Here is a 40947-nt window from a genome sequence, read left to right on the forward strand (position 1 = left end):
CATTGTTTTCCTCCCGTACGCGGCACGTTCACCACCGCAGACAGAAGGAAGCTAGTACAGCCCTTTCTGAGTGCCAAGCCTTTCTTGCAGAAAGACATTCTGCATACCGGAAAGTGGGTAGGAACCCCGTGAATCCACGGTATCGCACGGGCCCATATCCGGGCCCAGCCCTAGCGTTTCGCGCTGCTTCGCCTGCTGTCCGGCGGTTCCAGAATCGCAAAGATCAACCGCTTGCCGCCAGCAGCTGCGCATTGCCGCCCGCGGCCGTGGTGTCGATACAGATGTGACGCTCCAGCCGGCAGCGCGCGGCCAGATCCTGCCCGGTGCTCAGCCCAACCAGCGCCCCCTGGCGCGCGGCCAGAGCCTGCCGGGCCTGCGCGACATCCTCGTCCTCAGACCATAGCGCCACCAGCGCCAGCCCCGGCAGATGCGCCAGCAGCGCGCGCGGCAGCACCCCGTTCAGCCCCATCGCGGCAGGCACGCCGGGGGCAATCGCCAGCGCCGGGCAGCCGTTTTCGCGCGCGATCCGCACTTGCTGGGCCGCGTCATCCGCCGAGGGCCCCAGGCACAGCACCAGCCCGCGCCCAAAAACCGACAGCCGGTTGGATTCCCCTGTGGGGCCGGGCAGATCCTGCGCGCTTAGCCGGACCGGAGCCTCCTCTGCCAGCCCGCTTAGCGCAGCGTTCACGCGATCTTGCGTCAGGGACGCCCCGGCCACCAGAGGATGAGCCACACGCACAGGCCGGGTGAACCGGGGCAGATAGGCCGGACCGCCCGCCTTGGGGCCGGTGCCGGACAGCCCCTCGCCGCCGAAAGGCTGAGAGCCGACGATCGCACCGATCTGGTTTCGGTTCACATAGAGATTGCCCACCCGGATTCTGGCGCAGACCTGCTCGACCCGGCTGTCGATCCGCGTATGCAGACCAAAAGTCAGCCCATATCCGGTGGCATTCACCGCATCCACCACCGCGTCAATCTGGCTGGCCTTGAACGTGGCCACATGCAGCACGGGGCCGAAAATCTCGCGCTCCAGCGCGGCGATTCCGTCCACGCGGATCACGGTGGGGGCGATGAAATGGCCAGCCGTCGGGGCGTCCAGCTGTTTCAGAACGTCTCCGCGGGCGCGGGCCTGGGCGATATAATCGGTAAAATCCGCCTGCGCGCGCGCGTCGATCACCGGGCCGACATCGGTTGCCAGATCCCACGGATTGCCCATCGCCAGCTCGTCCATCGCGCCAAACAGCATCGGCAGCAGCGTGCCTGCGATGTCCTCTTGGATATACAGGCAGCGCAGGGCCGAGCACCGCTGCCCCGCCGACTGAAACGCCGAGGCCACGATGTCGCGCACCGCCTGTTCGGGCAGCGCGGTGCTGTCCACGATCATCGCGTTCAGCCCGCCGGTTTCCGCAATCAGCACCGCCTCCGAGGGCGTGCCGCTGGCCATGGCACGCTGAATCCGCTGCGCCGTAGCCGTCGAGCCGGTAAAGCACACGCCATTCACCCGCGCGCTGCCGGTCAGCACCGGGCCCAGCTCTGCGCCCTGCCCTGGCAGCAGTTGCAGCGCCGTCAGTGGCACTCCTGCCTGATGCAGCAGTTGCGTGGCGCGATGGGCAATCAGGCTGGTGGCCTCGGCCGGTTTGGCCAGCACCGCATTGCCCGCCGCCAACGCGGCCGCAATCTGCCCGGTGAAAATCGCCAGCGGGAAATTCCACGGCGAAATACAGGTGAACACCCCACAGGCCGGAGCCTCCAGCCCGGCGGCCTGAGCCGCATAATAGCGCAGGAAATCCACCGCCTCGCGCAGTTCGGAAATCGCGTCATTGGGGGTTTTGCCGGCCTCGCGCGCCAATAGGGCGAACAGCTCGCCGAAATGCGCCTCATATAGATCCGCCGCCGTGTTCAGGATACCGGCGCGGCGCGCAACGGGCGCGTCCCATGGGGCAGCATCGGCCAGAGCCTGCGCGGCCTCGGCCGGGGTGGCCTCGCGCAGCTGACCGACGGTATCTTGCGGCAGCGCCGGGTTGATCACCGCCCGCGCTGCCCCCGTTTCCGAGGGCGAGACCATCAGCGCCCCGCCCTGCCAATGATAAGTAGCAAACCGCGCACGCGCTGCCTGAACCCGCTCCAGATCGAGGGCATCATGCAGATCCCAGCCGCAAGCATTGCGGCGCTCGGGCGCGAACAGATCACCGGGGGCCAGAACCCCCGGCCCCGGCTGGCCGCCCAGCGCCTGCAACGCCTCGAACGGGTCGGCCACCACCTCTGCGGGCGCCACATCTTCGTCCACGATCTGATTCACAAAGGACGAGTTCGCCCCGTTTTCCAACAGCCGCCGCACCAGATAGGCCAGCAAATCGCGATGCGCCCCCACCGGCGCATAGATGCGGCAGCGCGTGCCCGCATCCTGTTTCACGATGTCATGCAGCCCCTCGCCCATGCCATGCAGGCGCTGGAATTCAAACGGCTGCCCATTGGCCATTTGCAGGATCGTGGCCACCGAATGCGCGTTATGCGTGGCAAATTGCGGATAGATCCTGTCTGTCATCCTCAGCAGCTTGGCCGCGCAGCACAGATAGGCCACATCCGTCGCCTGTTTGCGCGTGTAGACGGGAAAGACTTCCAGCCCCTCTACCTGAGCGCGCTTGATTTCCGAATCCCAATAGGCGCCCTTGACCAGCCGCACCATGATTTTGCGATCCAGCCGCTGCGCCAGGGCATAGAGCCAGTCCAGCGCATAGGGCGCGCGTTTGCCATAGGCCTGCACCACCACGCCAAAACCGTCCCAGCCCGCCAGACGCGGATCGGACAGAACCGCCTGAATGACATCCAGCGACAGGTCCAGCCGGTCGGCCTCTTCCGCGTCGATGTTCAGACCCATATTGGCCTGTTTGGCCGCCAGAGCCAGCTCCAGCGTTGCGGCGGTCAGTTCTGTCATCACCCGGTCGTGCTGCCCCAGCTCATAGCGCGGATGCAGGGCCGACAGCTTGATCGAGATACCGGGATTGTCGCGAATATCCTGTGCGCGGGCTTCCTTGCCCAGGCGTTTGATCGCAGCCAGATAGGCCGCGTGATACTTGGCCGCGTCACGGGCGGTCAGCGCGGCCTCGCCCAGCATGTCATAGGAGAAAGTATAGCCCTGCTTGGCCCGCGCCCTGCCGCGTTTGATCGCTTCGTCAATGTCCTGGCCCAGCACGAATTGCTGGCCCAGTTCCTTCATCGCGCGCGCCACGGCGGACCGGATCACCGGCTCGCCCAGGCGTTTGATCGCGCCGTGCAGCGTGGCAGCAATCCCCGGCGTTTCGTCCTCTTTCAGCACCTTGCCCGTCAGCATCAGCGCCCAAGTCGAGGCATTCACCAACGAGGACGAGGATTTCCCCAGATGCGCCCCCCATTCCGAGGGGGCGATCTTATCCTCGATCAGCTCATCAATGGTTTCGCGGTCCGGCACGCGCAGCAGCGCCTCGGCCAGACACATCAGGGCGATACCCTCTTTGGTGGACAGCCCGTATTCGGACAAGAAGACCTCCATCAGCCCCACCTCATTGCCCGAGCGAATGCGGCGGACGAAATCCACGGCGCGGGCAAACCCGCTTTGACGCATCGAGGCCGCCGGCGCGCATTCCGCCGTCAAATCGGCCAGAACCTCGGCCTCGGGGCGGTGATGGGCCGCGCGCAGGGCGCTGCGCAAAACGGTCAGATCAGAAGTGTGGTTCGGGGGCAAATCGGCCATGGTGCGCTCTTTCTCTGGACTGCGGCCAGAATAGCAGATGCGCGCAGGTCGGTTTTCCTGTATATCCGAAATCAAAGGCCATACTTCCCGAAAAACCACAAATATACGGACCTATGATAAAGAAATGACCGATTATACCGACGATCTGGACCGCATAGACCGGCGCATTCTACAAGTCCTGTCCACGCAGGGGCGCATTCCGGTGACGGAATTGGCGCGGCAGGTGGGCCTGTCCAAAAGCCCCTGCCAGGTACGATTGAAACGGCTTCAGGATGAGCGTTACATTCAGGGGTTTCGCGCCGTTCTGAACGCCGAGAAACTGGGGCTGGAACATGTCGCCTTTGCAGAGGTCAAGCTGACCGACACCACGGAAAAAGCTCTCGGTGCCTTTAACACCGCCGTTCTGAACGTCCCCGAAATCGAGCAATGCCACATGATCGCGGGCTCGTTCGATTACCTGCTGAAAATCCGCACGAAAGACATCCAGAGCTACCGGCGCGTGCTGGGCGAGGTGATTTCAGCCCTGCCTCATGTGGGCGCCACCTCGACCCATGTGTCGATGCAATCGGTCAAAGATAACGCGTTCTGAACCTACTCTACGTCGCCGATCGTGCGTTTATGCGCGTCTACCTCGGCTTCGAAGGCCTGCTGCGCCTCCAGGGTTTCGCGCACCGCCGCGCCCGGTCTGCGGGCAGTCACGTCATCCAGCACCAGTTGGTTGATCGCGCACCACATCGGATAGCTGACCCAGCCGTGGTGATCCTTGATCGCGGTATCCAGCGCGCGCACATTCCAGAACGGGCTGCGGGACGAGGCCACGGAAATCCGGTTCTTCTGATACGGCAGCCATAGCGAGTGCCGCCACTGAACCGAGGCCGGATTGCGCCCGGCCGCCACGTTGGGGATCGCCTTGAATCGTTCATCCAGGCCGTAATCCCAATAGCCATCCTGACTGCGCGTGCCGGACTGCAAGTGCTTGTCCACCTGGTATTGCCGCGCCTGGGTCAGCCAGCCGCTGGCGTCGGTGCACCAGGACGCATCGGGGATCATGCTGTCCGCATAGGACGGGTGCCGCCCGATCCCCTGATTGACGCTGAATTCATGCGACGCCCCCACCGGAGGCCCGGCCAGACGTTCACGCGGATAGACGCCCTCGGCATCCGTTTCCTTCTGCGTGCGGGTATAGAGCGGGTTCAGATGGCCGATGGTGCGGTATTGTTCGCGCCCCTCAAAGCCAGCGACCCGCCGCGCCAGAGGAAACAGCGTGCCCGTCGCAAAATCGCTACGCGGCCGGCGCCCGCGGGTTTCGATCCCGTGCCATTTGGGCGTCGAGGTCATCGAGATATAGATCGGCCGCTGATCGCTGGGATACATGTTCTGCCATTTGGCCAGCTTGCGCTGAAAATCGCGGTCCTGATTGTAATACCCCGCGACCACCTGATGCTGATCGTCGCTCAGCCCCGCGTGGCGGCGTTCTTGCCGCTGGATCGCGGTCCAGTTCTGGGCCTGCGTGGCCGGATTCAGCAACACCACCAGATCCCCGATCAACGGATCCATCCGCGCGCCGTTCCTGCGCATCGGGTGATTATCAATGGCCTGCTCTGCATAGCCGCGCATCAGGTTGGTCATCATGTTGCCGCCAAAGGAATGGGCAAAGACCAGCATCTTATCGGCCTTGGCATTGCCCGGCATCAAATGCAGCGGCCCCTGCACGCCCCGCAACACCCAATCCAGGGCCGAGCCCGCCCCCTGCCCCAGCCGCGTGCTGGCGTCCTTGCGGTCCCAGACCGTTGGAATAGCCCCGATGGCAAAGGGATTCATGCCGCCCTCAATCGACAGGACCGGCTCGTTGAAGGACCGGCCGCGCCAGCCCACGAACACCCCCGTCAAAGAGGCATTGCAGTAATCCCCCCGCTCGATACAGCGCGAATTCAGCGCGGCGCGGGTATAGCCCAGCACCATCCGCAGCTTCAGCACATCCGCGTCCCGCACTGCCGCATCGTGCCGCCAGCCGTGCACATAAGTCACCACCACATTCTGCAAGCCCGCGCGCCCCTTGGCCTTTAGCTGCGCGCGCAGGGCCTGCATCTGCCCGGTGGTGACCTCGTGCTGCCCGGCGGCCAGTTCGACAAAGGCCAGATCGTAGCGGTCCGGCTCGGTCAGAGAGCGGCTGGCCTCGTTGGCCAGATCGGTCCAGCCTTTGGGCGCATCCCTGGGATCGGGCGCGGGCAGAACATGCCCCTGATAGCTGCACCGCACCCGCGCGCGCAGATCGGCGCGCCCTTCTTTGTTGCGTTTACCCAGATCAATGTCGCCCTGCTGGCAGGCCTGGTCCTGCGGCGCTCCGGTACGATGGACTTTCCCCGCCTGGGTGCAACCAACCGTTCCGAATGCGGCCAAAACCGCCAATACGCGCAAAATCCCCATAGCGACCCTCAAGAAACACGAAATTGAAAAATATCTTCGCCGTAAGCTAGCGTATCCGGGGCGCCTCACCAAGGATTAACCGCCGCTTTGCCATCTTGGAAACGCGCCGCGCCCAGCCTATAAGAGCCGCGACAGACTTGGAGAGCGACATGCGCACAGCCACGATCACCCGCAAAACCGCCGAGACAGACATCCGTGTCACGGTGAATCTGGATGGCACCGGAGCCTATGACAACCAGACCGGCGTGGGCTTTTTTGACCACATGCTGGACCAGCTGGCGCGCCACTCGCTGATTGATTTCACCATCCGCGCGCAGGGCGATTACCACATCGACGATCACCACACGGTCGAGGATACCGGCATTGCCCTGGGGCAGGCCCTGGCGCAGGCTTTGGGCGATAAAAAGGGCATCCGGCGCTATGGCGAATGTCACCTGCCGATGGATGACGCTCAGGTGCGCTGCGCGCTGGATCTGTCGGCGCGGCCCTATCTGATCTGGAACGTGGACTTTACCGCCCCCAAGATCGGCACGTTTGACACCGAATTGGTGCGCGAATTCTTTCAGGCTTTCAGCACCCATGGCGGGATCACCCTGCATGTGGATCAGTTGCACGGGTTCAATGCCCACCACGTGGCCGAGGCGGCGTTCAAATCCGTGGCCCGCGCCCTGCGTCTGGCCGTGGAAACCGACCCGCGCAAGGCCGATGCCATTCCTTCCACCAAGGGGGCGCTGTAAATGACCACGGTCATTGTGGATTACGAGAGCGGGAACCTGCACTCGGCCGAGAAGGCATTCCAACGCATGGCAAATGAGACCGGCGCGGGCGAGGTGATCGTCACCTCGGACCCCGAGCTGATCCGCCGCGCCGATCGCATCGTGCTGCCCGGTGACGGGGCGTTTCCTGCGTGCCGCGCCGCCCTGTTCGATCATCGCGGTGTGTTCGAGGCAATGGAAGAGGTGGTGATCCGTCAGGGCAAGCCCTTCCTGGGGATTTGCATCGGGATGCAGATGCTGGCCACCCGCGGGCTGGAATATACCGAAACGCCTGGGTTTGACTGGATCGGCGGGGACGTGGACAAGATCACACCCTCTGATGACAGCCTGAAAGTGCCCCATATGGGCTGGAACGATCTGGTGATCGACACGGACCATCCGGTGTTCGACGGGATCGAGACAGGCAATCACGCCTATTTCGTGCATTCCTATCACTTCAAGGTGGCCAATCCCGCGCATCTGCTGGCGCATGTGGACTATGCCGGGCAGATCACCGCCATCGTCGGGCGCGACAATCTGGTGGGGATGCAATTCCACCCAGAGAAAAGCCAGAAAACCGGCCTGCACATGATCGCGAACTTCCTGAACTGGGCGCCTTAATCCACCACTCGCGTCCAGGTCTGGTTCTGGCAGATCGGCCCGATGCAGCCGCTGACGGTCAGGGTGTTCTGCGCCAGCCGCAACCTGGCCTTGAACGTCAGATCGCGCAGCGGCAGCCATCCCGTCCCCGCATAAGACCCATCCGGCTGCGGGCGCACATCCCAGAAGATCCGCCGCCCCACATTGGGGGTAATCACCGGCGCGCCGCTGCGATCGAAGGCCCGGATGATCGTGCCGCACAGCGCTCCGGCGCAGGGTTCGGCCCTGACATGCGCCACCTGCCCCTTGGCGTCGGGCTTTGTCAGCCACAGCCCCTCCAGAGGATCGGCCCGCAGCGTTCCCGCCAGCCCCATAAACAAAACCGCATAAAAAAGACGCCGCATGACCCAAGATACCCTTTGAACTGTCCTACGGCGCCCATCCTAACACATCGACTGTAACGGCCAGCTATCACAAAGCCGTTTCCCCCGGCGCAGGGGCGCTGATGCCTTTATTTCACGCGGCTCCAGGTCTGTTTCTTGCAAATCGGGCCGATGCAGCCCTTCACCTTCAGCGCATTTCCAGACATGTCCATCTTTGAGCTATAGACCTTATCCTTGGACGGCTGCCAGATCTTGCCGTCGCGATAGGCCCCGCCGCCCTTGGGCTGCATGTCCCAGACCAGCTTTTTCCCGATATTGGGCGAGCTGTATTCCCCGCTGGCATTGAACGTCCGCGAGATCACGCCGCAGATCGCCGCGCCGCATTTAGAGATGGTCACATGGGCATAGGCGCCATCATCCACCTGAGTTTTCCAGATCCCCTCGACCGGATCGGCCAGCGCCGCCCCCGCCATCAGAACCGAGGCCGCAGCGGCCAGAACAAGCGTTTTCATCAGATTACCTCCCTGAATGTGCCCCGATCCTGACCCGCCCAGGCGATTCCGATCAAGCCTGACATGACGGAAGCCCCCAACCGGCGGCAGAAAGTTGCAATTCCCCGCCACCCGTGCAAAACCGCGCGCAGCATAGTCACAGAAAGGCCCGGACCATGATCCTCTATCCCGCGATTGACCTGAAGGACGGCAATGCCGTGCGCCTGTACAAAGGCGAGATGGAGCAGGCCACCGTTTTCAACGAAAACCCCGCCGCCCAGGCGCTGGAGTTCGTGAACGCTGGCTGCGAATGGTTGCATCTGGTCGATCTGAACGGCGCTTTCGCAGGCGAGCCCGTGAATGCGCAACCCGTCGAGGAAATCCTGGCCCAGACCAAAGTGCCGGCCCAGCTGGGCGGCGGCATCCGCGACATGGCCACGATCGAGCGCTGGCTGTCCAAGGGGCTGCAACGCGTCATTCTGGGCACGGTGGCTGTCGAAAACCCCGATCTGGTGCGCCAGGCCTGCCGCGAATTCCCCGGTCACGTCGCCGTGGGCATTGACGCACGCGGCGGCATGGTCGCCACCAAGGGCTGGGCCGAGGACACCAACGTCACCGCCACCGATCTGGCCAAATCCTTCGAGGACGCGGGCGTGGCCGCCATCATCTACACCGACATCAACCGCGACGGCGCGATGCAGGGCCCCAACGTGGCCGAAACCGCAGCCCTGGCCAATGCCGTGTCGATCCCGGTGATTGCCTCGGGCGGGGTGTCCTCGCTGGAGGATCTGCGCGCCCTCAAATCCTGCGGCGCGCCGCTGAACGGTGCCATTTCGGGCCGCGCCCTATACGATGGCGCGATTGATCTGGCCGAGGCGCTGGCCCTGCTCAAAGCCTGATCCCCCCAGAGACCCGCCAGACAGCTTCGGTATCCAGCCTATGGTCTCGCTCTGAAAAGCGAACTGACATGACCGATCTGCCCCCCACCCTGGCCCAATATGAAACGCGGGCCGAACAGGCCCTGCCCCCCGCCATCGCCGCCTATTTCCTGCGCGGCGCGGGGGCCGGGCACACGATGCAGCGCAACCGGGATGATCTGAACGCGGTCCAGATTGTGCCCTCGGTGCTGCGCGATCTGCGCGGCGGCCATACGCGGGTGCAGCTGCTGGGCCGCACGCTGGCGCATCCCATTCTGGTGGCTCCGATGGCCTATCAGACGCTTCTGCATCCTCAGGGCGAGGCCGGAACCGCCGCCGCCGCCACCGCCCAAGAGGCCGGCATGGTGCTTAGCGCGCAGGCCGCGCAGCCCATGGCCGAGGTCCGTGCAGCCGGTGATGCCTGTCGCTGGTTTCAGCTGTATTGGATGGGCAGCCGCGCGGCGACGCTGACGCTGGCCTCTCGCGCTGCGCAGGCCGGTTTCGAGGCGCTGGTGCTGACCGTGGACGCGCCCGTCAGCGGCATTCGGGACGCCGAAATCGAAACCCGGTTCCAGCTGCCCGACGGTCTGAGCGCGGTCAATCTGCACGATCTGCCCTCCCCTTCCTTTGCCCCCCTTACCGAGACGGAATCGGCCCTGTTTGACCGTGTCGCCCATGTGCTGCCCCGCTGGGAGGACATCGCCTGGCTGTGCGAAAACGCCCCGCTGCCGGTGCTGCTTAAGGGGATTTTGACACCGCAGGACGCCCGGAATGCCATTCAGGCAGGCGCGGCGGGCGTCATCGTTTCCAACCACGGCGGGCGCGTTCTGGATGGCGCGCCCTCTGCCATTTCCGCCCTGCCCTCAGTGGTGCGCGCCGCCGGCGGGCATCCGGTGCTGATGGATGGCGGGCTGCGCCGCGGCGCCGATGTGTTCCGCGCGCTGGCCCTGGGCGCAAGCGCCGTTCTGGTGGGCCGCCCCGTTGCGCATGGTCTGGCCGTGGCCGGGGCTCAGGGCGTCAGCCACGTGCTGCGCCTGCTGCGCGACGAGCTGGAGATCACCATGGCCCTGACCGGCTGTGCGCGCCTCGATCAGATCACCGGACAGACGGTCCGCGCGCCCTTCATGTCTTCTTGATCGAGTAGTTCAGCGGGATCATCAGCGTGAACTCGTCCCCGCTCAGATGCTGCGGCGGGGTGGGCAGTTTCTCCAACTGGTCGAACACGCTCAGCGCCGCCTGATCCAGCACCCGATTGCCCGAGCTTTGCTGAATTTCGCGCGCCAGGATTGCGCCGTATCGGTCAATCGTAAAGCGCACACGCACCTCGCCTTCGATGCCTTTTTTACGGGCCTGGCTGGGGTATTTCTTGGCTTTTGCGATGCGCAGCACCACCGATTTCTGCCATTCGGAAATCTCTTGCAGCTCGTCCGCCGTCAGGCCCTCGCTGCTGGCCTGAGCCTTATCCGCCTGCGCCTGCACATCCACGCCCGACACCGACGCCTGCGAGGCATCCGCCGCCGTCGCCCCCAGCGCGGATGGCTGATCGACCTGTTCCTCGACAAATTCCGAGGCTGCCTCATGCGCCTCGTCCTGCGTTTCCTCGGCCGGGTCCGGGCTGGCGATCCCGAATTTCAGCTCGTCATCGGTGACGTCATAGGGGGTCTGATTCAGGATCGGCTCGTCCGCAGCCTTGGCCGGGTCCACGGCCTCGGGGCTTTCGGTGACGGTAGGGGCCTCGTCCGAGGCGGCCATTTCAACGCTGTCCTCACCGGCTTCGGAGGGGGCGGCGATGATGTCGGACAGATCGAACATGATCGCGCCCTGAATGCCCGATTCCACCGGGCGCGTTTCCGGCTGCGCCTGCGGCGCGCGGGCCATCCAGGCGGCAGGCAGCCCGACATGCGCCCCCGCGCTGAGCACCACCGACAGCGCCGCGATCGGCCACAGCCCGGCACCTTCGCGATAGGCCAGGCTCATTGCTGCGGCTCCGGCGCGGGGTTGGCTTCGGGGCTGGCTTCGGGGGCCGCGGCGGCCTCGTCCAGCCCCACCAGCCCGACCTTCAGATAGCCTTCGGCGCGCAGCACGTTCATCACGGCGATCAGCTCGCCATAGGGGACGGATTTGTCCGCGCGAATATACAGGCGTTCCTCGCGGTTCAGCTGGGTGGCGATCCCGACCTCCAAAATCAGCCCGCTCAGATCGGTTTGCGCCTCTCCGACAGAAAGCGTCAGATCCTCGGCCAGGGTGATGAACACCGGCTCTGAGGGCCGCTGCGGCGCCTCGGCCACGGCCACGGGCAATTCCACCGGAATATCCACCGTCGATAGCGGCGCGGCCACCATAAAGATGATCAGCAGCACCAGCATGACGTCAATGAAAGGGGTGATGTTGATCTCGGCGTTTTCCGCCAGATCGTCCCCGCTGTCCGAACCCAGTCGCGCTCCCATCGGATCACTCCGCCGCCGCTGCAAGAGGCAGCGGGTCGCTTTCGGAGGCGTCGGCCGGGCTGCCCTGATCCGCGTTTTCCCGATCCAGATCGCGCGACAATGTGCGCTGCACCAGCGCGGCGGCATCCGTCAGCATGATCCGATAGCCGCCGATCCCCCGCACCAGCAGGTTATAGAAGATCACCGCCGGAATCGCCGCCACCAGCCCGATGGCCGTGGCCAGCAGCGCCTCGGCGATCCCAGGGGCCACGACAGCCAGGTTCGTGGTGTTGGTTTCCGCAATCGAGATAAAGCTGTTCATGATCCCCCAGACCGTGCCGAACAGGCCGACAAAGGGCGCGGTGGACCCGGTGATCGCCAGCAACGCCGTGCCGCGCCCGGCACTGCGCGCCGCGCCGGCCTCGATCCGCGACAGGGCGCTTTCGCTGCGTTCCTTGATCCCTGCGGCATGGCTCTGGCCCGAGCGTTCACGCTCGGCCAGCGCGGCGCGCACCATGGCGCCGACCACCCCGCGCCGTTTGGCGAACAGCCCCTGCCCCGCCTCCAGCGAGCCAGCCCTGTCCAGACGTTTGTAATTGCGCCGGACCCGGCGCTTGGCCGCGCTTAGCGAGACCAGCTTGGCGATGAACACCGCCCAGACCAGAACCGAGGCAACAGCCAGCGAGATCATCACGGCCTTCACCACGATATCGGCGGCCAGGTACATCCCGACGGGCGACATGTGATCGTGCCCGGCCTCGGCCAGCCATGCGCCCACGGTGGCCTGACTGTCGGAAATCAGCGCGCTGGCCTGATCGGTCAGGCTGACATCCTGCGCCATAGCGGGGGCTGCCAGAAAAATTGCAAGTGCGGTCATAGCGTTACGCATCATCATACCTCGGTCCATTGGCGGATCATGTTGTGGTAAATGCCGGTCAGGCGGACGACTTCGTCATCCTCGGCGCCAAAGCGCGTGGCCAGCGTCTGGATGGTCTGGTCCAGCTCGAACAGGATGGTGCGCTGCTCGTTCGAGCGCACCATGCTTTGCAGCCAGAAAAACGAGGACACCCGCGCCCCGCGCGTCACTGGCACCACCTCGTGCAGCGAGGTCGAGGGATAGAGCACCATGTCCCCTGCGGGCAGTTTCACCTCTTGGGTGCCATAGTGGTCCTCGACCAGCAGCGCGCCGCCGTCATATTCATCGGGCTCTGAGAAAAAGACCGTCATCGACAGATCGGTGCGGATGTATTCGCCGTTGAACGGATTGGTGCGAATGGCATTGTCCACATGGATGCCAAAGGTCTCGCCGTCCTCGTAGCGGTTGAACATCGGCGGCAAAATCCGCAGCGGCAAGGCGGCCGACAGGAACAGCGGGTTTTGCGACAGACGTTGCAGGATCAGTTGCCCCAGCTCCTGCGCATCCTGGCCCGTGGCGGGCAGCTGACGGTTGCGTTTGACTTGCAGGGACTGGGCGCCGGCGGTGTTTTTGCCGTCCTCCCAATCGGCCGCGTCCAGACGGGTGCGAATGGATTTGACCTCGTCCTTGCTGAACAGTTCGGGGATGGTGATGAGCATGCTGCGCTCCTGATCTGAGAAGTGGCCGGGGGCGGCGCGCATGATTGCCGCCCCCAACCGAGGGAAAGTGCAAACCGGGGCTTAGAACTTCATGTCCAGCGAGGCCCAGATTTCACGACCCGGCCCCACATAGGTGAACGGCTCACCCGAGCGGTAGGCGGTGTCGTAGTAGGTCTTGTCGGTGATGTTATCGATGCCGAACCGGACCGACGTGGCCTTGTTGATCGCGTAGGATCCGACCAGATCGAAGGTCCAGTGCGAGGGCAGAACATTGCCGTTCGGCACGGTCGAGCCCAGATCACGTTTCCCAACAAAATTCGTCTGCAGACCCAGCATCAGATCGTCACTGACATCATAGGTGACCAGCAGGTTGAACTGCTTATGCGTGATGGTGGGCAGCGATTCCCCGATATAATCGGCGGTCGCGCTGTCCAGGATCTCACTGTCCGAGAACACGGCCCCACCAAACAGGCCCACACGGTCATTCACCTTACCGGCGACGCCCAGCTCGATCCCGCGCACACGGTATTTCAGCGTGTCCGAGGTCACGGCGTCGGCACCACGGCCCACATCCTCGCGGGCGTTGTCCTTGGTGGTCTGGAACAGTGCGGCGGTCAGCAGCAGGTGGTTGTTCAGCTCGTACTTGGCGCCCAGTTCCAGCGACAGGTTCTGCTCGGGCTTGAGCCCTTCACCATTGGTGTCCAGACCGCCGTAGTAGCCGCCGCCCGAGGCGATCTCCTGCCCCATCGGGTTGGTCGAGGTCGCCGCAGCACCGTAAATCCGCAGCTTGTCCGAGGGTTTGTAGGTCACAGACAGGCTGCCGTTCAGCATGGTGTCACTGCGCGACAACGCATAGGCATCCCCCGCACGGTCGGTGCCGGTGCGCTCGATGTCATAGTGATCAATCCGCAGACCGCCCGCGACCGTCCATTGCCGGGACAGCTCGACCGTATCCAGCGCGTAGATGGATTTGGTATCCACGCGGGTTTCGGTCCAGCTGTCATTCAGCGTGGGCGTGGTGCCGGCCCAGCAGGCAGAGGGATCGGGGTTCACCGCCGTCACGGTGCACGGATCGGGGCGCCCGCCATCCTCGGGCAGGTAATCCTCGGAAATCAGGTTATCGTAGCCGGTGTATTTCACGTCCTCGCGCGACAGGCTGACCCCGACAATCCAGGTATGCTTGGCCCCGGCCCAGTGCGACACGCCGGTCAGTTCCAGATCGTTCGACAGCACGTCGGTTTCCTGGTAGCGGCTCTTGAAGCTCAGATCGACGGTCCAGTCATCGGGATTCGTCGAGCCATTGTCGGCAATCTGGCTGGGCGCGGTCAGGATGTAATCATTGATCGAATGCGAGCCGCGCAGCGTGTTGGTCAGCTTCATCGTGGGCGAGATTTCCCAGATCAGGCGGCCCGTCGCCACATGCTGCTCGACGCTTTGGAAATCGCGATCCGCGATGCCGTAAAACGTATCGCGATCCACGCCATAATCGGTGACCGGACCGGCGAGACCTGCGTCTTCATAGACGATGAAGGGCACGCCCCAGTCGGGGGTCTGCTCGATCTTGGTGTAGGTGTAGTCGCCCTCCAGCGTGACATTCGGGGACAGCTTATAGCGCACCGAACCGGCCACGCCCGCGCGGTCGTCCTTCAGGTCTTCGCGGCCGGCGATTTCACCGTCCTGCAACATCCCGTTCAGACGGAACTGCACCTTTTCATTTTCACCCCAGTTGAAATCAAAGCTCTGGCGTGCGGTGCCCGCGCTGGTGATCTTGGTCGAGGTTTCGAAGAAATCCACATCCTGGGGCTTCTTGGACGCGATGTTCAGCGCGCCGCCGGTGGTGCCACGCCCGCCCACGGTGCCGGCCGGGCCCTTGATCACTTCGACCTGCTCGGTGGCAAAGGTTTCGTGGATCGAAATCCCCGGATCGCGCACACCATCGACATAGACGTCGTTATTGGCCTTGAAGCCGCGGATATAGATGTTGTCGCCGTAAGAGTTCCCACCCTCACCAAAGCCCAGCGAGATGCCGGGCGTGTTGCGCGCCAGCTGCCGGATCGAGGTGGTGCCCTTGGTTTCAATCGTTTCCTGCGTGATCGCGGTCACGGTCCGGGGGGTGTCCAGCACCTTGCCCGGCAGTTTCGAGTTGGTCAGACGATCGGCCTTGAACGGCGCGTTCGGGTCCGCGTTGGGGTTGGTCCCGGCACGAGCCTGAGCCTCGGCCTCGGCGGCGGCGCGTTCGGCGGCCTCCTGTTCGGCGCAAACCGGCGTTCCGGCCAGCTCGGGCGTACAGACCTGCGGAGCAGCCGCAGCCCGGCCAGTGTTGTTCGACACCCGGCGCGGCGCGACCGGTGCAGGGGCCTGAACCTCGGTGGTTTCCACTTCGACGGTGGGCAATTCGATAACGCCGGCGTCCTGACCATAGGCCTGACCGGCAAAACAGGCCGCCGTCAGCGACGCCCCGAACAATGTAGATTTTCGGACAGACCGTCCGTTCGTGGCCGTAAAGGGCCCCGTTCCAAGAGTGCGCATTTCCGTTCCCTCATTCTTTGACTTTACGCAGACCGCGCGAATGCGTGATCCATCGAGGCGCTTTGGCTGTCTTGAATGAGAGATTCTGAATGGCGAGTCGCGACGTGGCGTCTGGGTAGTTGAGTCATTTAGTATAGTAAAGCCCTGAAAGCCCTGACGCGCCTCGGCCCGCTCATTTTTCGTTGTTTTGTTAACGTCCTGCCAAGAACCCACCGGATATGCCTCGGATCGGGGCATGTGCGGGCTGCGGCAACCTGCCCCTTGCTCAAAACTGAACTGCATCGTTTAGTTCAGACACCCGTAAGCCTTCCTAACTCCAACCCCAAGAACCCCAACGGCCTGCCAATGACCCATGTCCGCAAAACCCGCCTGCCCGCCCACGCCCATCTGTGGCAGCATTTCCAAACCGGAGACTTCATCGACTGCTACAGCTGCACCAGCCCGCTGGATGTCCACACTGCCGCGCAGGTGGCAATGACAATGCCCCGATGGTCTCAGACGCTGCTGGAACTGCGCAACCGGATCGTCGCGCCCCTGGGCCTGAAAACCGAGCTGAGCGACGGTCAGGACCACATGTTCCCGCTGACCTTTGAAACCGAAGACGAGCTGAACTTCGGCCTGGACGACTCGCATCTGAATTTCCGGATTGCGGTGATGCGCGCGCAGGGGCAGATTCATATGGCCACCTGGGTGCACCGCAATAATCTGCTGGGCCGGGCCTATCTGCTGGCGGTGATGCCCTTTCATGTCCTGCTGTCGCGCCAGGCCGTCGGCCGGATCGCACAGGCTGCCCCCGCCCCTGCCTAAGCTGCGTTGCACACAGGGCCGATCTGGCCTAAACCGCTGGCACGTAGTCGCAAGAGGCCCCGATGCTGAAAACCCGTATCATCCCTTGCCTGGACGTCGCCGATGGGCGCGTCGTGAAGGGCGTGAATTTCGTCGATCTGGTGGATGCCGGCGACCCGGTGGAATCGGCCAAGGCCTATGACGCCGCCGGTGCGGATGAAATCTGTTTTCTGGACATCCACGCCACCCATGAAAACCGCGGCACCATGTTCGATGTGGTCCAGCGCACGGCCGAGCAATGCTACGTCCCCCTGACCGTGGGCGGCGGCGTCCGCACCGTGCAGGACGTGCGCAACCTGCTGCTGGCGGGGGCCGATAAGGTCAGCTTCAACTCCGCCGCCGTCGCCAACCCCGATGTCGTGGCCCAGGCCGCCGATCAGTTCGGCAGCCAGTGTATCGTGGTCGCCATCGACGCCAAAACCGTGGAAACCGACGCAGACGGCAACGGCACCCGATGGGAGATTTTCACCCACGGCGGCCGCAAACCCACCGGCATCGACGCCGTGGAATTCGCCATTCTGGTCGCTGAAAAAGGCGCCGGGGAAATCCTGCTGACCTCGATGGATCGCGACGGCACCCGCGCCGGGTTCAACCTGCCGCTGACCCGCGCCATTTCCGATGCGGTGGACATCCCCGTGATCGCCTCGGGCGGGGTCGGCACCCTGGATCACCTGGTCGAGGGCGTCACCAAGGGCGGCGCCAGCGCCGTGCTGGCCGCCTCGATCTTCCATTTCGGCGACTACACCATCCGCGAAGCCAAAGACCACATGGCCGCCGCGGGCATCCCCATGAGGATCGAATGACACTCGACGACCTGGCCCAAACCATCGCCGCCCGCGCCGCGGCCGACCCAGATACCAGCTGGACCGCCAAACTGCTGGCCAAAGGCCCCGAAAAATGCGCCGAGAAATTCGGCGAAGAAGCCATCGAAGCCATCATCGAGGCCACCAAAGGCGACAAAACCCGCCTCACCTCCGAGGCCGCCGACGTGCTCTTTCACCTGCTGGTGATGCTGCAATCGCGCGATGTGCCCCTGTCGGACGTGATGGCCGAACTGGCCCGCCGCCAGGGCACCTCGGGCCTCGCAGAAAAAGCCGCCCGCACATGATCCGCCACGTGGTGTTCTTCTCGGCCCGCGATCCCAAAGACCGCGAAACGGTCTATGACGGGCTCTCGCTGCTCTCGGGCATCCCCCACGCATCCCACTTTGAAATCGGCCGCAATCTGAACACCGATCCAATCCCCGGCCCGCAGGTGGATTTCATCGTCTACGCCGAATTCAAGGACGAAACCGCCCTGGCCGCCTTCAAGGCCCACCCGCTCTACGAACGCTCCATCCAGATCGTCCGCCCCCTTCGGGATCTGCGCATCTCCGCCGATTTCCTCACCTGAGCCCGCCGCTTCTTTTTGACAAAAATACTCCGGGGGAGCCGTTGAAGATCGCAGAGCTTCAACGGCGGGGGCTGGCCCCCTCCTCACAGCTTCGACGAAATCACCCCGGTCGCGAACCCGCCCATACGCAGTTCACCGAACAGACGCTGATACTCGATCTTCGGGCAGCGGTTCATGATCACATCCACCCCGCGCGCGCGGGCTTTAGCGGCGGCCTCGGGGTGCTCTACCCCGATCTGCATCCAGATCGTCTGTAGCTCGGGAAAGGCCTCCAGCGCCTCGTCCACGATGGGCGGCACCGCCTCCGAGCGGCGAAAAATATCCACCATATCCACCCCGCCCTCAATGTCGGACAGGCTGGCGCGCACGGTCTGACCGAACAGCGTTTTACCCGCATGGCCGGGATTGACCGGAATAACCGTATAGCCCTTCAGCCCCAGATAGCGCGCCACGTAATAAGACGGGCGCACCGCGTTCATCGACACGCCCACAACGGCCACCCGCCGCGTGCGCTTCAGAATCGTTTTCAGATGATCATCGGTATACTGTTCGCTCATGCCTTAGCGTTAGCCTGCCGCGGGCCTTCTGCCTAGCCATCGGCGCATAAAAAAGCACCTCGGGGTCAGCCCGAGGTGCCAGTCGCGGAACGAGGGACAGTGAATGAAGCGCGAGGGTTCCGTCCCCGCGGCTCTGATACTCATGTAGGATCGCATGATCGCTATGGAAGAGTGTGTAAAGAACCTGTGAACAACGCGTTAACAGCGCCCCGATTCCCTAGCCCCGCGCCGCATAAAGCGCGACTGCCGCCGCGTTCGACACATTGAGCGAGCCAAACCCCCCCGCGAAATCAATCCGCACCAGCGCATCGCAGGTCTCGCGGGTTTTCTGGCGCAGCCCCGGCCCCTCGGCCCCCAGCACCAGCGCGACGGGGCGGTCGGTCTTGCCCTCCAGCGCGGTCTCGATCGTCTGCTCGGCCTCGCCGGCCAGGCCCAGCACGATATAGCCCATCTGCTGCAACGCCTCGATCCCATCGGCCAGATTGCGAATCCGCAGATAGGGCTGACGCTCCAGCGCGCCGCTGGCGGTTTTCGCCAAAGCCCCGGTTTCGGGCGCCGAATGATGCCGCGTGCCGATCACCGCACAGGCGCCGAACACCTCGGCCGAGCGCAGAATCGCGCCCACGTTATGCGGGTCGGTCACCCGGTCCAGCAGCACCACACGCGGTGCCAGCCCCGGTTTGCCCACGCAGACATCCTGCAAGCGCCCCCAATCCAGCGGCTTGACCTCCAGCGCGGCCCCCTGATGCACCGAATTGGAATCAATCGGCACGTTGAATTTGCGCGGATCCACCACTTCGGGCGTCATCCCGCTGGCGGTAATCGCCTCGGCCAGCTTGTCCTGCGCGTTTTTTGTGACCACCAGGCGCAATTTCTGCCGGTTCGGGTTCATCAGCGCATCGCGCACCGCGTGCAGGCCGAACATCCACACGGTTTCCGCCGCCGAGGCCTTCTTTGCCTGCTCTTTTTCGACGACCCATTTGGGCTTTTTCATCGCGCTGATCCCCATGAATTGCGTTGCGCGCGTTAATGCGCCTCCTAACCGGCATCTGCAAGGAATTTTCCTGTTGACGCCCCTGCGCGACGCTTGTAATCACCCCCCCACGTTCTGAGGCAATGCCGCAGACACGGGCGACGGGCTGCAAGGTGCGGCAGCGGACTGTAACTCCGCCGAGGAGACTCATGCCTGGTTCGATTCCAGGGTCGCCCACCATTCTTCCTTTTCTACATCAAAGCTCGCTAAGCACCTGAAGGATCAGGTCAAATCATCCGCTCGTATCGTTCCGTCGCGCGTACCCTATGGCTGACGTTTTCCCCGTTGTACTGTCCTGCCCGTGCCGCAGGGCTATGACGCCGGGCAGAGCGGCTGGGCCAGCGACGGGCTGCATCCTGCCGCCAAAGGCTACAACGCGCTTTCACAGCAACTGATCGGACATTTGAGCCCGCTTCGCCCCGCCGGCTAAGCCCGAGGCAGTCAGGGGATCAACACCTGATTGCGCTGATAGCTAGCGAAATCGACGCTGGTGTCATCCAAGAACACCTCGACATCCACGGTCTGCACGGATTTGGGCGGCAACCCCATGATCGGCATCGCCTCGTTGCCCAGCAGGGCGTTGGGCGCGGCCATATCCATGTGGCAGGGCGGCATCGGATAGGGCTGCATCGGGCCTCCGTTCACCGAGTAACGAATGCCGCTCAGCCCGCAGCGCCAGGACAGGAGCTGCGTAAAGTAAATAATGTCCTGACCGTCATATTCCCGCACAGCAATCCATTGCGATTTGGTGGCGGCCAGGATCGGTTTGACCTCGGTCGCGGTGGTGAATTTGCCGGTCGGGGTCTGATCCTCGGCCACCGGCGCAGCCTGCGCAGGCTCCGAGACCGTTGCCGAGGCCGTTTCCGGGGCGCCCCCCGTTACGACAGCCTGTACCTTCGGCGCCGAAATCGCCGCCCTTTCCGAACCGCTGCTCTGCATTCCTCCGGTCGCCGCCGCGATCACGAACAAAATCATGTCCAGCATTTGACAATTCCTTTTCTTTCAAATCAGGTTCTTATGCCCCATACTGCCCCAAAACGGGGCCACATAAATGGCGGGCAGGTTCGAGTATGACCTCTGAGACGGCAAAAAGCCAAGCATTCAATATCGTGATCATCGGCCAGGCCAACCGCCTGCAATACGAGGCCGTCCTGTTCGCCGCCTCATTGCGGCTGACCAACCCCGATTTCGCCGGCCGCCTGATCGTGGCCACACCGCAGGACGGCCCGCTCTGGTCCAGCGCCCCTACCCTGCGCAACAAGGCCGTGATCGCCCTGCTTCAGGAACTGGGGGCCGAAATCATCCCCTTTGCCACCCCCGAATTCGGCGAAGGCTACCCCAACGCCAACAAAATCCAGGCCCTGCTGGCCATGCCCGAAGGCGAACCCTTCGTCTTTTTCGACACCGACACGCTGGTGCTGGACGATCTGGCCCGCGTGCCCTTCGATTTCAACCGCCCCACCGCCTCTCAGCAGGTCGAAGGCACCTGGCCCAAAATCGAGCTTTACGGCCCCGGCTACACCGACACCTGGAAATCGCTCTACGATAAGTTCGGCCTGGATTTCGAAAGCTCGCTGGACCTCAGCCAGCCCGATGAATACTGGCGCCGCTATCTCTATTTCAACGCGGGCTGGTTCTTCTACAAATGCCCCCGCGCATTCGGCGAACGCTACCTGGATTACGCCACACAGATCCGCGATAACGCCCCGCCCGAACTGGTCTGCCAGCCGCTCTGGCCCTGGCTCGATCAGATCGCCCTGCCCCTGGTGATCCACAGCTTCGGCGGCGGGCGCAACACCCTGCCCACCGGCCTGCTGGATGACCAGATCACCTGCCACTACCGGCTCTTCCCCCTGCTCTACGCCCGCGAAAACGACCGCGTGATCCAGATCCTCGAACAGGCCGCCGCCCCTCACCACATCAAAAAGGTGCTCAAACAATACGACCCGATCAAATTCATGGTCTACCACGGCCGCGGCGCCAAAACCCGCGCGCTCTTTGACCAGGAAAACCTGCCCCGCCGCGAACAGGGCATCCGCAAAATCATCAAAGCCAACGGCTTCTGGATGCGCTGACCCGCCCGCTTCTTTGCTCTTTAAATACTCACTTCCACCGCTCGCCACGCCGCCCGGCGCTCAGGGCGCAAACACCCCGTCCCAGTCGCCCCCCCCTCGAACCGAAGGCGGGATCCCGAACTCCACCCAGGTTTTGGCGCTGCGCCCCTCGGTTGCGCCCAGCAGCGCAGCATGAAATTCCCGTGCCCTTGCAGGTTCCGGACGTTGACTGCCCGATGAAAGGCCGAGCGCATCAAATCCCCCTCGCCGTCGCTTTGCGATTGTCGCTTATTCTGAGATGCCCTATCCAAGTCGGCAATAGTGCAACAAACGAATTGCTTTTCAGGAGGAGACCCCATGACAGACGCCCCCAGCTACGGTTTTGACACGCTGTCCATCCACGCAGGCGCCCGGCCCGATCCGGCCACCGGCGCGCGTCAGACCCCGATTTACCAGACCACGGCCTATGTGTTTCGCGACGCCGATCACGCCGCCGCGCTGTTTAACCTCCAAGAGGTCGGCTATATCTATTCGCGCCTGACCAACCCCACCGTGGCCGTCCTGCAAGAACGCATCGCCACGCTTGAGGGCGGCGTGGGCGCGGTGTGCTGCTCGTCCGGCCATGCGGCGCAGATCATGGCTCTGTTCCCGCTGATGGCTCCGGGGCGCAATGTGGTGGTGTCCACGCGTCTCTATGGCGGCTCGATCACGCAATTCAGCCAGACCATCAAGCGCTTCGGCTGGTCCGCCAAGTTCGTCGATTTCGAGGACATGGAGGCCGTCGCCGCCGCCATCGACGAAGACACCCGCGCCGTGTTCTGCGAATCCGTCGCCAACCCCGGCGGCTATGTCACCGATCTGCCCGCCGCCGCGCAGGTGGCCAGCGACGCCGGCCTGCCGCTGATCGTCGATAACACCAGCGCCACGCCGTACCTGTGTAATCCGATCGCCCATGGCGCCACGCTGGTCGTCCATTCCATGACGAAATACCTGACGGGCAACGGCACCGTGACGGGCGGCGTTGTGGTGGACAGCGGCCGGTTCGACTGGTCCGCCAGCGATAAATTCCCCTCGCTGTCGCAGCCCGAGCCCGCCTATCACGGCCTGAAATTCCACGAGACCTTCGGCCCGCTGGCCTTTACCTTCCACGGGATTGCCATTGGTCTGCGCGATCTGGGCATGACCCTGAACCCGCAGGCGGCCCATTACACGCTGATGGGCATCGAAACCCTGTCCCTGCGGATGGAGCGCCACTGCGAAAACGCGCTGAAAATCGCGCAATGGCTGGAAAACGACGACCGGATCGAGGCCGTGACCTACGCCGGTCTGGAAAGCTCGCCCTATTATGACCGTGCCAAGGCGTTGTTCCCCAAAGGCACCGGCGGTCTGTTCACTGTTGCGCTCAAGGGCGGCTATGACGCCTGTGTCGAACTGGTCGGCAAGCTAGAGCTGTTCAGCCATGTGGCCAACCTGGGCGATACGCGCTCGTTGATCATCCACCCGGCCTCGACCACGCACCGCCAGCTGACCGAGCAGCAGCAGATCGCCGCAGGCGCTGGCCCCAATGTGGTGCGGATTTCCATCGGGATTGAAAACGCCGAGGATCTGATCCGCGATCTGGACGCCGCACTGCCGCGCTAAGTCATTGAAACTGAACGGCGCGAGGCCACCCCCGCGCCGTTCACAGGTTACTTCAGCTCAATCACCAGGGTCACGGACTGGCTGATGTTCAGCTCGCCTTCGGCGATTGGGACGGACTCGGCCATATCCGCCGCCATCCGCATTTTGGGCGCGCTATATCCCCCGTTCTCCGAGATTTGCAGCACATCGCCCAGGCTGGCCCCGGCGGCCTGGGCATAAAGCCCCGCCTTGCGCAGCGCATCCGCCACCGCGTCTTTGCGCGCGGCATCCTGGGCCTCTTGTGGCTGTGACAGCGCGAATTGCAGCCCCGAGAACTGGTTCGCCCCATCCTGCACCACCGCCCCCAGAACCGCGCCCAGTTTCGGCAAATCACGCACCCGCACGGACATCGACAGCCCCGCGCGGAAGCCCTCGATCTCCATCGGTCCGGCATCCTTGCGCCGGGTGTAGATCGGCGACAGGGTCACGCTGCTGGTCTGCACATCGCGCGCCGCAATGCCCATCGTGGACAGCCGCTCCAGCACATCCGCCGCCGCCCCCGAGGCCCGCGCCATCGCCCGCGCCGCGTCCTTATCCTGATGCGTCACCCCCAGCGAAATCACCGCCATATCCGGCGCCATCTGCACCGTGCCCTCTCCGGTAACGGTGATCTGACGCTGTATTTCGTCGGCCATGGCCGGCAGCGCGGCCCCCATTAAGGCAATCATCAAAGCAATGCGTTTCATCGAAAACTCCTTTTCGTTACCGTTCCAGAATGGCGGAAATTCCCCCTGCGACAACAATCACATATTTGTTTTCCTTCCACTCGGCGGGAAGCTGCTATAACCTGCGCGCCAAACGGTGCGGGACTCCCGCAGGGCCGCACGGAATGGTATTGCAAATCGTATGAAACCCAATTTCGCCCTGACCTTTTCCTCCGAAGGCCTCCGGCTGCTGCAACGCGCGCCGTCGGGCTGGCTGTTGGTGGGGGCTGTCGGGTTCGATTCTCAGGATCTGGCGGCGCAGATGGCCGATTTGCGCGCCGCAGCGCAGCGTATTGACCCGGCCCCGCTGCGCACCAAACTGGTGATCCCGAACGATCAGATCAGGTTCATGACGGTCCCCTCGGCCGCCAGAACCGAAGCCGAAGCCGAAGACGAGGCCGCCCGCGCCCTGGACGGTGCCACGCCCTATGCGGTTTCCGAGCTGCGGTTCGACTGGGCGATGGATGACGGGCAATTGTACCTGGCTGCCGTCGCGCGCGACACTCTGGCCGAGGCCGAGGCCTTCGCCAACGAGCACGGTTTTGCCCCGGTCAGCTTCGTCGCGCAGCCCGAACCAGCCACCTTTGCCGGCGAGCCGTTTTTCGGGGTGACGAAATCGGCCAAGAGCCTGCTGGACAACACCGCGAATGTGACGCGCGATTTGCAGCCGATTCATGTGATCGGCCAGGCAGACATTCCCGCGCCCGCGCCTGCCCCGCCTCCAGAGCCCCTGATTCTGGCGAATGAAGAGCCCCCTGCGCCGCCCGAAACAAAAAGCACCGTCCTGCCGCCCGAGCCGGGCCCGGACGCCCCCCCCGTCACCTTTGCCAGTGTGCGGGCCCATCGCGCGCCTACATCAGCGCAGCCCGGCGCCCCCCAGACAAAACCTCTGGGCACGGGCCCAGCTGCCGGAAAATCCGACGATCAGCCTGCGGCAAAGCCACCTGCCCGCAAGCTGAATCTGGCTGCCCCAATCGCCGCGCCCCAAACAGCACCGCTTAAGCCCGCAGCCGCCGACACTCCGAAGCCCGCCCCCCAAAAAAGCGCCCGTGCGCCTTTGGGGAAATCGCAGAAAAAGCCCCTCAGAGAACCCATTGTGATCGGCGGCAAGCCCAAGCATCTGGGTTTAATTCTGACCGCTATCCTGTTGCTTTTCCTTGCTATTATGGCGGCAACTGCGTCTTTGATCAGTCCGGATGGGCTGGCGGGTCTGCTGGGCCGAGACACAGAACAGGTGATCGCGCAGCAACCCGCGCCCACCAACGAGGCAACCGCCGAAGAGCTGGCCGAGGCAGCCGATGTCGAACCCGCCGGTGACGTCTCCGAAGGGGAAAACGCAGTTGCCCAAACCGATCCGGTTTTGCTGCCCGACACGCCCGCCCCCCTGTCCCCGAAGGCCGCCGAGCAGCACTATATCACCACCGGAATCTGGCAGATCGCGCCCGCCCAGCCCGCAGCCCCCGCAGCGCAAGCCGATGCAGACCTGTATCTGGCCTCGGTCGATCCGACAGTCAGCACGGTGGATGCGATTGCCCTGCCCGATATCGGTGTCCAGCACGATCATCCTCCGAACGAGCGCCTGAACCCGGTGGCCGCCGGCACCAGCTATGACTTTGACGCGCGCGGCCTGGTCCGCGCCACGCCAGAGGGCGCAATCAGCCCCGATGGCGTGCTAATTTTCGCGGGCAAACCGCCGCTTTTGCCACCGCAAACCCCAACGCGTTTTGACAACACGCCCGGCACCCAGGAAATTACCCGGCTGGCAGAACGGCGCCCACGCGTCAGACCCGGCAACCTGCAAGAAAACGTCGAGCGCGAGCAACTTGGCGGGCGAACCCGATCCGAGCTGGCAGCCCTGCGTCCCAAATTGCGCCCTCAAACCGACAAGCAGAAGGCCGAGGAAGACGAAACCCCGACCGCACAGGCTGTCGCGCTCTCACTGAAACCCAGGCCCCGCCCCTCTGGCTTCAGCAAGATCGTAAAGAACACCGATCGCACGCAGGTCGAAACCCGCACGGCGGCTGTGGCCCCGTCTATCCCTTCCTCTGCGTCGGTGGCCCGGCAGGCCACGGTCAAGAACGCGCTGAACCTGCGCCAGGTGAATTTGATTGGCGTTTATGGCAAACCCTCGGATCGGCGCGCTTTGGTACGTCTATCCACCGGACGTTATAAAAAGGTTAAAATCGGAGACCGCATTGACGGCGGCAAAGTGGCCGCAATCAGCGATACCGAACTGCGCTACGTCAAAAACGGGCGCAATGTGGTGCTGAAAATGCCGCGCGGCTGAATGAATGGGCATTGAGGGTTTGTTAACCCCTCCGTGCCAATCTGCCCCGCATGTTCCTATTCTTGTTTCTTCTGCTCAGTCTCAGCTATGTGATCTGGTCCCCTGTGCACCAGGCCGCTGACTGTCGCGTTACGCCTAAAACAGGGCGGCCAAGGCCCAGGCCCCTGCCGCCCTAGCGATCTGCTGCGATCACTCTGCGGCGATCTCTCCGTTTTCGATCTGTTCGCGCTCGATGGATTCGAACAGGGCCTTGAAATTGCCCTCGCCGAAGCCGTCGTCGCCTTTGCGCTGGATGAACTCAAAGAAGATCGGCCCGATCACAGTTTTCGAGAAAATCTGTAGCAAAATCCGGGTTTCACCACCATCGACAACACCCTCGCCATCAATCAGAATGCCGTGTTTCTGCATTCGATCCAGCGGTTCATCATGACCTTGGACGCGGGTTTTAGACAGTTCGTAATAGGCTGCATTCGGGCCTGGCATGAAGTGAATGCCACGTTCAGCTATTGCATCCGTCGCACTGTAGATGTCTTCAGAGCCCACGGCGATATGCTGTATTCCCTCGCCGCGATATTTCTTCAGATAGGCAACAATCTGGCCGGTTTCCCCGCGATCCTCGTTGATCGGAATGCGGATACGCCCACAGGGCGAGGTCAGCGCGCGGCTGAACAACCCGGTATATTTGCCTTCGATGTCAAAGAAGCGGATTTCGCGAAAATTGAACAGATCCTCGTAGAATTTGAACCACTTATCCATGTTCCCCCTGAACACATTATGGGTCAGGTGATCCAGATAGTAGAACCCAACGCCCTTGGGCTTGGAACGGTCCAGCCAGTCGAACTCGGCGTTGTAGGGTGAGGTATCGTGATACTGATCCGTGAAATAGATCAGGCTGCCGCCGATCCCTTTGATCGCCGGCCAGTCCAGGGTTTTATCGTCGCTGGTATAGGGTTCGGCCCCTTTTGAAACCGCGTGTTCGAACGCCTTCTGCGCATCCACCACGCGCCAGCCCATCGACGCGGCGCAGGGGCCGTGAGCCTCCGCGAAATGGCTGGCGAAACTGTTCGGCTCGTTATTCAGGATATAGGTGATATCGCCCTGCTGCCACAGTTCCACATCCTTGGATTTGTGGTGCGCCACCCGCGCATAGCCCATCCGGGCAAACAAATCGCGCAGCGCCTCGGGGTCGGGATGGGCAAATTCGACAAATTCGAACCCATCGGTTCCGGCGGGGTTTTGCGGGGTGATCTGCGCCTGCGGCGCATCATGTGGGAACGGTCCCATTGGCTCCTCCTGTTCTGCTGCTCATAGGGTAAAAGCTGTCCCGCCGGTTTTTTGCGCATTTTGAGAAGAAATATGGCGTTGCCATGCGGCAATGTTGCGCTATTTTTACAAAAAACGCGGAAAACACGCATATGCTGGATGAAACGGACAAACGGCTTCTGGCCGAGCTGCAAAAGAACGCACACTTGACCTCGCAAGAGCTGGGCGAGGTGCTGAATCTGTCCCCCAGCCAGGCGGGCCGGCGGCGTCAGCGGCTGGAGGCCGAAGGCTATATCCGCGCCTATGCGGCCAAGCTGACTCCGCAGAAACTGGGCCTGACGGTTCAGGCCTTTGTGCAGGTCCAGATGGTGACCCACGGCCCCGAAGAGGCGCGCCAATTTGCCCGGCTGGTCGAGCTGCGCCCCGAGGTGATTTCTGGCTGGACGCTGACGGGCGAGGCCGATTACCTGCTGCGGGTTTTCTGCGAGGATCTGTCCGCGCTGAACCGGCTGATCCACGAATTCCTGCTGCCGCATCCGGCGGTCGCCCGTGTCCAAAGCCAGATCGTGATGGACCAGTTCAAACACGACGCCCCCCTGCCCTGTTAAAGGATCTCTGATGCAATCTTTCTTGTTCCAAGCCTCGATCTATCTGGCCGCCGCCGTGATCGCGGTGCCCTTTGCGGCGCGGCTGGGCCTGGGCTCGGTGCTGGGGTATTTGACCGCGGGCATCCTGATCGGCCCGGTGTTCGGCCTGGTCGGCAGTGAAACGGTCGATCTGCAACATTTCGCCGAATTCGGCGTGGTGATGATGTTGTTCCTGATCGGGCTGGAGCTGGAGCCGCGTACGCTGTGGGACATGCGGCACAAACTATTGGGGCTGGGCGGGTTGCAGGTGGCATTAACCACCCTGGCGGTGATGGCGGGCGCGTTGGTTCTGGGCCAGGCACTGCCGCAGGCGCTGGCGATCGGGCTGATCTTTTCGCTGTCCTCAACCGCGATCGTGCTGCAAACTCTATCGGAAAAAGGCCTGATGCAGACGGGGGGCGGGCGCTCGGCTTTTTCGGTGCTGCTGACGCAGGATATTGCGGTCATTCCGATGCTCGCGCTACTGCCACTGCTGGCCGTGACCCCGGCCGCCGTCCTGCGCGAGGACGGCTCTATCGCGCGCGCCAAGGATGTTGAGCACGGCCATGACAACGCGCTGTCCCTGGTCGAGGGGCTGCCCGCCTGGGGCGTGACGCTGGTCACGCTGGGCGCGGTGGCGGTGATCATTCTGGCCGGCATTTACCTGACACGCCCGGTGTTCCGCTACATTCACCACGCCCGCCTGCGCGAGATGTATACCGCGCTGGCCCTGCTGATCGTTCTGGGGATTGCCTTCATCATGAATGCTGTCGGGCTCTCGCCCGCGCTGGGGACGTTCCTGGCCGGTGTCGTGCTGGCCAATACCGAATTCCGGCACGAGTTGGAGAGCGACATTCAACCCTTCAAGGGCCTGCTGCTGGGCCTGTTTTTCATCACCGTGGGCGCGGGGATCAACTTTGCCATGCTCACGGATAATCCTGGGCCGATCCTGGCCATGACGGCGGCGCTGATCCTGCTGAAGGGGCTGATCCTGTTCGGCCTGGGCTCGCTTTTCAGGCTGCGCGGCCGCAATCGCTGGCTGTTCACGCTGTCGCTGGCGCAGGCGGGGGAATTTGGCTTTGTGTTGCTGTCCTTTGCCAAACAGACCCATGTTCTGACCGCCCCGCTGGCAGAGCGGCTGCTGATGGTGGTGGCCCTGTCGATGCTGGCCACGCCGCTTTTGTTCATTCTCTACGATTGGCTTTCGCGCCACATTGCAGATGACAAACCCGAAACCGAGGCAGACACAATCGACACCCAAGGCCCTGTGATCATTGCCGGAATTGGCCGCTTTGGGCAAATCGTGAACCGTCTGGTGCAGTCCAGCGGGTTCAAGACCGTGGTGCTGGACCACGATATGGAGACCATCCAGCTGATGCGCCGGTTCGGTTTCAAGGGGTTCTTTGGCGATCCCACGCGGCCTGAATTGCTACACGCCGCCGGGCTGAAAGAGGCGCAGGTTCTGGTGGTTGCGCTGGACAGCCCCGAGGCCTCGGTGCGGCTGGTAAGCTTTGCCCGGCGCGAACGGCCCGATCTGCACATCATCGCCCGCGCCCGCGACCGCAACCACGTGTTTGCGCTCTATCAGGCGGGGGCGAATGATATTGTCCGCGAGATGTTCGACAGCTCGCTCAGGGCGGGGCGCTATGTGCTGGAAAACATTGGGCTTTCGGAATACGAAGCCGCCCAGGCCGAGAAGGTGTTTTACCATCATGATCGCGAGGCGATCCGCGATCTGGCGCAGCTGTGGGATCCGACAATCCCCGCGTCCAAAAACGACGCATATGTCAAACGCGCGCTGGAACTGGACAAAGAGCTGGAGGCCGCATTACAAGCACAACTGGACGCGCGCGCCGAGGAAAAACCATAGTCAACGCAACAGGTTAACGGGAATTCCCCCGGCACGGAACATACGGGACTACCCGTCAGAGACCCCGGCCTCGGCGAAGGTCGCCATTCCCGAATGGCACGCGATCGCCCCTTGCAGAATGCCGATGGCCAGCGCCGCCCCCGAGCCCTCGCCCAGCCGCAACCCCAACGACATCAGCGGCACCTTGTCCAGCGCGTTCAGCAGCCGCGGATGGGCGGCCTCGGCGCTGACGTGCCCGGCCACGCAATGATCCAGCGCGCCGGGGGTGGTTTTGGCAAGACAGGCCGCAGCAGCGCAGCAGATGAACCCGTCCAGAATCACCGGAATACGCAAAGAACGCGCCCGCGCGATGGCCCCCGCCATGCCGGCCAATTCACGCCCGCCCAGGCAGCGCAGCGCATCCAGACCGTCACGGATATTGGCCGCGTGCAGCGCTTCGCCTGCGCGCACAACGCGGGTTTTGGTGGCCAGGCCGGCATCGTCCACGCCGGTTCCGCGCCCGGCCCAATCGGCCGCATCGCCTCCGAACAGGGCCAGCGCCAGCGCCGCCGCCGAGGTGGTGTTGCCGATGCCCATTTCCCCGGTCACCAGCAGATCGGCGTCGGGGTCAACGCTGTCCCAGCCCGCTTGCAGCGCCTCCAGCAGCTCGGCCTCGGTCATTGCCGGGGCTTGGGTGAAGTCGGCGGTGGGCGTTTCCAGCGACAGCGCGTGCACATCCATGCGCGCGCCAAAGGCCTTGGACAGCTGGTTGATCGCGGCGCCGCCATGTTGGAAATTCAACACCATCTGATGGGTCACCTCGGCCGGAAAGGCCGAAACCCCCTGCGCCGTTACCCCGTGGTTTCCTGCAAAAACAATAACCTGCGGGGTTTCAAGCGCCGGACGTGCCGTGCCGCGCCAGCCCGCATACCAGATCGCCAGATCCTCAAGCCGGCCCAACGCGCCCGGCGGTTTCGTAAGCTGCCCATTGCGGGCCTCGGCCTCTTTGCGGGCCTCGTGGTCGGCGGCGGGGGCCTGGGCCAGAACGGCGCGGAATGCATCCAGCGTGGCAAAGCTCTCGGTCATGTCTGTGGTTCCTTCCTGTCGGTATTGCGGCTGTGTTTAGCGCAATGGTAACGAGGAGCAAGAGAACAAAAAGGCAGCCTCATGAGCGAAAACGACCAATCCGGATTTCAGGCGCGCGATATCGCCGTGGCGCTGGCCCTGCTGACCCGCCTGCCCCTGCATCTGCCCGATCGCGCCTATGCCAGACGAGCGGCGGCGTGCTGGGCCTATCCGCTGGTCGGGCTGGTCGTGGGCGGGCTGTCGGGCGTGGTTGCGGCCGCTTTGGTAGGGGTCGGGCCGGGGCTGGCGGCGATCGCGGCCATCGGGGTGACGGTGGTCCTGACCGGCGCCATGCATGAGGACGGGCTGGCCGATGTTGCCGATGGTTTCTGGGGGGGATGGGATCGCGCCCGCCGGCTAGAGATCATGAAGGACAGCCAGATCGGCACCTATGGGGTGATGGCCCTGCTGCTGGGGTTCGCGCTGCGCTGGTGGGCGCTGGAGCAGCTGTTTACCGCCGGGCATATCCTGAATGTCACGCTGGGCGTGGCCGTTCTATCGCGCGGAGGCATCCCTTTGCTGATGCGCTGGCTTCCTGCGGCCCGCACGGACGGGCTGAGCCGTTGGGTCGGGCGCCCCGGCATATTGGCCGTCCTGCTGGGCGCTTTCTTGTCCGTGGCCCTGGGGCTGGTCTGTCTGGGCCCCGCCGCGGTGCTGGTCATTGCGCTGCAACTGGCCTGTCTGGGCGGTCTGGCCCTGCTGGCCCATCGCAAGATCGCAGGCCAGACCGGCGATGTTCTGGGCGCGGCGCAGCAGGTCTCGGAAATTGCGGCGCTGATCGTGCTGGCTGCGCTGGTTCTGGCCTAGGCGCTAAGCTTCATCAGCATCATGCCCGCCACGATCAGCCCGGCGGCGGCCAGCCGCATGGGGCTGACGTCCTCGGAATACAGAAATATCCCCGCCACGAAGGCACCGATTGCGCCGATCCCCGTCCAGACCAGATAGGCCGTGCCCAGAGGCAGGCTCTTCATTGCGACGCCCAGGATGTAGAAGGACACCGCCGCCGTCACCACCGTCACAAGGCTGGGAATCGGAGCGGTGAACCCTGCGGAGTATTTCATGGTGGTGGCCCAGACGGCCTCAAGCAGCCCGGCCACAACCAAGAGAATCCACGCCACGCCCGTTACCCTTCGGCAAAGATGCCCGGCGAGGTCGGCGCGCCGTCGTCATGGCGTGCCAGATACTCGACGATCATCTGCTGGTTCACCGCAAAGCCTTTGTAATCGGCCAGATCGGGGTCAATGTCGCGCAGCACCCGGTGCAGGCGGCGGCCCCATTTGGGCTGAGTGCACAGATCCTCGAGGTTGGCCAGATAGCAGCGGATCGGAAAGGCCAGCGCATTCGAGCGCGGCAACCGCCAGAACGTCTGTAGCTCGACCCGCAGGAACTGTTTCTGCCCGACGTTTTCAGGCGTGATCGTCCGCTTTTCAGGCCCCCATTTGTGATAGTTTTCCGGGCTGGTATCCAGGCGCGGGTTCACCGTCATCGTCCAGTTCAGGCGGCGATAGGGCTGTTCCTGCGTCACTGCCAGCAGGAATTTCAGCGCCTTATCGAAAACGCCCATGCCCTTGGCCTTGGGCACCGGGGCGTGCCATTCGAAGAAGTTCATACCCACGTCGAAATCCAGGGACCAATCGGCCTGCGAGGTCACCATTCCGGCATCCAGCCAAAGGTTCCCATCCCGTTCATGCAACACCGCGAAATCGCCCTGCGCCTGGCGGGTGATATATTCCATCGGGCCATAGGGCAGCGTGCTGGCATCCAGAAAGGTAAAGCGCTGATCAATCCCCAAGGGCCGGTTGATCCAGTGCCAATTGTCCCCATCCCGCGTCAGGGAAAACAGCTCTGGGTAATCCCGCGCCTTGGACACCATGATCAGTTCCAGCAGATCCCAGCCAGCCAGCTCCATATGCGGCAGCGACTGGCAGCGCATCGGATCCTCGGCCAGGGTGATCGCCCGGTCCTGCATTTCCGCGACATAGTGTTCGTCCACGTCAAAGGCATAGGCAAAGGGGCTGCCCGCTGGCCCGCCGGGATGCTGCTCGATATTGACCGAGTACATGTAACTGTCCTGATCGAAGGGAAACGGAAAGCGCGCGATTGCGGCCTTCGAATTGTGATAGGTGTAATCCCCGCGAAAGGTTTCATCGTTGAATTGCATGGTCATTGTGTTTCTCCTCAGAGATCGAGTTCCAGCCGCGTGCCCTTGAACCGGGACATGCAGGGCATGATCTTTTGCTGGGCGGCGCGATCGTCCTCGCTGAGCCAGTGGTCATTGTGCAAAATGCGCCCCTCGCAGGATGTCACGGCGGTTTCACAGCGCCCGCAGGCCCCGCCCCGGCAGGAATACTCGATGGGGATTTCGGCGGCCTCCAGCGCCTCCAGCAGGCTTTGATCGGCACCCACGGGAACCGTTTGCCCGGTCGAGGCAATCGTGACCTCAAAGGCCTCGCCGGGGGGCGGGGCAGCGAAGGCTTCGGAATGTACGGCAGTGCCCGGCCAGCCCAGACGCGCGGCCTGATCGGCCACAGCGTCGATCAGGCCCTGAGGGCCGCAGGTATAGACATGCGTGCCCAAAGGCTGCCCGGACAGGATCGCGCCCAGGTCCATGCGGCTGCCCTCGTCCGAGATATGGATGTGCACATGGGCGGCCTGGGGCAGCAGCGCCAGCCCGGCGGCCTCGGCACGCGAGCGAGCGGCATAGTGCAGCTCATAGGGTTGCTGGACGCGCTCCAGCTGGCGCAGCTGCGACAAAAACGGGGTGATGCCGATGCCGCCGCCGATCAGCACATGTTTGCGCGCCCGCAGATCCAGCGCGAACAGGTTGGCCGGCATCGACACGGTGATCTGATCGCCCTCGGCCACCTGGCTGTGCATATAGCGTGACCCGCCCCGGCCCGTATCCTCGCGCCGGACAGCGATTTCATAGCCGGACCCATCGTAAGGGTCTGAAATCAGGGAATAAGAGTTCCGCCGGATCAGCCCGTCCTGCGGCATTTCCACGGTGATATGCGCCCCGCCCGAGAACACGGGCAGCGCCGCGCCATCGGGGGCTTCGAAGCGGAACCGCTTGACCAGAGGCGACAGGGCCTCGACTTCGGTGACTTTCAGCGCCAGTTTGCTCATGGTTGAATCTCCACGGTCTGGGGGATTTCTCCGGGGGTTTCGGCATCCACGCAGACGCCCTGAAACACACCCAGCCGGCGCGAGAAATGATCGCGCACGAACAGCGTCAGCCCACAGTGAGAACAGGTGAACGGATCGGTGGTGACGTCCTCGGTGATGCCTTTGCAATGGACGCATTGCATCCGCCGTCCGATGGGGCCGCGATGTTCGGCCTGGATCGCGTCCAGCGGCAGATCGGCCTGCATCGCCAGCGCGCTGACCTGCCCGATCAGCCCTTCGGAGCCAGCCAGATACAGCTGCGTGCCCATCCGTGCCTCGGCCAGAAGCTGCGCGATCAGGGTGGTGGCGGTCGGCGCGTCGGGCGCTTCGTGCAGGGCGGCGGGCTTTTGATCGGCCATCTGCGCCGCGTGAGGGGGCGTGGCCGCAATCAGCAGCACATGCGCGTTATCCAGCACCGAGGCATCCGCGCGCACCAGATCCAGCAGCGCCGGCGCACCGGCGTCATCGGCCACCATCAGGGCCGGCGCCGCCCCGCGCGAGAGCAGCGGCGCATAGGTCGGACGCGAGTCGATTGAGGGGGAAAATTCAGTGTTTGGCATGGGGCGAACCGTGGACTTTCCTAAGTTTCGTGAAAACGGGCGGGCACTGGGATGCGCCCGCCCCGGCGGCACTTAGCCTTTGGCTGTGCGGCGTTTTTTGTCGACGTCATAGAAGGGCATCGGGGCGGCGGTGGCCGCGACCTCGGCACCGTCGATCATCACGGTCAGGGCCGTCCCCGGCACCGCGCAGTCCACGGGCATCCGGGCGATCCCGACGTTGTGTTCGTTCAGCGGCGAATACATGCCGATGGTGACGATCCCGACGGGGCTGCCATCCTTCAGCAGGGGCGCGCCTTCGGGGGCGGGCGTGGTGCCCTCCAACTTGACGCCGTAGATCTTGAAGCGCTCTTTGCCCTTCAGGCGGTAATGTTCCTCGGCCCCGCGGAAGCCGGTTTTGCCGGGCGAGACGGTGAATTCCAGGCCCAGTTCCCACAGGGTGTCGCCGGGGCCCTGGTCCTCGAACGGGTACATTTCCGAGTTATCGTAGGGATAGAACAGCAGATAGCTTTCGGCGCGCAGCCAATCGAGCGTGGTAAACCGCGTGGGGATGATGCCCATCTCGGCACCCTCGGCCACGATCGTGTCCCAGATTTCCACGGCATCGGGGCGGCGGCAGAAAATCTCGTATCCGCGCTCGCCAGTATATCCGGTGCGCGAGATCATCACCGGCTTACCGAACAGAGTGGTCTGCATCTGGCTGAAATAGGCCAGATCACGGATACCAGGCACGTGTTTTTCCAGATAGTCCACGGCCAGCGGCCCCTGAAGGCTGATGTCATGCAGATCGTCGTCAAAGATCAGCGCCACATTGCGCCCGGCGGCATACATGGACAGCTGTTCGTGCCCTGCGCCCGAGCCATGCACCACCATAAAGCTGTGCGGCCCCATGCGGTAGATCACGCAATCATCTACGAATTTGCCCGCGTCATTGAGCATGGTCGCATAGGTGGACCGGCCCGGTTTGAGCTTTTCAATATTGCGCGTGGTGGCCTTATCAATCACGTATTGCGCGTGCGGGCCCATCACGTGGACTTTCTTCAGACCCGAGACATCCATCACGCCCGCCTTGGTGCGGATGGCCAGGTATTCCTCGGTCTGGTCCTTGTCATAGCTCCAGGCGGTGCCCATGCCGCTCCAGTCTTCCAGATCCGAGCCAAGCGCCCGGTGCCGGTCCGCCAATGCGGAAAATCTCCAAGATGCGATCATTATTTTGTCCTTAGGGTCGGTAATTCTGATGGTTGGGTCGGCCCCGGCGACATGGGGATTGGCCGCCGGGACGTGGGACAGGGCGCAGCCGCCCTGCCCTTGAAACCGCTTGGGCGGTTACTTTTTCGGGGTCTTGTAGGCGTGTTCCTCGTGCCGCCAGCCAAAGACAATCGCGACAACGATCATCACCAGGCAGATCAGCAGCCACAGGCCCTCGACCGAGCCGTATCCGGCATAGATGGCGCCCGTGATGCCATCCCAGGTGGTTGCTTCAAAAGGTGCTTCCATTGGTTTATCCTTTCCTAGGTTGGATCATTCAGCCGGGCTGACCGAGGGGTGCAGCGCTTCGGGATAGGCGTCGGCGGGGACTTTGACCTTGTCCAGGCCCAGGATTTCCGCCTCTTCGGGGACGCGCAGCTGGCCGGTGGCCTTCAGGATGAAGGACACGACATAGCCCGGCACAAACCCCAGCAGACCCATCACGATCGCGCCAACCAGCTGGCCCGTGAACGAGATGGTGATGACGTCCTCGCCGAACATGGCCGGATAGCCTTGGGCGGCGATCCCGACAGCGATCAGACCCCACAGCCCCAGGAACCCGTGCACGGCAAAGGCGCCCACGGCATCGTCAATGCCCATCTTTTCAATGAACGAGGCGACGAACGGCATCATCACAGCGCCCAGGAAACCGATGGCAAAGGCCATGGGCGGATACCACAGGTCCAGACCTGCCGCGCAGGAAATGATCCCACCCAGAGCGCCCGACATCATCCAGAACGGATCACGCGTAACCATCCAGGCCCCGATGATACCGCCGGCAAAGCCCATCAGCGTGTTGAACGTCATGCCCGAAATCGTCATCGGGGTGCCGTAGATGGTGCCCTCGATGGTGTTCGACCAGCTCCAGGCCTCGCCCGGAACGATCACGCAGCCCATCAGGAAGCCCCAGAAACCGGCGATGATCAGCATCAGGCCAATCAGGGTCATCGGCATCGAGTGGCCGGCAATCGCATTGGCGCTGCCATCGGGGTTAAACTTGCCAACCCTCGGCCCCAGATTGATCAGCACACCCAGCGTAAAGAAGCCCGCGATCATGTGGACCACGCCCGCTGCGCCGAAATCGTGGTAGCCGAACTTGGTGACCAGCCAGCCATCCGAATGCCAGCCCCAGGCGCCCGCCAGGATCCAGACGAAAGCGCCCAGAACAATGGCCAGCACGACAAAGCCGGTCAGCTTGATCCGCTCGATCACGCCGCCCGACAGGATCGAGGCCGTGGTGGCGGCAAACAGCACGAAGGCCCCCCAGAACACGCCCGAGGCGCGGTCATCCAGGTTGGGGCCCATATATTGGCTCCAGGGCAGGGCCACGTCGTTGGCATAGGTCAGGCCCGAGATACCCATGGCGCCCTCGGACAGGGTCAGCCCCGTGGGGAAGGCCCAGTAGATCCACCAGCCGATGAAGTAGAAGAAGGGAACGATCATCGCAAAGGCGAGGATGTTCTTGATGCCCGAGGCCAGCGCGTTCTTCGACCGCGACGCCCCCATTTCATAGGCAAGGAACCCCGCATGGATCAGCACCATGAGAGGGATCGTCAGATAATAAAAAGTTTCGGCAAAAGTACCGTTCGTGCCGGCAGCATTTGCCTTCAGCTCGGCCACCGCTTCGGCCAAAGAGGCAATTTCCTGTTCCAAGTCGTTCTCCCTGTTGTGAAGGTGACTTTCATTCAAAGCCAGTCTTTTTGGTTTGAACCAATTATTTCAACTGGCTCACTCAGCACCCACAGAAGAGGGATTCAATCACTTGTGGTCAAACTTTTTTCCTCTGAGGAATTATGAAGCGCCGCTTTTTTAGGTCAAACCCCCACGAGATTTCCCACGAAAGCTGAATTTGTAGGCGCGGGCGCGATCTGCCGCGCCAATACAGCAGAGCATATGGCGCGTTCCTCCGGGGCATTCCGGCACATCGCACGAGGGATTCGCAGCCGTTCTTAGCGCGTTTTGTCCGTGATTTTTGATCGGTTAATTGGTTGGACCAATCAATCTTCCTGCAACAGGAAACGCTGATCCTCGATCAAGGCAAGCTTCATGAATTCGCAGGCTTCCTCGATGTCGCGCGCGGCGATGGCGTTGAACAGACCGTTATAGCCACGCTGATAAATCGCGATCCGCGCCGGGGTCAGATGGCGCCGATACATGGCCGCGCGGAAGGATTGCCGCCGCGCATCAATCACCAGATTATAGCAGGCCACCAGCAGCGGATTGCCCGTGCCTTCGGCGATCAGACGGTGAAAATCCTCTTCCAGGCGCATAAAAGCAGCGGCATCGGCCTGCACGGCCTCTAGTTTCGACAGCACCGCCGAGAGCCCCTCGATCTGGCGCGGCGACATGTTCACAACCGCCAGGCGCACCATTTCCGGCTCCAGAATGCCGCGAACCACCTGTAGCTGCAATGGCCCGGTATCGGCGGCCACGGGCGATACCGCCTGCGACGCCCCATCCGGATTATACGTCACGAACGAGCCCGATCCGGCCCGCCGCCGGATCATACCTTTGACCTCTAATTGGTCCAATGCCTCGCGTACCGTGTTCCGCGCCACCCCCAGATCCTGCGCCAATTGCCGCTCAGATGGCAGGCGCTCTTCGGTGGCGTATTCCTGGGTGACGATACGGGTGGTCAGCGTCTCGATCACATAGCGCGCAGTCGCCCCAGGGGCCGAAGGAACAGAGGCGGACGGAGACGTGGAATTGGGCAAGAGGCTGGTCCTTTGGTCAAAAAACCCGGTGGGCGCCTTCTGTGATAGACCAATTCACCACAATTGGTCCAGCCCCTGCCCCGCACGCACGACAAAACAGGGCACATGCATCATGCGCCCTGTCGGGAATTCGCAAAAAATCAGAAGGCTCAGCCCATCCGTTCGGACGAATAACTGCCCGGAGAAGCCTCGAACACCACGGTCTTGTTTCCGTTCAGGAACACCCGGTGATTGGCGTGCGCATGGATGGCGCGGGCCAGAACCGAGGCCTCGACATCGCGGCCCAGGCTGACGTAATCCTCGGGGGATTGGGCGTGGCTGATCCGGACGATATCCTGCTCGATGATCGGGCCCTCATCCAGATCCGCGGTCACGTAATGCGAGGTCGCCCCGATCAGTTTCACCCCGCGCGCATAGGCCTGTTTATAGGGGTTCGCCCCCTTGAAACTGGGCAGGAAAGAATGGTGAATATTGATGATCCGACCCGACATTTTCTGACACATCTCATCGCTGAGAATCTGCATATAGCGGGCCAGAACGATCAGCTCGGCCTCGGTGTCCTCGACCACGCGCATGATGGCGGCCTCGGCCTCGGGCTTGTTTTCCTTGGTCACTTTGATGCAGTGGAACGGGATGTCGTTATTCACCACAACCTTTTGATAATCCATGTGATTCGAGATCACAGCCACGATTTCAATCGGCAGCGCACCGATTTTCACGCGATACAGAAGATCGTTCAAACAATGGCCAAAACGGCTGACCATGATCACGACTTTCATCTTTTCGCTTTCGTCGTGGAAGGCAAAGCGCATCCCGAATTCAGCCGCAATCGGGGCGAAAACCTCGGTCAGCGCGGCCAGATCGGCCCCGGTTTCGGGCACAAAGCTGATGCGCATGAAAAACTGGCCCGTCCCCATGTCATCATATTGCGAACTGTCCGAGATATTGCAGCCCTGATCGGCCAGAAAGGTGGCAATGGCCGCAACGATTCCACGCGTGGATTCGCAGGTCACTGTAAGACAAAGTTTCGACATTTCATTCTCCGGTCGAGGGCCAGCCCCCCTGGCATTTGGCCCTGAAGTGTTTGTTTTATTTCGTTATTGTTGGACTTTTAAACGGTCAGCCCCTCTGGCTCTGTCAGGCCATTGGCGCGGCAGCAGGCGGTCAGGGTGTTGGCCAGAAGGCAGGCGATGGTCATTGGGCCGACGCCTCCGGGTACCGGGGTGATCGCCCCGGCCACCGCCGCGCAGCTGGCGAAATCCACGTCGCCCACCAGCCGGGTTTTGCCCGCGCCCTTTTCCGGAGCCGGGATCCGATTGATGCCCACGTCAATCACCGTGGCGCCCGGTTTGATCCAGTCGCCCGGCACCATTTCGGGACGGCCCACCGCCGCCACCACGATGTCCGCGCCCCGCACCACACCGGGCAGATCGCGCGTGCGGCTATGGGCGATCGTCACCGTGCAGCTGTCGCCCAGCAGCAGCTGCGCCATCGGTTTGCCGACGATATTGCTGCGCCCGATCACCACCGCGTTCAGCCCCGACAGGCTGCCATGATGCGCGCGCAGCATCATCAGGCAACCCAGCGGCGTGCAGGGCACCATCGCCTTTTGCCCGGTGCCCAGCAGCCCCACATTCGAGATATGAAACCCGTCCACATCCTTGGCCGGGTCGATGGCGTTGATCACCAGATCCTCGTTCAGATGCGCCGGCAAGGGCAGCTGCACCAGAATCCCGTGTACCTCAGAATCGGTGTTCAATTGGTTAATCAGCGCCAGAAGATCCGCCTCGGACGTGTCGGCGGGCAGTTTGTGCTCATAGGAATTCATGCCCACTTCGACGGTCATTTTCCCCTTCGAGCGCACATAAACCTGGCTGGCAGGATCCTCGCCCACCAGCACCACGGCCAGGCCCGGCGTGATCGCGTTTTCCTCTTTCAGCCGCGCAACATGCTGCGCAACGCGCCCACGAACATCCAAGGCAAACGCCTTACCGTCGATGATAGTTGCGGTCAT

At 63.0% G+C, this 40947-nt stretch carries 41 protein-coding genes and 1 tRNA gene (1 of these 42 only partly in view); 16 read left to right on the plus strand and 26 right to left on the minus strand.

Going from position 1 to position 40947, the window contains the following annotated elements:
* Together ACP15O_RS15690 and putA are read right to left on the minus strand one after the other, a co-directional pair.
* Positions 1–3, minus strand: the start of a protein-coding gene (locus ACP15O_RS15690) for a C4-dicarboxylate TRAP transporter substrate-binding protein (RefSeq protein WP_425097066.1). It extends 1008 nt beyond the left edge of the window; only the first 3 of its 1011 coding nucleotides appear in the window; it begins with the start codon at positions 1–3; the stop codon falls past the left edge of the window.
* A 220-nt stretch (positions 4–223) separates the two neighbouring features.
* A complete protein-coding gene (gene putA / locus ACP15O_RS15695; protein WP_425097067.1) occupies positions 224–3730 on the minus strand; it encodes a bifunctional proline dehydrogenase/L-glutamate gamma-semialdehyde dehydrogenase PutA in 3507 nt (1168 codons plus the stop codon).
* Positions 3731–3854: 124 nt separating this feature from the next.
* On the opposite strand from putA, the gene ACP15O_RS15700 reads away from it, so the two are divergent.
* On the plus strand, positions 3855–4319 hold the full coding sequence (locus ACP15O_RS15700; RefSeq protein WP_425097068.1) for an Lrp/AsnC family transcriptional regulator: 465 nt from the start codon (positions 3855–3857) through the stop codon (positions 4317–4319).
* A 2-nt stretch (positions 4320–4321) separates the two neighbouring features.
* Here ACP15O_RS15700 and ACP15O_RS15705 read toward each other — a convergent pair whose 3' ends face one another.
* On the minus strand, positions 4322–6157 hold the full coding sequence (locus tag ACP15O_RS15705; RefSeq protein ID WP_425097069.1) for a hypothetical protein: 1836 nt from the start codon (positions 6155–6157) through the stop codon (positions 4322–4324).
* A gap of 149 nt (positions 6158–6306) precedes the next feature.
* Between ACP15O_RS15705 and hisB the strand changes: the two genes are divergently transcribed.
* The gene (gene hisB / locus ACP15O_RS15710) at positions 6307–6894 is read left to right on the plus strand and encodes an imidazoleglycerol-phosphate dehydratase HisB (RefSeq protein WP_425097070.1); all 588 of its coding nucleotides are present in this window, start codon (positions 6307–6309) and stop codon (positions 6892–6894) included.
* Positions 6895–7533 carry an imidazole glycerol phosphate synthase subunit HisH gene (hisH, locus tag ACP15O_RS15715; protein ID WP_425097071.1) on the plus strand — a complete coding sequence of 213 codons (639 nt, stop codon included), beginning with the start codon at positions 6895–6897 and terminating at the stop codon, positions 7531–7533.
* Here the strand turns inward: hisH and ACP15O_RS15720 are convergent.
* Both ACP15O_RS15720 and ACP15O_RS15725 read right to left on the minus strand, forming a co-directional pair.
* On the minus strand, positions 7530–7916 hold the full coding sequence (locus tag ACP15O_RS15720) for a DUF2147 domain-containing protein (protein ID WP_425097072.1): 387 nt from the start codon (positions 7914–7916) through the stop codon (positions 7530–7532). The genes hisH and ACP15O_RS15720 overlap by 4 nt on opposite strands.
* A gap of 107 nt (positions 7917–8023) precedes the next feature.
* Positions 8024–8407: a DUF2147 domain-containing protein gene (locus tag ACP15O_RS15725; protein WP_425097073.1), complete on the minus strand. Its 384-nt coding sequence runs from the start codon at positions 8405–8407 to the stop codon at positions 8024–8026.
* A gap of 155 nt (positions 8408–8562) precedes the next feature.
* Here ACP15O_RS15725 and hisA point away from each other — a divergent pair, with 155 nt between their 5' ends.
* Positions 8563–9285: a 1-(5-phosphoribosyl)-5-[(5-phosphoribosylamino)methylideneamino]imidazole-4-carboxamide isomerase gene (gene hisA, locus ACP15O_RS15730; protein ID WP_425097074.1), complete on the plus strand. Its 723-nt coding sequence runs from the start codon at positions 8563–8565 to the stop codon at positions 9283–9285.
* 68 nt (positions 9286–9353) lie between these two features.
* Positions 9354–10439 (plus strand): alpha-hydroxy acid oxidase, encoded by a 1086-nt coding sequence (locus tag ACP15O_RS15735; RefSeq protein ID WP_425097075.1) that lies wholly within the window; start codon positions 9354–9356, stop codon positions 10437–10439.
* Here the strand turns inward: ACP15O_RS15735 and ACP15O_RS15740 are convergent.
* From ACP15O_RS15740 to ACP15O_RS15760, 5 genes are all read right to left on the minus strand, one after another.
* Positions 10426–11280, minus strand: a complete 855-nt coding sequence (locus ACP15O_RS15740) for an energy transducer TonB (protein WP_425097076.1) — start codon at positions 11278–11280, stop codon at positions 10426–10428. The genes ACP15O_RS15735 and ACP15O_RS15740 overlap by 14 nt on opposite strands.
* Positions 11277–11750, minus strand: a complete 474-nt coding sequence (locus ACP15O_RS15745) for a biopolymer transporter ExbD (RefSeq protein ID WP_425097077.1) — start codon at positions 11748–11750, stop codon at positions 11277–11279. The genes ACP15O_RS15740 and ACP15O_RS15745 overlap by 4 nt, the downstream gene beginning before the upstream one ends.
* Before the next feature lie 4 nt (positions 11751–11754).
* Entirely contained in the window at positions 11755–12606 is an 852-nt protein-coding gene (exbB, locus tag ACP15O_RS15750; protein WP_425097078.1) for a tonB-system energizer ExbB, read from the minus strand.
* Between the two features lie 14 nt (positions 12607–12620).
* On the minus strand, positions 12621–13304 hold the full coding sequence (locus ACP15O_RS15755; protein WP_425097079.1) for a Fe2+-dependent dioxygenase: 684 nt from the start codon (positions 13302–13304) through the stop codon (positions 12621–12623).
* A gap of 81 nt (positions 13305–13385) precedes the next feature.
* On the minus strand, positions 13386–15833 hold the full coding sequence (locus tag ACP15O_RS15760; protein ID WP_425097080.1) for a TonB-dependent receptor: 2448 nt from the start codon (positions 15831–15833) through the stop codon (positions 13386–13388).
* Between the two features lie 345 nt (positions 15834–16178).
* Between ACP15O_RS15760 and ACP15O_RS15765 the strand changes: the two genes are divergently transcribed.
* The 4 genes from ACP15O_RS15765 (at position 16179) to ACP15O_RS15780 (ending at position 18071) form a co-directional block, all read left to right on the plus strand.
* Positions 16179–16640, plus strand: a complete 462-nt coding sequence (locus ACP15O_RS15765; RefSeq protein ID WP_425097081.1) for a DUF2867 domain-containing protein — start codon at positions 16179–16181, stop codon at positions 16638–16640.
* A gap of 62 nt (positions 16641–16702) precedes the next feature.
* Entirely contained in the window at positions 16703–17482 is a 780-nt protein-coding gene (hisF, locus tag ACP15O_RS15770; RefSeq protein ID WP_425097082.1) for an imidazole glycerol phosphate synthase subunit HisF, read from the plus strand.
* Complete coding sequence (locus ACP15O_RS15775) at positions 17479–17787, plus strand: phosphoribosyl-ATP diphosphatase (RefSeq protein ID WP_425097083.1); 309 nt, start codon at positions 17479–17481, stop codon at positions 17785–17787. Before hisF ends, ACP15O_RS15775 begins: the two co-directional genes overlap by 4 nt.
* The gene (locus ACP15O_RS15780; protein ID WP_425097085.1) at positions 17784–18071 is read left to right on the plus strand and encodes a Dabb family protein; all 288 of its coding nucleotides are present in this window, start codon (positions 17784–17786) and stop codon (positions 18069–18071) included. The genes ACP15O_RS15775 and ACP15O_RS15780 overlap by 4 nt, the downstream gene beginning before the upstream one ends.
* 83 nt (positions 18072–18154) lie before the next feature.
* On the opposite strand, the gene ACP15O_RS15785 is transcribed toward ACP15O_RS15780, so the two are convergent.
* A complete protein-coding gene (locus tag ACP15O_RS15785; RefSeq protein ID WP_425097087.1) occupies positions 18155–18628 on the minus strand; it encodes a CoA-binding protein in 474 nt (157 codons plus the stop codon).
* A gap of 217 nt (positions 18629–18845) precedes the next feature.
* Positions 18846–19622 (minus strand): 23S rRNA (guanosine(2251)-2'-O)-methyltransferase RlmB, encoded by a 777-nt coding sequence (gene rlmB / locus ACP15O_RS15790; RefSeq protein WP_425097088.1) that lies wholly within the window; start codon positions 19620–19622, stop codon positions 18846–18848.
* Between the two features lie 135 nt (positions 19623–19757).
* On the opposite strand from rlmB, the gene ACP15O_RS15795 reads away from it, so the two are divergent.
* Positions 19758–19841 (plus strand) — tRNA-Tyr (locus ACP15O_RS15795).
* A gap of 261 nt (positions 19842–20102) precedes the next feature.
* Here the strand turns inward: ACP15O_RS15795 and ACP15O_RS15800 are convergent.
* Positions 20103–20645: a hypothetical protein gene (locus tag ACP15O_RS15800; protein ID WP_425097089.1), complete on the minus strand. Its 543-nt coding sequence runs from the start codon at positions 20643–20645 to the stop codon at positions 20103–20105.
* A gap of 86 nt (positions 20646–20731) precedes the next feature.
* Between ACP15O_RS15800 and ACP15O_RS15805 the strand changes: the two genes are divergently transcribed.
* Positions 20732–21736, plus strand: a complete 1005-nt coding sequence (locus ACP15O_RS15805; protein WP_425097090.1) for a hypothetical protein — start codon at positions 20732–20734, stop codon at positions 21734–21736.
* 336 nt (positions 21737–22072) lie between these two features.
* Positions 22073–23356: an O-acetylhomoserine aminocarboxypropyltransferase/cysteine synthase family protein gene (locus ACP15O_RS15810; protein ID WP_425097091.1), complete on the plus strand. Its 1284-nt coding sequence runs from the start codon at positions 22073–22075 to the stop codon at positions 23354–23356.
* Positions 23357–23403: 47 nt separating this feature from the next.
* On the opposite strand, the gene ACP15O_RS15815 is transcribed toward ACP15O_RS15810, so the two are convergent.
* A complete protein-coding gene (locus ACP15O_RS15815; protein ID WP_425097092.1) occupies positions 23404–24081 on the minus strand; it encodes an SIMPL domain-containing protein in 678 nt (225 codons plus the stop codon).
* Between the two features lie 160 nt (positions 24082–24241).
* On the opposite strand from ACP15O_RS15815, the gene ACP15O_RS15820 reads away from it, so the two are divergent.
* Entirely contained in the window at positions 24242–26386 is a 2145-nt protein-coding gene (locus tag ACP15O_RS15820) for a hypothetical protein (RefSeq protein WP_425097093.1), read from the plus strand.
* Between the two features lie 189 nt (positions 26387–26575).
* Here ACP15O_RS15820 and hppD read toward each other — a convergent pair whose 3' ends face one another.
* Positions 26576–27670, minus strand: a complete 1095-nt coding sequence (gene hppD / locus ACP15O_RS15825; protein WP_425097094.1) for a 4-hydroxyphenylpyruvate dioxygenase — start codon at positions 27668–27670, stop codon at positions 26576–26578.
* 131 nt (positions 27671–27801) lie between these two features.
* Between hppD and ACP15O_RS15830 the strand changes: the two genes are divergently transcribed.
* Together ACP15O_RS15830 and ACP15O_RS15835 are read left to right on the plus strand one after the other, a co-directional pair.
* Positions 27802–28257, plus strand: a complete 456-nt coding sequence (locus ACP15O_RS15830; RefSeq protein WP_425097095.1) for an Lrp/AsnC family transcriptional regulator — start codon at positions 27802–27804, stop codon at positions 28255–28257.
* A gap of 10 nt (positions 28258–28267) precedes the next feature.
* Complete coding sequence (locus ACP15O_RS15835) at positions 28268–30145, plus strand: monovalent cation:proton antiporter-2 (CPA2) family protein (protein ID WP_425097096.1); 1878 nt, start codon at positions 28268–28270, stop codon at positions 30143–30145.
* A gap of 48 nt (positions 30146–30193) precedes the next feature.
* Here ACP15O_RS15835 and cobT read toward each other — a convergent pair whose 3' ends face one another.
* The gene (gene cobT / locus ACP15O_RS15840) at positions 30194–31210 is read right to left on the minus strand and encodes a nicotinate-nucleotide--dimethylbenzimidazole phosphoribosyltransferase (RefSeq protein WP_425097097.1); all 1017 of its coding nucleotides are present in this window, start codon (positions 31208–31210) and stop codon (positions 30194–30196) included.
* Positions 31211–31291: 81 nt separating this feature from the next.
* Between cobT and cobS the strand changes: the two genes are divergently transcribed.
* The gene (gene cobS / locus ACP15O_RS15845) at positions 31292–32056 is read left to right on the plus strand and encodes an adenosylcobinamide-GDP ribazoletransferase (protein WP_425097098.1); all 765 of its coding nucleotides are present in this window, start codon (positions 31292–31294) and stop codon (positions 32054–32056) included.
* Here cobS and ACP15O_RS15850 read toward each other — a convergent pair.
* The 10 genes from ACP15O_RS15850 to folD form a co-directional block, all read right to left on the minus strand.
* Positions 32053–32367, minus strand: a complete 315-nt coding sequence (locus ACP15O_RS15850; protein WP_425097099.1) for a DMT family transporter — start codon at positions 32365–32367, stop codon at positions 32053–32055. The two genes, cobS and ACP15O_RS15850, sit on opposite strands and share 4 nt — an antisense overlap.
* 5 nt (positions 32368–32372) lie before the next feature.
* Complete coding sequence (locus tag ACP15O_RS15855; protein ID WP_425097100.1) at positions 32373–33416, minus strand: heme-dependent oxidative N-demethylase family protein; 1044 nt, start codon at positions 33414–33416, stop codon at positions 32373–32375.
* A gap of 11 nt (positions 33417–33427) precedes the next feature.
* A complete protein-coding gene (locus tag ACP15O_RS15860; RefSeq protein ID WP_425097101.1) occupies positions 33428–34375 on the minus strand; it encodes a PDR/VanB family oxidoreductase in 948 nt (315 codons plus the stop codon).
* Entirely contained in the window at positions 34372–34974 is a 603-nt protein-coding gene (locus tag ACP15O_RS15865; RefSeq protein WP_425097102.1) for a dimethylamine monooxygenase subunit DmmA family protein, read from the minus strand. Before ACP15O_RS15865 ends, ACP15O_RS15860 begins: the two co-directional genes overlap by 4 nt.
* A gap of 72 nt (positions 34975–35046) precedes the next feature.
* Entirely contained in the window at positions 35047–36180 is a 1134-nt protein-coding gene (locus ACP15O_RS15870; protein ID WP_425097103.1) for an aminomethyl transferase family protein, read from the minus strand.
* A gap of 117 nt (positions 36181–36297) precedes the next feature.
* Positions 36298–36468, minus strand: coding sequence for a hypothetical protein (locus tag ACP15O_RS15875; protein WP_425097104.1), 171 nt, complete (start codon positions 36466–36468; stop codon positions 36298–36300).
* Between the two features lie 24 nt (positions 36469–36492).
* Complete coding sequence (locus tag ACP15O_RS15880; RefSeq protein WP_425097105.1) at positions 36493–37872, minus strand: ammonium transporter; 1380 nt, start codon at positions 37870–37872, stop codon at positions 36493–36495.
* 344 nt (positions 37873–38216) lie between these two features.
* On the minus strand, positions 38217–38933 hold the full coding sequence (locus ACP15O_RS15885) for a FadR/GntR family transcriptional regulator (protein WP_425097106.1): 717 nt from the start codon (positions 38931–38933) through the stop codon (positions 38217–38219).
* A 149-nt stretch (positions 38934–39082) separates the two neighbouring features.
* Positions 39083–39967, minus strand: a complete 885-nt coding sequence (gene purU, locus ACP15O_RS15890) for a formyltetrahydrofolate deformylase (RefSeq protein ID WP_425097107.1) — start codon at positions 39965–39967, stop codon at positions 39083–39085.
* A 77-nt stretch (positions 39968–40044) separates the two neighbouring features.
* Positions 40045–40947, minus strand: a 903-nt coding sequence (gene folD / locus ACP15O_RS15895; RefSeq protein ID WP_425097108.1) for a bifunctional methylenetetrahydrofolate dehydrogenase/methenyltetrahydrofolate cyclohydrolase FolD, incomplete at its 5' end; no start/stop codon positions are given.

The organism is Youngimonas ophiurae (nom. illeg.) (assembly GCF_049803795.1).
In the GTDB taxonomy this organism is placed as follows: Bacteria; Pseudomonadota; Alphaproteobacteria; order Rhodobacterales; family Rhodobacteraceae; genus Thalassobius.

Bases quoted from the DNA above. Each gene is read 5' to 3' on its own strand.
- cobS (WP_425097098.1), top strand. From the start codon at position 31,292: ATGAGCGAAAACGACCAATCCGGATTTCAGGCGCGCGATATCGCCGTG.
- ACP15O_RS15805 (WP_425097090.1), top strand. From the start codon at position 20,732: ATGACCTCTGAGACGGCAAAAAGCCAAGCATTCAATATCGTGATCATC.
- ACP15O_RS15835 (WP_425097096.1), top strand. From the start codon at position 28,268: ATGCAATCTTTCTTGTTCCAAGCCTCGATCTATCTGGCCGCCGCCGTG.
- ACP15O_RS15720 (WP_425097072.1), bottom strand. From the start codon at position 7,916: ATGCGGCGTCTTTTTTATGCGGTTTTGTTTATGGGGCTGGCGGGAACG.
- ACP15O_RS15815 (WP_425097092.1), bottom strand. From the start codon at position 24,081: ATGAAACGCATTGCTTTGATGATTGCCTTAATGGGGGCCGCGCTGCCG.
- ACP15O_RS15735 (WP_425097075.1), top strand. From the start codon at position 9,354: ATGACCGATCTGCCCCCCACCCTGGCCCAATATGAAACGCGGGCCGAA.
- rlmB (WP_425097088.1), bottom strand. From the start codon at position 19,622: ATGAAAAAGCCCAAATGGGTCGTCGAAAAAGAGCAGGCAAAGAAGGCC.
- ACP15O_RS15810 (WP_425097091.1), top strand. From the start codon at position 22,073: ATGACAGACGCCCCCAGCTACGGTTTTGACACGCTGTCCATCCACGCA.
- ACP15O_RS15765 (WP_425097081.1), top strand. From the start codon at position 16,179: ATGACCCATGTCCGCAAAACCCGCCTGCCCGCCCACGCCCATCTGTGG.
- ACP15O_RS15860 (WP_425097101.1), bottom strand. From the start codon at position 34,375: ATGAGCAAACTGGCGCTGAAAGTCACCGAAGTCGAGGCCCTGTCGCCT.
- ACP15O_RS15865 (WP_425097102.1), bottom strand. From the start codon at position 34,974: ATGCCAAACACTGAATTTTCCCCCTCAATCGACTCGCGTCCGACCTAT.
- ACP15O_RS15755 (WP_425097079.1), bottom strand. From the start codon at position 13,304: ATGCTCATCACCATCCCCGAACTGTTCAGCAAGGACGAGGTCAAATCC.
- ACP15O_RS15780 (WP_425097085.1), top strand. From the start codon at position 17,784: ATGATCCGCCACGTGGTGTTCTTCTCGGCCCGCGATCCCAAAGACCGC.
- hppD (WP_425097094.1), bottom strand. From the start codon at position 27,670: ATGGGACCGTTCCCACATGATGCGCCGCAGGCGCAGATCACCCCGCAA.
- ACP15O_RS15800 (WP_425097089.1), bottom strand. From the start codon at position 20,645: ATGCTGGACATGATTTTGTTCGTGATCGCGGCGGCGACCGGAGGAATG.
- ACP15O_RS15760 (WP_425097080.1), bottom strand. From the start codon at position 15,833: ATGCGCACTCTTGGAACGGGGCCCTTTACGGCCACGAACGGACGGTCT.
- ACP15O_RS15740 (WP_425097076.1), bottom strand. From the start codon at position 11,280: ATGAGCCTGGCCTATCGCGAAGGTGCCGGGCTGTGGCCGATCGCGGCG.
- putA (WP_425097067.1), bottom strand. From the start codon at position 3,730: ATGGCCGATTTGCCCCCGAACCACACTTCTGATCTGACCGTTTTGCGC.
- ACP15O_RS15725 (WP_425097073.1), bottom strand. From the start codon at position 8,407: ATGAAAACGCTTGTTCTGGCCGCTGCGGCCTCGGTTCTGATGGCGGGG.
- ACP15O_RS15820 (WP_425097093.1), top strand. From the start codon at position 24,242: ATGAAACCCAATTTCGCCCTGACCTTTTCCTCCGAAGGCCTCCGGCTG.
- ACP15O_RS15775 (WP_425097083.1), top strand. From the start codon at position 17,479: ATGACACTCGACGACCTGGCCCAAACCATCGCCGCCCGCGCCGCGGCC.
- exbB (WP_425097078.1), bottom strand. From the start codon at position 12,606: ATGACCGCACTTGCAATTTTTCTGGCAGCCCCCGCTATGGCGCAGGAT.
- hisA (WP_425097074.1), top strand. From the start codon at position 8,563: ATGATCCTCTATCCCGCGATTGACCTGAAGGACGGCAATGCCGTGCGC.
- hisF (WP_425097082.1), top strand. From the start codon at position 16,703: ATGCTGAAAACCCGTATCATCCCTTGCCTGGACGTCGCCGATGGGCGC.
- cobT (WP_425097097.1), bottom strand. From the start codon at position 31,210: ATGACCGAGAGCTTTGCCACGCTGGATGCATTCCGCGCCGTTCTGGCC.
- ACP15O_RS15875 (WP_425097104.1), bottom strand. From the start codon at position 36,468: ATGGAAGCACCTTTTGAAGCAACCACCTGGGATGGCATCACGGGCGCC.
- ACP15O_RS15745 (WP_425097077.1), bottom strand. From the start codon at position 11,750: ATGGGAGCGCGACTGGGTTCGGACAGCGGGGACGATCTGGCGGAAAAC.
- hisB (WP_425097070.1), top strand. From the start codon at position 6,307: ATGCGCACAGCCACGATCACCCGCAAAACCGCCGAGACAGACATCCGT.
- ACP15O_RS15855 (WP_425097100.1), bottom strand. From the start codon at position 33,416: ATGACCATGCAATTCAACGATGAAACCTTTCGCGGGGATTACACCTAT.
- ACP15O_RS15830 (WP_425097095.1), top strand. From the start codon at position 27,802: ATGCTGGATGAAACGGACAAACGGCTTCTGGCCGAGCTGCAAAAGAAC.
- ACP15O_RS15700 (WP_425097068.1), top strand. From the start codon at position 3,855: ATGACCGATTATACCGACGATCTGGACCGCATAGACCGGCGCATTCTA.
- ACP15O_RS15785 (WP_425097087.1), bottom strand. From the start codon at position 18,628: ATGAGCGAACAGTATACCGATGATCATCTGAAAACGATTCTGAAGCGC.
- ACP15O_RS15705 (WP_425097069.1), bottom strand. From the start codon at position 6,157: ATGGGGATTTTGCGCGTATTGGCGGTTTTGGCCGCATTCGGAACGGTT.
- hisH (WP_425097071.1), top strand. From the start codon at position 6,895: ATGACCACGGTCATTGTGGATTACGAGAGCGGGAACCTGCACTCGGCC.
- purU (WP_425097107.1), bottom strand. From the start codon at position 39,967: ATGTCGAAACTTTGTCTTACAGTGACCTGCGAATCCACGCGTGGAATC.
- ACP15O_RS15870 (WP_425097103.1), bottom strand. From the start codon at position 36,180: ATGATCGCATCTTGGAGATTTTCCGCATTGGCGGACCGGCACCGGGCG.